Here is a 57,671-nt window from a genome sequence, read left to right on the forward strand (position 1 = left end):
TTGCGTAATGCCTCGCAAGCCGCGTCAGCATTCAGACGAATCCCTACAGTGTTTCATAATTCCTCCATTTTTCTCCCTTGTTCGCTGGCTAAACTAGTATCATTCCGCGAAACGTTTCAGGATGAGAAACTTATAACAATGAAAGGCAGTAACAAAACCCGCTGGGTGATAGCAATCGTGATCGTCGTGGCCGCCATCAGCGCATTCTGGTTCTGGCAGAACCATAGCGATCGCCAGGGAAGCGCGCCTGGTGCTACCGGGCAAGCGCAGCACACCTCTGGCCCTGGTCGTCGGGGAATGCGTTCCGGTTCATTGGCTCCCGTTCAGGCAGCAACCGCCACCGAACAAACCGTCCCGCGTTATCTGACAGGGTTGGGAACAATTACTGCGGCTAACACTGCGACGGTACGTAGCCGCGTGGACGGTCAACTCATCGCGCTACACTTCCAGGAAGGACAACAGGTTAAAGCCGGCGACCTGCTTGCAGAGATCGATCCCAGCCAGTTTAAAGTTGCTTTAGCTCAGGCGCAGGGACAGTTAGCGAAGGATAAAGCCACGCTGGCAAATGCCCGTCGCGACCTTGCCCGTTATCAGCAACTGGTCAAAACCAATCTTGTTTCCCGACAGGAGCTGGATGCTCAGCAGGCTCTGGTCAATGAAACTCAGGGGACGATCAAAGCCGATGAGGCCAGCGTCGCCAGCGCACAATTACAGCTCGACTGGAGCCGGGTCACGGCACCTGTGGATGGCCGCGTGGGACTGAAGCAGGTCGATGTCGGCAACCAGATTTCCAGCAGTGACACCACAGGGATTGTCGTTATTACCCAAACCCATCCGATCGATCTGATCTTCACCTTGCCTGAAAACGATATTGCCACCGTGTTACGGGCGCAAAAAACGGGTGCTCCGCTGAAAGTCGAGGCCTGGGATCGCACCAATTCGCAGAAACTGAGCGAAGGCGTACTGCTGAGTCTGGATAATCAGATTGACGTCACCACCGGTACCATCAAAGCTAAGGCCCGTTTTAATAATCAGGACGACGCGCTGTTCCCGAATCAGTTTGTTAACGCCCGCATGCTGGTCGACACCGAACAAAATGCTGTCGTGATCCCAACCTCCGCATTACAGATGGGCAACGAGGGTCACTTTGTCTGGGTACTGAACACAGAAAACAAGGTCAGCAAGCATCTTGTCAAACCGGGTATTCAGGATAGCCAAAAAGTCGTGATCACTGCAGGGCTGTCAGTGGGTGATCGCGTCGTAACCGATGGTATCGACCGCCTGACGGAAGGGGCTAAAGTCGAAGTCGTGGAGGCACACACCTCCTCAGCCACAGAAGAGAAAGCCACCGCTAGCGGGTACAGCAAAAAAGGAGCACGCTCCTGATGCAGGTGTTACCCCCAGGCAATACAGGCGGCCCATCGCGCCTGTTTATTTTACGTCCCGTCGCGACCACACTGTTGATGGTGGCAATTTTACTCGCCGGGATTATTGGCTATCGCTTCCTGCCCATTGCTGCTTTGCCTGAAGTGGATTACCCCACTATTCAGGTTGTGACGCTCTACCCAGGCGCCAGCCCGGATGTTATGACTTCCGCCGTCACCGCCCCGCTGGAGCGCCAGTTTGGACAGATGTCCGGCCTGAAACAAATGTCCTCGCAAAGTTCCGGCGGCGCATCCGTTGTCACATTGCAGTTTCAGCTAACCCTGCCGCTGGACGTAGCCGAACAGGAAGTCCAGGCCGCGATTAACGCCGCCACCAATCTATTGCCGGGCGATCTGCCGAACCCACCGGTCTACAGCAAAGTAAATCCGGCAGACCCGCCGATCATGACGCTGGCCGTCACCTCTACCGCCATGCCAATGACGCAGGTGGAAGATATGGTGGAAACGCGCGTGGCGCAGAAAATTTCCCAGGTCTCCGGTGTTGGTCTGGTGACACTTTCAGGTGGGCAACGTCCGGCAGTACGCGTCAAGCTTAATGCACAAGCCATTGCCGCTCTCGGGCTGACCAGCGAAACCATCCGTACCGCCATCACCAGTGCAAACGTCAATTCAGCAAAAGGGAGTCTTGATGGCCCAACACGCGCCGTTACTCTTTCTGCCAACGACCAGATGCAGTCTGCCGATGAATATCGTCAGTTAATCATTGCGTATAAAAATGGCGCACCAGTGCGCCTCGGCGATGTCGCCACCGTCGAGCAAGGAGCAGAAAACAGCTGGCTTGGCGCCTGGGCCAATAAGCAACAAGCCATTGTGATGAATGTTCAGCGCCAGCCTGGTGCGAACATTATCTCCACAGCAGACAGCATTCGCCAGATGCTTCCACAGTTAACGGAAAGCCTGCCGAAGTCAGTCAATGTCACCGTGCTCTCGGATCGCACGACCAATATTCGCGCGTCGGTTTCCGACACCCAGTTTGAACTGATGCTGGCAATCGCGCTGGTGGTGATGATTATTTATCTGTTCCTGCGTAATATCCCCGCCACCATTATTCCCGCAGTCGCCGTTCCGCTGTCGCTGATTGGCACCTTCGCGGTGATGGTCTTTCTCGATTTCTCCATCAATAACCTGACACTAATGGCGCTGACCATCGCCACAGGCTTTGTGGTAGATGACGCCATTGTGGTTATCGAGAATATTTCACGCTATATCGAGAAGGGAGAAAAACCGTTGAGTGCGGCCCTGAAAGGGGCAGGCGAAATCGGCTTTACTATCATCTCTCTGACTTTCTCACTGATCGCCGTGCTAATCCCGCTGTTATTTATGGGAGATATTGTCGGGCGTTTGTTCCGCGAATTTGCCGTTACGCTGGCAGTAGCCATTCTGATTTCCGCCGTCGTGTCACTGACCCTCACGCCGATGATGTGCGCACGTATGCTCAGTCAGGAGTCATTGCGCAAACAAAACCGCTTCTCTCGCGCTTCTGAAAGAATGTTTGATCGGGTCATTGCCGGGTACGGTCACTGGCTGGCTAAAGTGCTGAACCACCCATGGCTGACACTCAGCGTGGCGCTCGGCACACTCGTCCTTAGCGTCATGCTGTGGGTCTTTATTCCGAAAGGATTCTTCCCGGTGCAGGATAATGGCATTATTCAGGGCACGCTGCAGGCTCCACAATCCAGTTCATTTGCCAGTATGGCCCAGCGCCAGCGCCTGGTGACTGACGTGATCCTCAAAGACCCGGCGGTTGAAAGCCTGACCGCGTTCGTCGGTGTTGACGGTACTAATCCGGCACTGAACAGCGCGCGCCTGCAAATTAACCTTAAGCCACTGGATGATCGAGATGATCGCGTACAGAAGGTTATCGCCCGCCTGCAGGATGCCGTTGATAAAGTTCCTGGCGTAGATCTCTACCTGCAGCCAACTCAGGATCTGACCATCGACACGCAGGTAAGCCGGACACAATACCAGTTTACATTGCAAGCCACCTCTCTCGACGCGCTCAGCACCTGGGTACCACAGCTGTTGGAAAAACTGCAGCAGTTACCGCAGCTCTCAGATGTCAGCAGCGACTGGCAGGATAAAGGACTGGTAGCATGGGTTAACGTCAATCGCGACAGTGCCAGCCGTTTAGGCATCAGTATGGCGGATGTCGATAACGCTCTGTACAACGCCTTCGGACAACGGTTGATTTCGACTATTTACACCCAGGCAAACCAGTATCGTGTAGTGTTAGAACACGACACCGAAAATACGCCCGGGCTTTCCGCGCTGGACTCCATTCGCCTGACCAGCAGCGATGGCGGAATTGTGCCTCTGAGCACGATCGCCAGCATTGAACAACGTTTTGCCCCACTGTCGATTAACCACCTCGATCAGTTCCCGGTAAGGACCATCTCGTTTAACGTACCGGACAATCAGTCGCTGGGTGATGCGGTACAGGCGATTTTGCAGGCTGAAAAAACGCTCAACCTGCCGTCGAATATTACTACTCAATTCCAGGGTAGCACGCTGGCATTCCAGGCCGCGCTCGGCAATACCATCTGGCTGATTGTGGCGGCAGTTGTCGCCATGTATATCGTGCTTGGCATCCTGTATGAGAGCTTTATTCACCCGATTACCATTCTCTCCACGCTGCCTACTGCGGGCGTCGGGGCGCTACTGGCGTTAATGATTGCCGGTAGTGAGCTGGACGTCATCGCGATTATCGGCATCATTTTGCTGATCGGTATCGTTAAGAAAAACGCCATCATGATGATCGACTTTGCCCTCGCCGCCGAACGCGAACAGGGAATGGCGCCGCGCGACGCCATTTTTCAGGCTTGCCTGCTGCGTTTTCGGCCGATCCTGATGACCACCCTGGCGGCGCTGTTGGGAGCTTTACCACTCATGTTAAGTACTGGCGTGGGTGCTGAATTGCGCCGTCCATTAGGTATTGGTATGGTCGGCGGTTTGCTGGTCAGTCAGGTGTTAACGCTGTTTACCACCCCGGTGATTTATCTGCTGTTTGACCGTCTGTCGCTGTATGTGAAAAACCGCTTCCCGCGCCAGGAAGAGGAAGCGTAAATGAAATTTTTCGCTCTTTTCATTCATCGTCCTGTCGCGACCATTCTCATCTCCGTCGCTATTACCCTGTGCGGCATACTGGGCTTTCGCCTGTTACCGGTCGCCCCGCTGCCACAGGTTGATTTTCCGGTCATCATGGTTAGCGCATCGTTGCCCGGCGCGTCGCCAGAAACGATGGCCTCCTCGGTAGCAACGCCGCTGGAGCGCTCACTGGGGCGCATCGCGGGCGTGAACGAAATGACCTCAAGCAGTTCACTTGGTAGCACGCGCATTATTCTTGAATTTAATTTCGACCGTGATATTAACGGTGCGGCGCGGGACGTTCAGGCCGCCATTAACGCCGCGCAGAGCCTGTTACCGAGCGGGATGCCCAACCGCCCGACTTACCGAAAAGCCAACCCATCCGATGCGCCAGTCATGATCCTGACGCTGACCTCGGATACCTACTCGCAGGGTGAGTTGTATGATTTCGCATCGACTCAACTGGCGCAGACTATTGCGCAAATCGACGGTGTCGGTGACGTTGACGTCGGTGGCAGTTCCCTGCCCGCCGTGCGCGTGGGGCTGAATCCGCAAGCCTTATTTAACCAGGGGGTCTCGCTTGACGATGTGCGCAGTGCCATCAGTAATGCCAACGTGCGCAAACCTCAGGGGGCCATAGAGAGTGAAACACGGCGCTGGCAGGTACAAACCAACGACGAACTAAAAACCGCAGCGGAATATCAACCGCTGATCATCCACTACAACAACGGTGCGGCCGTGCGGCTGGGTGATGTTGCGTCGGTCAGTGACTCGGTACAGGATGTTCGTAATGCCGGTATGACCAACGCCAAACCGGCTATTTTGCTGATCATTCGCAAACTGCCGGAAGCTAATATCATCCAGACGGTCGACAGCATCCGGGCCAAACTGCCGGAGTTGCAAACCCTGATCCCGGCTACCATCGATCTACAAATTGCCCAGGACCGCTCTCCGACCATTCGCGCTTCGCTGGAGGAAGTGGAACAGACGCTGATTATCTCAGTCGCGCTGGTGATCCTGGTCGTATTTGTCTTCCTGCGCTCCGGACGCGCGACGCTGATTCCCGCCGTTGCGGTTCCGGTTTCGCTAATTGGCACCTTTGCCGCCATGTATCTTTGTGGATTCAGCCTCAACAACCTGTCGTTAATGGCACTGACCATCGCCACAGGTTTTGTGGTCGACGATGCCATCGTCGTGCTGGAGAACATTGCCCGTCACCTGGAAGCGGGGATGAAGCCATTACAGGCGGCATTACAGGGCACCCGCGAAGTGGGGTTTACGGTACTGTCTATGAGCCTGTCGCTGGTAGCGGTATTCCTGCCGTTACTGTTAATGGGAGGACTGCCGGGACGACTATTACGTGAATTTGCCGTCACCCTGTCGGTAGCAATCGGTATCTCACTTCTGGTTTCGTTGACGCTCACACCTATGATGTGCGGCTGGATGCTTAAGTCCACGCCTCCTCGCCAACAGTCCCGTAAACGGGGCTTTGGTCGTCTGCTGGTCGCTTTACAACAGAGTTATGGCACTTCACTGAAATGGGTATTACGCCACACGCGGCTGGTAGGCGTTGTTTTACTCGGCACGATCGCACTGAACGTCTGGCTCTATATTTCCATCCCCAAAACCTTCTTCCCGGAGCAGGATACTGGCGTATTGATGGGTGGGATCCAGGCCGACCAAAGCATTTCGTTTCAGGCCATGCGTGGCAAGCTTCAGGATTTTATGAAGATCATCCGCGACGACCCGGCGGTAGATAACGTGACCGGTTTCACCGGCGGTTCTCGCGTCAACAGTGGCATGATGTTTATTACGCTGAAGCCTCGTGGCGAGCGTCATGAAACCGCTCAGCAGGTAATCGACCGCCTGCGTGTGAAGTTAGCCAAAGAGCCTGGTGCGAACCTGTTTCTGATGGCGGTGCAGGATATTCGCGTCGGTGGAAGACAAGCCAACGCCAGCTATCAGTACACGTTGTTATCCGATGACCTTGCGGCACTACGTGAATGGGAGCCCAAAATCCGTAAAGCGTTAGCTGCCCTGCCCCAGTTGGCTGACGTCAACTCCGATCAGCAGGACAACGGCGCGGAGATGAACCTGACCTACGATCGTGACACCATGTCTCGTCTGGGGATCGACGTTGAAGCCGCCAATAGTCTGCTAAATAACGCCTTTGGCCAGCGACAAATATCGACTATCTATCAACCGATGAACCAGTACAAAGTGGTGATGGAAGTCGATCCACGCTACACCCAGGACATCAGTGCGCTGGATAAAATGTTCGTCATCAATAACGACGGGAAGGCAATACCGTTGTCGTACTTTGCCAAATGGCAACCGGCGAACGCCCCGCTGTCCGTAAATCATCAGGGACTCTCTGCTGCCTCAACAATTTCCTTTAACCTGCCAACTGGGGCTTCACTTTCTGAAGCGACAGAGGCTATCAACAGAACGATGACGCAGCTTGGTGTACCTTCCACGGTGCGCGGTAGTTTTGCTGGCACAGCGCAGGTTTTTCAGGACACGATGAACTCGCAGGTGATCCTGATTATTGCGGCAATAGCGACGGTTTATATCGTACTGGGCATGCTGTATGAGAGCTACGTTCATCCGCTGACGATCCTCTCAACGCTTCCCTCTGCTGGCGTTGGCGCATTGCTGGCGCTGGAGTTGTTCAATGCCCCATTCAGCCTAATCGCGCTAATAGGGATCATGCTATTAATTGGCATTGTGAAGAAAAACGCCATCATGATGGTCGATTTTGCGCTGGAAGCGCAGAGAAACGGTAAGTTGACGCCGGAAGAAGCGATTTTCCAGGCATGTCTGCTGCGCTTTCGCCCAATAATGATGACCACGCTGGCGGCGCTTTTTGGCGCACTACCTTTGGTGTTATCCGCAGGCGACGGCTCGGAACTGCGCCAACCTCTTGGGATAACCATTGTCGGCGGCCTGGTAGTGAGTCAGCTTCTGACGCTGTACACCACTCCAGTGGTATATCTCTTTTTCGACCGTCTGCGTCTGCGTTTTTCGCGTAAAAACAGCAAACCGGTAGCAGATCTATGACAGAACTTCCTGACAGCACCCGCTGGCAACTGTGGATTGTGGCATTTGGCTTTTTTATGCAGTCGCTGGATACCACCATCGTCAACACCGCGCTTCCCTCAATGGCAAAAAGCCTTGGTGAAAGCCCGTTGCATATGCATATGGTCATTGTGTCCTATGTATTAACCGTGGCCGTAATGCTGCCCGCCAGCGGGTGGCTGGCGGATAAGATTGGTGTGCGTAATATTTTCTTCACCGCCATCATCCTGTTTACGCTCGGATCGCTGTTTTGTGCCTGGTCCAATACGCTCAATGAGCTGGTCATTGCCCGCGTTTTACAAGGTGTTGGCGGCGCAATGATGGTGCCGGTCGGCAGGTTAACGGTGATGAAAATTGTCCCCCGCGAACAATATATGGCGGCAATGACATTCGTCACCTTGCCGGGTCAGGTGGGTCCGCTATTGGGACCGGCGTTAGGAGGCATTCTGGTTGAATACGCCTCCTGGCACTGGATTTTCCTGATTAACATTCCGGTCGGCATTGTCGGGGCAATAGCGACATTGATGTTGATGCCCAACTACACCATGCAAACCCGACGATTCGATCTTACGGGTTTTATGATGCTGGCAGTTGGCATGGCGGTGCTGACGCTGGCTCTGGATGGCAGCAAGGGAAGCGGAATTTCAGACATTACTCTGGCTGCGCTCGTTATCTGCGGCGTAGTGGCGGTCCTGTTATACCACAAACACGCCCGGCACAATCCGCGGGCACTGTTTAGCCTGAAGCTTTTCCGAACACCTTGCTTCTCGTTAGGCCTGTTTGGCAGCTTTGCCGGGCGCATTGGTAGCGGGATGTTGCCATTTATGACACCGGTATTTTTACAGATTGGCCTGGGCTTTTCACCGTTTCACGCCGGTCTAATGATGATCCCAATGGTACTGGGCAGTATGGGAATGAAACGCATCGTGGTTCAGGTCGTTAATCGATTTGGCTATCGTCGGGTGCTGGTCGCAACGACGCTTGGCCTGTCACTGGTCAGCCTGCTGCTGATGACGACCGCCCTGCTCGGCTGGTATTACGCCCTGCCCTTCGTTTTATTCTTACAAGGAATGGTCAATTCAACCCGTTTTTCGTCAATGAACACCCTGACGTTGAAAGATCTACCTGACGATCTCGCCAGCAGTGGCAACAGTCTGCTTTCGATGATCATGCAACTGTCAATGAGCATTGGGGTTACCATTGCCGGACTGCTATTGGGTATGTTTGGTCAACAGCATATCGCTATCGGCAGCGACACCACGCATACCGTCTTTATGTATACCTGGCTGTGCATTGCTCTCATTATTGCGCTGCCAGCCATCATTTTTGCCCGCGTGCCGAACGACACGCAACCCAACGCGGTGATTTCACGACGCAAAAGGAGCACCTGATGAAGTTCTGGCGCCCCGGTATCACCGGCAAACTGTTTCTGGCAATTTTCGCCACCTGCATTGTGTTGCTGATTAGCATGCACTGGGCCGTACGCATTAGCTTCGAACGCGGTTTTATTGACTACATCAAGCATGGTAATGAACAGCGTCTGCAAATGCTGGGCGACGCATTGGGCGAACAGTATGAACAGCACGGCAACTGGCGTTTCTTACGCAACAACGAGCGCTTTGTTTTTCAGATCCTGCGCTCTTTTGAACACGAAAATGACGATGACAAACCCGGCCCGGGAATGCCCCCACACGGCTGGCGCACACAATTTTGGGTTGTCGATCAAAAAGCACATGTATTGGTTGGTCCGCGCGGCCCGGTGCCCCGTGACGGTATGCGCCGCCCTATAAAAGTTAACGGTGCTGAAGTTGGGGCTGTCATCGCCTCTCCCGTCGAGCGCTTAACGCGCAATACGGATATCAATTTTGATAAGCAGCAGCGCCGAACCAGCTGGCTCATTGTCGCGCTCTCTACCCTGCTGGCGGCACTGGCAACATTTACCCTGGCGCGAAGCCTGCTGGCGCCAGTCAAGCGGCTGGTAGACGGCACGCACAAACTGGCGGCAGGTGATTTTACCACTCGAGTTACACCCACCAGCACGGATGAACTGGGCAAACTGGCGCAAGATTTCAACCAGCTTGCCAGTACGCTGGAAAAGAACCAGCAGATGCGTCGTGATTTTATGGCCGATATTTCTCACGAGCTGCGCACACCACTCGCAGTTTTACGCGGAGAACTGGAAGCTATTCAGGATGGCGTTCGCCAGTTCACTCCTGACTCAGTTGCCTCGCTACAGGCCGAAGTAGGTACGCTCACCAAACTGGTGGACGATCTTCATCAGCTCTCGATGTCTGATGAAGGGGCTCTGGCCTACCAAAAAACCTCGTTAGATCTTATACCGTTGCTGGAAGTCGCGAGCGGAGCTTTCCGCGAACGCTTCGCCAGCCGCGGATTAACGATCCAGCTTTCGCTCCCGGACAGCGTAACGGTATTTGGTGACCGCGATCGTCTGATGCAGTTATTCAACAATCTGCTGGAAAACAGCCTGCGCTACACCGACAGCGGCGGTGGGCTGCATATTTCTGCCGAACAACGTGACCGGCTGGTGCTGTTGACCTTCGCCGATTCAGCGCCAGGGGTCAGTGAGGAGCAGTTACAGAAACTGTTTGAACGATTTTATCGTACGGAAGGGTCCCGTAACCGCGCCAGCGGGGGGTCCGGGCTGGGGCTGGCGATTTGCGTCAATATCGTCCAGGCGCATAATGGACATATCCGTGCCGCCCATTCGCCTTTTGGTGGGGTTAGCATTACAGTAGAGTTACCGCTGGAACGCGATTTACAGAGAGATGTATGACTGAGTTACCCATTGATGAAAACACACCACGTATTCTGATTGTGGAAGATGAACCCAAGCTGGGACAGTTGCTTATCGACTATCTGCGCGCTGCAAGCTATGCCCCAACCCTAATCAATCACGGTGATCTGGTGCTGCCTTACGTGCGACAGACGCCACCCGATATGATTTTACTGGATCTGATGCTGCCAGGTACCGACGGTCTGACCCTGTGCCGGGAAATTCGTCGTTTCTCTGAAGTTCCCATCATGATGGTTACCGCCAAAATTGAAGAGATAGACAGGCTACTGGGGCTTGAGATCGGCGCAGATGACTACATTTGTAAGCCCTACAGCCCGCGAGAAGTCGTTGCCAGGGTGAAAACGATCTTGCGTCGTTGCAAGCCACAGCGAGAGCTGCAACAGATGGATGCTGACAGCCCATTGATCGTTGATGAAGGTCGTTTTCAGGCTTCGTGGCGTGGAAAAATGCTCGACTTAACGCCAGCCGAATTCCGCTTGCTCAAAACGCTTTCGCATGAACCGGGGAAAGTATTCTCGCGCGAGCAGTTGCTCAACCATCTTTATGACGACTATCGCGTCGTCACTGACCGCACCATCGACAGCCACATCAAGAACTTGCGCCGCAAACTGGAGTCGCTGGACGCGGAACAGTCGTTTATCCGCGCCGTTTATGGCGTGGGATATCGCTGGGAAGCCGATGCGTGCAGAATTGCGTAAACATCCCTCTCTAAAATGGCTCTGTCAGCTGGCGGAGCCTTCGTCACTAGCAACTCTGTGAATATCACCCATACTCTTACTGGCAATACGCTGTCGTTAATAACTGTTTGATATAAAATTTTTAATCAAGGAGTTCATATGGCTGGTTGGTTTGAGTTAAGCAAAAGCAGTGATAATCAGTACCGATTTGTTCTTAAGGCAGGAAATGGAGAAACTATCCTGACCAGTGAGCTTTACGCCACAAAAGGTGCTGCGGAAAAGGGGATCGCCTCGGTCCAGGTAAACAGCCCACTGAGCGAACGTTATGAGAAAAAAACGGCGACAAACGGCAAATTGCATTTCAATCTGAAAGCGGCAAACCATCAGGTTATTGGTACCAGTCAGCTGTATGCAAACGAGCAGTCGCGAGATACCGGAATTGCGTCGGTAAAAACCAATGGCATAAGTCAGACGGTGAAAGATAAGACCTGATTATCACTTCATCAGCCGGGTAACGCCAAACTGTCGCCCGGCGTTTTTCTTTACCTGTCTTCCCCGCAGCGCTACAATGCCCGCCCTTAATATGGGGGCACTCCCCTAACCGCCTCATTGAGTGAGGCGAGTCTGACCTGTCATCAGAACGAGAAAATTATGTTTAAACCGGAACTCCTTTCCCCGGCGGGAACGCTGAAAAATATGCGTTACGCTTTTGCCTATGGCGCAGATGCAGTATATGCGGGCCAGCCGCGTTACTCGCTGCGTGTGCGCAACAACGAATTCAATCACGAAAATTTGCAGCTCGGGATTAATGAAGCCCATGAACTGGGTAAAAAATTCTACGTGGTGGTAAACATTGCCCCACACAACGCCAAGCTGAAAACTTTCATTCGTGACCTGAAACCGGTTGTGGAAATGGGACCGGATGCCTTAATCATGTCCGACCCGGGTCTTATCATGCTGGTACGCGAAAACTTCCCGGATATGGACATTCACCTGTCGGTACAGGCTAACGCTGTAAACTGGGCAACGGTAAAATTCTGGAAGCAGATGGGACTGACCCGCGTGATCCTGTCCCGTGAATTGTCGCTGGAAGAAATTGAAGAGATCCGTAATCAGGTACCGGATATGGAGATTGAGATCTTCGTTCACGGTGCGTTGTGCATGGCTTACTCCGGCCGCTGCCTGCTCTCCGGCTACATCAACAAGCGCGATCCGAATCAGGGCACCTGTACCAATGCCTGCCGCTGGGAATATAACGTGCAGGAAGGTAAAGAAGACGTGGTAGGCAACATCGTACACAAGTATGAGCCTATTCCAGTACAAAACGTCGAACCTACGTTGGGTATTGGTGCGCCGACTGACAAAGTGTTTATGATCGAAGAAGCTCAGCGCCCGGGCGAATATATGACCGCGTTCGAAGACGAACACGGTACTTACATCATGAACTCAAAAGATTTACGCGCCATTGCCCATGTCGAGCGTCTGACCCAAATGGGTGTGCATTCACTGAAAATCGAAGGCCGTACCAAATCCTACTACTACTGTGCTCGTACCGCGCAGGTGTACCGTAAAGCGATTGATGACGCCGCTGCCGGTAAACCTTTCGACACCAGTCTGTTAGAGACGCTGGAAGGTCTGGCGCACCGTGGATATACCGAAGGCTTCCTGCGTCGCCACACACATGACGACTATCAGAATTACGAATATGGTTTTTCTGTTTCCGAGCGCCAGCAATTTGTCGGTGAATTCACTGGCGAGCGCAAAGGTGAGCTGGCGGCAGTACTGGTGAAAAACAAATTCACCGTTGGTGATAGCCTGGAACTGATGACCCCGCAGGGTAATATCAATTTCACCCTCGAGCAGATGGAAAACGCCAAAGGCGAGGCAATGCCGGTCGCTCCAGGGGATGGCTACACTGTGTGGATGCCGGTACCGCAAGATATTGATCTGAACTATGCCTTGTTAATGCGTAATTTTGCCGGGGAATCCACGCGAAATCCGCATGCTAAGTAGTTAATTATGGATATTTTTCGGCGTTCGGAAGATTCTTAGAAACCGATCACATACCGTTTCGTTCATTAAGGGTATTATCTGTTTCGCTGAAAAACATAACCCATAAATGCTAGCTGTACCAGGAACCACCTCCTTAGCCTGCGTAATCTCCCTTACGCAGGCTTATTTTTTGCCTCTGCTCCATCCGTTACCCAATTTCAGGCGAAAAAAAACCGGGCATTTACGCCCGGTCTGTTATGAGATAAGAATTTAATGTGCTGCTTCCGGTTTATGCTTTTGCGCACTCTGGAAGCCATACGTCAGCTCATTTTTCTCTTTATCCAGCGCGACTGTCACCTGCCCACCATCCACAAGCGAACCGAACAGCAGTTCGTTTGCCAATGGTTTTTTCAGGTTGTCCTGGACTACACGCGTCATCGGGCGTGCGCCCATAGCGCGGTCATAGCCTTTCTCTGCCAGCCAGTCACGTGCTTCCTGACTCACTTCAAGAGAGACGCCTTTCTGATCCAGCTGAACCTGAAGTTCGACAATAAATTTATCCACAACCTGGTGAATGACCTCAGTAGAGAGATGATCAAACCAGATAATATTGTCGAGACGGTTACGGAACTCCGGCGTAAATACTTTTTTGATCTCGCCCATCGCATCAGTACTGTTGTCCTGATGAATAAGCCCAATCGATTTACGTTCAGTTTCACGCACCCCGGCGTTAGTGGTCATTACCAGCACCACGTTGCGGAAATCCGCTTTGCGCCCGTTGTTGTCAGTCAGCGTACCGTTATCCATCACCTGCAGCAGCAGGTTAAAGACATCCGGGTGCGCTTTTTCGATTTCATCCAGCAGCAGTACCGCATGTGGATGTTTAATCACCGCATCCGTTAACAAACCGCCCTGGTCAAATCCAACGTACCCCGGAGGCGCACCAATCAGGCGGCTGACGGTATGCCGCTCCATATATTCAGACATATCAAAACGCAGCAGTTCAATACCCAGCGCTTTGGACAGTTGCACCGTGACTTCGGTTTTACCGACGCCAGTCGGACCAGCAAACAAGAACGAACCGACAGGTTTATGCTCGTGACCAAGACCTGCACGACTCATCTTGATCGCTTCAGTCAGTGCCTCAATAGCTTTATCCTGCCCGAACACCAGCATTTTCAGGCGGTTGCCCAGATTTTTCAGCGTATCTCGATCGCTCTGCGAAACACTCTTCTCCGGGATCCGCGCAATGCGAGCCACGACGGACTCAATATCCGCTACGTTGACGGTTTTCTTGCGCTTGCTGACCGGCATCAGTCGCGCACGGGCGCCAGCTTCATCGATCACATCAATCGCTTTATCCGGCAGATGACGATCGTTGATATATTTCACCGCCAGCTCAACCGCTGCACGCACTGCTTTTGCGGTATAACGAACATCGTGGTGCGCTTCATATTTGGGTTTCAAACCGTTAATAATCTGCACGGTCTCTTCCACCGACGGTTCAGTAATATCGATTTTCTGGAAGCGACGCGCTAACGCACGGTCTTTCTCGAAAATATTGCTGAACTCCTGATAGGTGGTCGAACCGATCACGCGGATCTTACCGCTGGACAGCAGCGGTTTGATCAGATTTGCGGCGTCAACCTGGCCGCCAGATGCAGCCCCCGCACCTATAATGGTGTGGATCTCATCGATAAACAGAATACTGTTGGTATCCTGTTCCAGCTGTTTCAGCAGAGCTTTAAACCGTTTTTCAAAATCACCACGGTATTTGGTTCCCGCCAGCAGCGACCCAATATCCAGCGAGTAAAGCGTGCAGTCTGCCATGACTTCCGGCACGTCACCCTGGACAATACGCCAGGCGAGGCCTTCAGCAATCGCGGTTTTCCCGACGCCAGACTCACCCACCAGCAGCGGGTTGTTTTTACGGCGGCGGCACAGTACCTGAATGGCTCGCTCCAGCTCTTTTTCCCGGCCAATGAGCGGATCAATACCGCCCACGCGAGCAAGCTGGTTAAGGTTAGTGGTGAAGTTCTCCATACGGTCCTCCCCGCCAGCTTGTTCTTCGCTATTTGGCTGATTACCTGAATCAGAAGACTGACTCGGTTCGTCTTTGCGCGTGCCATGAGAAATAAAATTCACCACGTCCAGGCGACTGACTTCATGCTTACGCAGCAGATACGCCGCCTGAGATTCCTGCTCGCTGAAGATGGCAACCAGCACATTTGCGCCAGTGACTTCATTACGCCCGGAGGACTGAACATGAAAGACAGCACGTTGCAGTACACGCTGAAAACTCAGCGTCGGTTGCGTGTCGCGCTCTTCTTCGCTGGCAGGCAATACGGGTGTGGTTTGTTCAATGAAGGCTTCGAGTTCCTGACGGAGCGCCACCAAATCCACAGAACACGCTTCCAGCGCTTCGCGGGCCGATGGGTTACTGAGCAATGCCAGTAACAAGTGCTCGACGGTCATAAACTCATGTCGGTGCTCGCGCGCTCTGGCGAAAGCCATGTTTAAACTGAGTTCCAGTTCTTGATTGAGCATAGGCACCTCCCCCAATATTTATGCCTGCATTCAGGCTTTTTCCAGCGTACACAGCAACGGATGCTCGTTCTCCCTCGCATATTTGTTCACCATCGCAACTTTGGTCTCAGCCACTTCCGCGGTAAATACGCCGCAGATAGCTTTACCTTGATAGTGAACAGCAAGCATCAGTTGCGTTGCACGTTCTACATCATAAGAAAAGAATTTTTGTAACACGTCAATAACAAACTCCATCGGAGTGTAATCATCATTGACTAATATCACTTTATACATAGATGGCGGTTTTAGCGCGTCGCGCAATTTGTCTTCCGCCAGCAGGTCGAAATCCAACCAATCGTTCGTCTTACCCATTGTCAGTCGTCATCTTCAGTTACGGTTACCGGCAGAATAACTTGCCGCTGACAAGAGCCTATGCGCACAATCAATCTACCTCAAGTATTAGATAATTATCATCTATCAGTGTCATTCGCGACATCTGTCACAGAACCGACAATAGCGTTAACTGCTTCAAATTTTGATGCATTTTTACCCTATTCCACTAGCCTGACGCTTGACGCCCCGCCTGATTTCTCTAAATTGTAGTCTCGAGAGTTGGCGAGGTTTTGAACAGCCCCCACTCCGCCACCGGTTCATTCCATCTTACTTATATAAGATTTACGAAGGATGTCGAAGCATGGAAACGGGTACTGTTAAGTGGTTCAACAATGCCAAAGGGTTTGGTTTCATCTGCCCTGAAGGCGGTGGCGAAGATATCTTCGCCCATTACTCCACCATTCAGATGGATGGTTACAGAACGCTAAAAGCCGGACAGTCTGTCCAGTTTGATGTCCACCAGGGGCCAAAAGGCAATCACGCCAGCGTCATCGTGCCTGTCATTGAAGCAGAAGCTGTCGCATAGCTCTTCTGTCTCATTGTGTACATCCCGCAGACAAAATGCCAGCCCCGGAGGCTGGCATTTTTATTTCTTATGCAATACAACACGTTATTCACGCGCCAAAGCATCGACGGGATCAAGCCGCGCCGCATTACGCGCAGGCAGCCAGCCAAACAAAACGCCGGTCGCCGTTGAGCACAGGAAAGCCGTCAGCAGGGCAAAAGGAGAGAATCCAATTTCCCATCCAGGCAGAAAAAGTTGCAACGTAAAAGCGATTAGCATCGACAGGCTAATACCTAACGCCCCACCGACCAGACACACCAGCACTGCTTCAATTAAGAACTGCTGCAGCACATCACTGGCACGCGCACCAACCGCCATACGAATGCCAATTTCACGCGTTCGTTCAGTCACGGAAACCAGCATAATGTTCATCACGCCTATTCCGCCGACCACCAGGGAAATCACCGCAACCAGAGTCAGGAACAACTGTAAAGTACGTGTGGTTTTTTCGGCGGTTTTCAAGACGCCGTCCATGTTCCAGGTGAAGAAATCTTTTTTACCATGGCGCAACGACAACAGTCGGGTCAGTTGCTGCTCCGCCTGCGCGCTGTCGAAACCATCCTTAACACGCACGGTAATAGAGTTCAGCCACGATTGCCCCATGATCCGCCCGGACATGGTGCTGTAAGGCAACCAGACCCGCAGGATCTTGCTGCTGCCAAACATCGACTGCTTCTCTTCGGCGACCCCAATCACGGTGGCAGGCATATTTCCCACCAGGATAACTTCTCCCACTACCTGCGCTTTGTTGGGGAATAGCTGGCGTCGGGTATTGCTGTCAAGCACCACCACCTGTGCCCGACCATTTAACTGTTCTGCGTTAAAAGTGTTCCCTTCGCTAAACGTCATGCCATAAACGTTAAAGTAATCTCCACTAACGCCGTTCGCGCTGGCCGCCACGTCGATATTTCCATAACGCAGACGCAAATTCTTCGACACCGCAGGCGTAACGGAACTCACCCAGGGCTGCTTCTGAATAGCGACTAAGTCGTCATATTTCAGCGCCTGCTGATACTGTGGGTCATCATCACCGAAATCTTTGCCGGGGTAGATATCAATGGTGTTCGTCCCGATAGCGCGAATATCAGCCAGCACCAGCTGTTTTGCTGCGTCACCAACAACCACAATAGAGACCACAGAAGCAATACCGATGATAATGCCAAGCATGGTCAGCAGTGTACGCATCTTATTGGCGGCCATTGCCAGCCACGCCATGGTAAGCGCCTCACGAAAACCGCTGGCAAACTGACGCCAACCGGAGGCCGTCGTCACCGTCGGTTCCGCAATACCGCGCCCTGCAGAGGGTTTCTGTGACGGCGGATTACGCACGATTTCGCCATCACGAATTTCAATCACTCGCTCGGCCTGTGCAGCTACCTGCGGGTCGTGAGTTACGATAATCACCGTATGTCCACGATCGCGCAGCTGATGCAGAATAGCCATCACCTCTTCGCCAGAATGGCTGTCCAGCGCCCCGGTCGGTTCATCGGCCAGAATCACCTGTCCGCCATTCATCAGCGCACGCGCAATACTGACGCGCTGCTGCTGCCCACCGGAAAGCTGGGAAGGTTGATAGTCGACCCTGTCACCCAGTCCCAGTCGCTGGAGCAACTCCTGCGCTCGTGCCAACCGCTGCTTACGCTCGGTTCCGGCGTAGACCGCGGGTACCTCAACGTTTTGCGCTGCCGTCAAATGCGAGAGTAAATGATACCGCTGGAAGATGAAGCCGAAATGCTCACGCCGTAGTTGCGCTAACGCGTCGCTGTCCAGGGTGGAAACATCGCGCCCGGCAACCTGATACGTCCCGTTGGTAGGCTTGTCCAGACATCCCAGAATGTTCATCAGCGTCGATTTGCCCGAGCCAGAAGCCCCGACAATCGCCACCATTTCGCCGGCCTGGATGCTCAAGGAGACGTTCTTTAACACCTCGACCTGCCCTTCTCCTGACGGGTAACTGCGGCAGATATTGCTCAGCTCAAGCAATGCCGTCATTGCGCTGCTCCAGGTTTCGCCTCACCGATGATGACTTCATCCCCTTCTTCCAGCCCTTTTACAATCTCTACATCGGTGTCATTACGTGCGCCGATAGAGACCTCACGTTCCCGGGTCTCGCCGTTGCGCAACAGTCTGACGTTATAACGGTTGTTGCCAATAGGATCGCCAAGGGCCGCTAACGGGATTGTCAGCACATTTTTCACATCCGTTAGCTGAATATGAACCTGCGCGGTCATATCCAGACGCAGGATCCCTTTCGGGTTAGGCACTTCGAAGCGGGCGTAATAGAAAATAGCGTCATTCACTTTCTCTGGCGTTGGCAACACATCTTTGAGTGTACCTTCATAGCGCGTCTGCGGATCGCCCAGCACAGTAAACCAGGCCTTTTGCCCCGGATGCAGATGAATAACATCCGCCTCGGACACCTGCGCTTTTACCAGCATGGTGCTCATATCTGCCAGAGTCAGAATGTTTGGTGCCTGCTGTGCAGCAATCACGGTTTGCCCCTGCAGGGTGGTAATTTGGGTTACCTCACCGGCCATAGGAGCCACGATGCGGGTGTAATCGAGGTTAGTCTTTGCCGTATCAAGCGAGGCCTGATTACGCTTAATTTGTGCATCAATGGTGCCAATTTGCGCCTGTTTAACCGCCATTTCGGTAGCCGCAGTGTCGAGATCCTGCTGAGAAACAGCCTGTGTTTTCGCCAGCTGTTGCTGACGAGAAAGCGTTACCCGCGCCAGTTTCCATTCGGCTTCTGCCTGCAAACGCTGAGCGCGTAATTCCATGAGCGTCGCCTCAACCTCTTTGATCTGGTTTTGCGCCTGTTCAGGATCAATAACACCAAGCAGTTGATCTTTTTTTACTTTATCGCCAATCGCTACTGACAACGTTTTTAACTGCCCGCTCACCTGCGCACCTACGTCAACTTTGCGTAACGCATCCAGTTTCCCGGTTGCCAGTACGCTTTGCTGGAGATCGCCAGGTCGAACAATTAACGTCTGATACTGAGGTAATGGAGCATTAAGTGTTCTCCAAAGTGCAATCATCACCACAATAATAATGATGGCGATGAGAAAATACCGTTTTTTAATTTTTCCCTTGAGCTTCATAAAAATCCCAGTTTCCCCCAATACGTCCACCAGAGTGGAGTGATAAACATCAACGATAAATTAACAGGCGTTGAAAAGTTCAAAGAATAACAGAGTTATTGATGAATCGTTAAGATCCACCGTGCTGAAATTAGTACCAGCGTATCAATTGGATTGTTATTATGAGCCAGCTAACTGAAAGCACTTTTCATTCTGCAAAACCAGCAACTGGTTTTGGCCTTTTTTGCAACCTGACTACCGGTCATTGGCGACCCGGTAATTGTTGGGAAAAGCGAAGTTTTCGCCGTAAGTTTATGTGGCGCTCATTGCTGATACCACGACTGACTCGAGAATGGATGACTGAACTGGCACAGTGGCCAGACCTTGATAATTTACTCTCCCGCCAGCCGCGCTTGCCGGTGCGTTTACATCGCCCGTATCTTGCTAAAAATTTCGACCTGAAAATGCGTTTAGACGCGGTGCGCTTTCATTACCATGTTATCCGTAACGCATTTTTGCCCGCGGAGTTTAGTGCATTTTTAAGCAATGATGGATTGCAACTGGCGAAAATTGAAGGCAAAGACGGTGAAATATTCACTGTCGACATGATGATGTTCACTGCACTGGATAAAGAAGGGGAAAGTACAATTCTCATGCGTAATAGCGCCGGGGACATCCTGATTAAAATGACGTTCACACTGTGTAAGTACAATAAGAAAAGTACGCTCTTTATTGGCGGCGTACAGGGTAATGCTCAACTGCCGCATGAAGAAATTCAAAAAGCGACCAAATCATGCCATGGAATTTTTCCTAAGCGTATTGTAATGGAGGCTATTTGCCGCTTTGCGGAACAGCTTAATATCGAACAAGTTCTGGCTGTCAGTAATGAGCAACATATTTTTCGCAGCCCACGTTACCATGATAAAAACAAGGTTATTCTTTCTGACTATAATGCCTTTTGGGAGTCGGTAGGTGGAGAATGCGACAGCCACGGGTATTATCATATTCCACGCACGTTGGCTCGAAAAAACGAGGCAGATATTGCCAGTAAAAAACGCGCGGAATATCGCCGCCGCTATCAGTTACTGGACAATATACACGCTCAGTTATCGCTGATGTTCCGCCACTAATCAGCCCGCCCGCGCGCCAACCACAGCACGCGCGAAAACATTTTCCTGAGCAGGGTTGGTACGGCTTCAACGCCGCGTCGCCCTGCTTCCATCGCCACTTCAATCGCCAGATCCGGTTTTGACGAACGATGAATAGCTTTCGATATAATCTTGCGCATATTCATTGGTACATTTTCCGGAATTTGTGCCACCCGATGAAAGACGTCAGAGAATCCCTGTCGGTACATAAAGTGTTCCATATCCAGCGCAGGCAGTATGGTTAAATGCTCGCGTTCTTCTTCCCGATCGTTATTCAGCAAGCTGCGTACGGTAGCGGCGTACTTTTTGCCCGCTTCATCTCCATCGACCAACACATGCCACTCTATCCCCATACGCCGGGCAAACTTAACCAGCGGTTTAAGGCCTGACTGGGCGAACTCAATGACTTTAATGCCTTCGGCATCAAAGTGATGTCCGCACTGACGAGCCAGTTCGTTAATAACCCAGGTTTCCGTTTCCCCCTCCACCAGCAGCCAGCAGCGGGCAAACAACGACGACGCTCGATTAAAGCGAATATGGAACGCAATACGCCGTCCGTCTTCCGCACTCAAACCACCCGGCCCCAGCCGCCAGGCGGCAACGCGAGAGGATTCACGCACCAGACGGACAACATGCTCAACGGGCGTGAGAGACAACAATTCTCCGGAGTTGGTGGTCGCCACACGCTGCAGAGGAAGTAGATTCAGCAACTGCCAGGCGACAGAGAGCATAATAGGATGCAACCGTGTTTCTGGATCTTCTACCAGCAACAAAGGACGGGCATCTTTATCCAGCCTAAGTGTGCCTTTAGCCTGTAACAGGGTCGAAAAAAGCCCCAAAAGGATCACGCGGTGCGTACGTCCTCCAGGCTTATCAATCATGCGGTTAATAATGTCCAGATAACGCCAGCTACGTTGTTCGTTATTGGATCGCCGACGCATCAGACGATAACGTGACTGACTAGATCCCTGCTCAGAAAAATAGTGCTCCAGCAGTTGAACCATGGCTGAAAGCCCCTGGCGAATCTGTCCATCCGTCAAATTTTGTGGACGGTTAGCGAGTTCGCGCGCCAGAAAATCCAGTTGACGGGCGGTGACTTCAACATCGGCCATATCTGGCACCGTACCGTTGCGGATCCGCCGCATAAAACGCGCATCACGCAGACGTAGAACCGGCATCAGGCGGACGAGATGGCGGGCCTGGTCGTTAATATCGTCGATGGGTAAAGGATGGCCTGCGCCATCAAGGAAGCTGCGCAGCGTCAGGACACTACCATCATCCGCACACTCTCCTTCCAGCCGATAGAAAATACGGTGATAGTTATCCGAACATGGGGACCAGCATGCTTCCAGCGGACGGTACCGACGTACCCGATGGCGGCCCGGTTGAGATTCGCGAAACGTCAGAATAATGTGCAAATGATGTTCCCGCCCCTGGACATCACCCGGTGGGAACCAAAAGTCTTCGCGATCAAAATGGTATAAATCCGACTCAGGTGACAACAACAGGGTTAATGCATCCAGCAGGCTGGATTTACCCCACGCGTTCTCCCCAATCAGCACGTTGTTTTGCTCCAGCACCAACGACAGCCGATTAATACCACGAAACCCAACAATCTCAACGCGTTCGAGAATCATATAGCCTCCGGAAATGCTAACTTTTTCCTTCAAGTTATCAGGAGTATAACGGCAAGCAGGCACTCAGGACACCCGATATCACCCAAACCGAAACCGGGGGAACTAAAAAACATAAGAATATTCTTCTTAAAATTTACAATGAATATTATTTCAGGGCACAACAATCCGCTTAATGTAATTAAACGATACCTTATCTACATCAAATCCAAAAAGGATTGACGTCGCATTGCCTTAAATCAAATTTTTTTATTAATTTAAGTGGCGAAGGGATGATGTTTTTTTCTAAAATATACGCTCTTTAATCATCGCCCCTTTTAGCGATGAATAACCGGGTACGACAACGAACCCGGAACTTTTAATTGAGGTGGTTATGTTCAGGAAATTAGCAGCCGAATTCTTCGGTACATTCTGGCTTGTTTTTGGTGGATGTGGGAGTGCCGTGCTGGCCGCAGCATTCCCTGAGTTAGGTATTGGATTTGCCGGTGTTGCGCTGGCCTTCGGTCTCACTGTTTTGACAATGGCATTTGCCGTCGGTCATATTTCAGGCGGACATTTTAACCCAGCAGTGACATTCGGTTTATGGGCTGGTGGTCGCTTTCCGGCAAAAGACGTTATTGGTTATGTTGTTGCCCAAGTCGTGGGCGGTATTGTTGCGGCAGCTGTGCTGTATCTTATTGCCAGCGGTAAAGCAGGCTTCGATGCTACAGCCAGTGGGTTTGCGTCAAACGGCTACGGTGAACATTCTCCGGGCGGCTATTCGATGCTTTCTGCTATCGTTATTGAAATCGTTCTGACCGCAGGTTTCTTACTGGTTATCCACGGTGCTACCGATAAACATGCTCCGGCAGGTTTCGCACCCATTGCTATTGGTCTTGCGTTAACGCTGATTCACCTGATCAGCATTCCGGTCACCAACACATCCGTAAACCCGGCACGTAGTACCGCCGTTGCCCTCTTCCAGGGCGGCTGGGCGCTAGAACAACTGTGGCTGTTCTGGGTCATGCCGATTATCGGTGGGGTTCTCGGTGGACTTATTTATCGCACCCTGCTGGAAAAACGCGATTAATCCCACGTAGGCCATAGTGTCAGGTGGCAGTGTCTTACCTGACCTACAGTTCACTGCAATATGTAAGCCGGGTAGGCATCAGCGCCACCCGGCTTTTTTTGTAACTTTACCTGAAAGCTTTTATTGGGTAGTGTCATTGCGCTGCTTCACATATAAAGGACCCGGTTGTTCATGTTTTCAGGACTGTTAATCATTCTGGTCCCACTTATTGTGGGTTATCTGATTCCGCTTCGGCACAGGGCTGCTTTAAAACTCATTAATCGCCTGCTGAGTTGGATCGTCTACCTTATTCTCTTCTTTATGGGCATCAGCCTGGCGTTTCTGGATAATCTCGCCAGTAATCTGTTATCCATTCTTCATTATTCTGCCGTCAGTATTACGGTCATTCTGCTATGTAACATTGCGGCGCTACTGTGGCTGGAACGTGCACTGCCCTGGCGACACAACCACCAGCAAGAAAAGTTACCTTCGCGAATTGCAATGGCACTTGAGTCGCTACAACTTTGTGGTGTCGTTGTCCTGGGTTTTCTGCTCGGGCTTACCGGGTTTTCAATGCTGCAGCACGCAACCGAAGCCAGCGAATATACGCTGATCTTTTTATTGTTCCTCGTGGGAATTCAATTGCGCAACAGCGGCATGACCTTAAAACAGATTGTGCTGAACCGCAGAGGCATGATTGTTGCCGTCGTCGTGGTTGCCAGTTCGCTGCTGGGTGGAGTCATCAATGCACTCATCCTCGGTCTACCGATGAAAACGTCACTGGCGATGGCATCGGGATTTGGCTGGTATTCCCTTTCCGGTATTTTGTTGACCGAATCGTTCGGGCCGGTTATCGGCAGCGCCGCTTTCTTTAACGATCTGGCGCGCGAACTGATTGCCATTATGTTAATTCCGGGATTAGTTGGCCGCAGTCGATCCACCGCCTTAGGACTCTGCGGTGCGACATCAATGGATTTCACCCTGCCCGTTTTACAACGTAGCGGTGGTCTGGAGATGGTTCCAGCTGCAATCGTTCACGGCTTTATTCTGAGTTTACTGGTGCCTCTGTTGATGGCATTTTTCTCCGCCTGATATACAGACAAATACCTCTCTGGCGGTAGTCAGCTACCGCCAAAATTGCGCTAAATCAATCTCCCTGCAAGTTGTATTAGAAATCCCTTTAATCCCTGCGCGCGCAGGCATAACCTTAAACATGTATATTAAATATAACTTTAAAAGGTGTGACCATGTTTTGTGTGCAATGTGAACAAACCATCCGTACTCCGGCAGGGAACGGCTGCTCTTACGCGCAGGGTATGTGCGGTAAGACAGCGGAGACCTCCGATCTGCAGGATCTGCTGATTGCTTCCCTACAAGGTCTGTCTGCATGGGCGGTTAAAGCGCGTGAATACGGCATCATCGACCATGAAGTTGATAATTTTGCTCCGCGCGCGTTCTTCTCCACGCTGACCAACGTAAACTTCGACTCCCCACGTATTGTCGGCTATGCTCGCGAAGCTATCGCCATGCGTGACGCACTGAAAGCACAATGTCTGAATATTGATGCTAACGCGACTGTCGATAACCCGATGGCTGACCTGCAACTGGTCAGCGACGATCTGGGTGACCTGCAACGTCAGGCAGCGGAATTTACCCCGAATAAAGACAAAGCGACCATTGGCGAGAACATTCTCGGCCTGCGTCTGCTTTGCCTGTACGGCCTGAAAGGTGCGGCAGCCTACATGGAACACGCACATGTTCTGGGTCAGTACGACAACGATATCTACGCTCAGTACCACAAAATCATGGCATGGCTGGGTACCTGGCCTTCCGATATGAACGCTCTGCTGGAGTGCTCTATGGAAATAGGCCAGATGAACTTCAAAGTGATGAGCATCCTGGATGCCGGTGAAACTACCAAATACGGTCACCCGACACCGACTCAGGTCAACGTGAAAGCGACCGAAGGGAAATGCATTCTGATCTCTGGTCATGACCTGAAAGATCTGTATAACCTGCTGGAGCAGACCGAAGGCACCGGCGTTAACGTCTACACCCACGGTGAAATGCTGCCAGCGCACGGTTACCCGGAGCTGCGTAAATTCAAACACCTGATCGGTAACTACGGCAGTGGCTGGCAGAACCAGCAGGTGGAATTCGCCCGCTTCCCAGGTCCAATCGTAATGACCTCTAACTGCATCATCGACCCGACCGTTGGCGCATACGACGACCGTATCTGGACTCGTAGCATCGTCGGTTGGCCGGGCGTGAGCCATCTGGAAGGCGACGACTTCGGTCCGGTTATCGCTCAGGCGCAGCAAATGGCGGGCTTCCCGTACAGCGAAATTCCACACCTGATCACCGTCGGTTTCGGTCGTCAGACGTTGCTGGGCGCAGCTGATACCCTGATCGACCTGGTGAGCCGCGAAAAACTGCGTCACATCTTCCTGGTTGGCGGCTGCGACGGCGCCCGTGGTGAACGTAACTACTTCACCGACTTCGCCACCAGCGTACCGGACGACTGCCTGATCCTGACCCTGGCCTGTGGTAAATACCGTTTCAACAAACTGGACTTCGGCGATATTGAAGGTCTGCCACGTCTGGTCGACGCCGGTCAGTGTAACGATGCTTACTCTGCCATCATCCTGGCGGTAACCCTGGCGGAAAAACTGGGCTGTGGCGTCAATGACCTGCCGCTGTCTCTGGTGCTCTCCTGGTTCGAACAGAAAGCGATTGTAATTCTGCTGACCCTGCTGTCCCTGGGTGTGAAAAACATCGTCACTGGCCCAACTGCACCTGGCTTCTTCACGCCGGATCTGCTGGCTGTACTCAACGAGAAATTCGGTCTGCGTTCTGTGACCACCGTTGAAGAAGACATGAAGCAGCTGCTGAGCGCGTAAGGAGTAGAGAATGACAATGCCAACCCATCAGTGCCCGTGGCGGATGCAGGTTCATCACATCCATCAGGAAACGCCGGATGTATGGACAATTTCGTTGCTATGCCACGACTATTACCCATATCGTGCCGGGCAGTATGCACTGGTCAGCGTACGTAACTCAGCGGATACGCTGCGTGCTTACACCCTCTCCTCAACACCGGGCGTTAGCGAATACATCACGCTGACTATTCGGCGGATTGACGACGGTGCAGGTTCTCAGTGGTTAACCCGTGACGTGAAGCGCGGCGACTACATCTGGCTGTCCGATGCCATGGGTGAATTCACCTGTGAAGATAAAGCGGAAGACAAGTTCCTGATGCTGGCTGCTGGCTGTGGTGTTACGCCAATCATGTCAATGCGTCGCTGGTTGGCAAAGTATCGTCCGCAGGCCGATGTACAGGTGATCTTTAACGTCCGTTCGCCGGAAGATGTCATTTTTGCCGACGAATGGCGTGAGTATCCGGTCACGTTAGTCGCCGAAAACAATGCTACCCATGGCTTTGTTTCCGGCCGACTGACAACCGAACTACTGAAGAGCGTACCGGACCTGACCGCACGTACCGTAATGACCTGCGGCCCGGCGCCGTACATGGATCTGGTTGAAAAAGAAGTGAAAGCGCTTGGCGTGACGCGCTTCTTTAAAGAGCAGTTCTTCACTCCGGTCGCGGAAGCCGCCACCAGCGGTCTGAAGTTCACCAAGTTACAACCGGCAAAAGAGTTTTATGCACCGGTTGGCACGACCCTTCTGGAAGCGCTGGAAAGCAACAGCGTGCCGATCGTCGCCGCATGCCGTGCGGGCGTATGCGGCTGCTGTAAAACCAAAGTCGTTGATGGTAACTACACGGTCTCCAGCACCATGACGCTGACTGACGCGGAAATTGCTGAAGGTTATGTACTGGCCTGCTCCTGCCATCCGCAAGGTGATCTGGTACTTGCATAATCATTAATAGCCGGATGACACTGAGCTTATCCGTCCTACAAGAACAACCGTAGGACGGACAAGCTGTTTATGTTGTCATCCGACTATTTTTTACCGCCAGGCCGAGTTGCCACCCAACGCATATCTCCCCGCACCTAAAAATGCCACTGCCAGCGCACCAATAAAAAAATACACCAGGCTTTCAATCGCCCATGCGCCGGTTTTGTCCAGCGACCAGGTCTCCCCCATCCCGACCATCAGCCATGCTACAACCATCGTAAACGCCAGCCCTAACGCCGCCGGACGCGTCAGAATACCGAGAATAATCAGGCAAGGAGCAACCACCTCCCCCAACAAAACACCGTAAGCGATGAAACCCGGGAATCCCTTAGCGATCAACATGCCGCTGATACCATCAATACCCGCAAAAAGCTTATGCAAGCCGTGAAACAGCATCAGTCCCCCAACGGCAAGGCGTAACAAAAACTTGCCAAAGTCTTCATGAGTCAGCATCCGATTCACTGCATTTAATAGGCTCGTAAACATTTGAATTTATTCCTTGTTTTACCATGTCTGCTCTCAAACTACGCTTTATCTATCTGAAAAGAAAGCTGCCGAAAATCAGGGGGAATGAGAAGCATAACTATTATCTTCATCTAAACTTGTAACCGGTATCACATTAAAGGAGATGGAAAACCATGAAACAAACGGTTGCTGCGTTTATTGCTAAAACCCTCGAACAAGCTGGGGTAAAACGCATTTGGGGTGTAACAGGAGACTCACTGAATGGCCTGAGTGATAGTCTGAATCGTATGGGAACGATTGACTGGATGCCAACCCGGCATGAAGAGGTTGCGGCCTTTGCCGCAGGTGCAGAAGCACAACTGACTGGTGAACTGGCGGTGTGTGCCGGTTCATGTGGGCCGGGAAACCTGCACCTGATTAACGGCCTGTTTGATTGCCACCGTAACCACGTCCCGGTGCTGGCGATTGCCGCGCATATTCCCTCCAGTGAAATCGGCAGTGGTTATTTTCAGGAGACCCACCCGCAAGAGTTGTTCCGTGAATGTAGCCACTATTGCGAGCTGGTTTCCAGCCCTGAACAGATCCCGCAGGTACTGGCAATTGCCATGCGTAAAGCGGTGTTAAACCGCGGCGTTTCCGTGGTCGTTCTACCAGGTGACGTGGCATTAAAACCGGCCCCTGAAAGCGCCAGTACACACTGGTACCACGCGCCGTTACCGGTGGTGACCCCAGCAGAAGAAGAGATTAAAAAGCTGGCGCAACTGCTACGCTATTCCAGCAATATCGCGTTGATGTGCGGCAGTGGTTGCGCTGGTGCGCATAAAGAACTGGTCGAGTTTGCTGCGAAAATCAAAGCACCGATTGTTCATGCCCTGCGCGGGAAAGAGCACATTGAATATGACAATCCGTACGATGTCGGCATGACCGGGCTAATTGGCTTTTCATCAGGTTTTCATACCATGATGAATGCCGACACGCTGATCTTACTCGGCACCCAGTTCCCCTATCGTCCCTTCTACCCAACCGACGCCAAAATTATTCAGATTGATATCAATCCGGCGAGCATTGGCGCGCACAGTAAAGTCGATATGGCGCTGGTGGGTGATATTAAATCCACACTTAGCGCCCTGCTACCGCTGGTGGAAGAAAAAACCGACCGGCAGTTTTTGGATAAAGCACTGGAACACTATCGTGATGCACGCAAAGGCCTGGATGATTTAGCCAAACCCAGCGATAAAGCCATACATCCGCAGTATCTGGCGCAACAGATCAGTCATTTCGCCGCCGACGACGCCATCTTTACCTGCGATGTCGGCACGCCTACCGTATGGGCAGCTCGCTATCTGAAAATGAACGGTAAGCGCCGTCTGCTTGGTTCGTTTAATCACGGATCAATGGCGAATGCTATGCCACAGGCGTTAGGCGCTCAGGCGACAGAACCAGGACGCCAGGTAGTCGCAATGTGCGGCGACGGTGGGTTCAGCATGCTGATGGGAGATTTTCTTTCAGTCGTGCAGATGAAACTGCCAGTGAAGATTATCGTTTTTAACAATAGCGTGCTGGGATTTGTGGCGATGGAGATGAAGGCCGGCGGCTACCTGACTGACGGTACTGAACTGCACGATACCAACTTCGCGCGCATTGCCGAAGCATGTGGGATCACCGGCATTCGCGTGGAAAAATCATCAGACGTAGATGAGGCACTACAAAGGGCAATGTCGATTGATGGCCCGGTGCTGGTTGACGTGGTTGTAGCGAAAGAAGAACTGGCAATTCCACCACAAATCAAGCTCGAACAGGCTAAAGGTTTTAGCCTGTATATGTTGCGCGCGATCATCAGCGGACGCGGTGATGAAGTGATCGAACTGGCGAAAACCAACTGGCTCAGGTAAAACAGAGGGCATTACCTCACACTACAAGGAATGCCCGTGATCGATTTACGCAGTGATACCGTTACCCGGCCGAGCCGTGCCATGCTCGAAGCAATGATGACCGCCCCGGTCGGGGACGACGTGTACGGGGACGACCCTACCGTCAATGCACTTCAACAATATGCCGCTGAGCTTTCAGGCAAAGAAGCGGCGATTTTCTTACCTACCGGCACTCAGGCAAATCTGGTTGCGCTACTCAGTCACTGCCAACGCGGTGAAGAGTACATTGCAGGCCAGGGGGCGCATAACTATTTATACGAAGCCGGTGGTGCCGCAGTGCTGGGCAGTATTCAGCCGCAGCCTATCGACGCAGCACCAGACGGCTCTCTTCCATTGGATAAAGTTGCTGCCAAAATCAAAGCAGACGATATCCATTTTGCCCGCACACGCCTGCTCAGTCTGGAAAATACCCACAACGGTAAAGTGCTGCCGCGCGAGTATTTAAAGGATGCCTGGGACTTCACCCGCGAACGAAATCTTGCGCTACACGTTGACGGCGCACGTATTTTTAACGCTGTCGTTGCCTACGGATGTGAGCTGAAAGAGATCACCCAGTATTGCGACTCGTTCACCATTTGCCTCTCCAAGGGTCTGGGAACGCCGGTCGGCTCACTGTTAGTCGGTAGCCAGGACTACATCAAACGCGCCATTCGCTGGCGTAAAATGACCGGCGGCGGGATGCGTCAGGCTGGTATTCTGGCGGCTGCCGGCCTGTACGCGCTTAAAAATAACGTTGCGCGTTTGCAGGACGATCATGACAACGCGGCCTGGATGGCAGAGCAACTACGAGAAGCTGGCGCTGACGTGATGCGTCACGACACCAATATGCTGTTTGTCCGTGTCGGTGAAGAGCATGCTGCCGCGCTGGGCGAGTATATGAAATCGAAAGACGTTCTGATTAACGCCTCGCCAATTGTACGTCTGGTAATGCATCTGGACGTCTCGCGTGAGCAACTTGCTGAAGTCGCCGCTCACTGGCGCACATTCTTAAACCGCTAAGGAGACAGGCGTGCCGCAACGGATTTTGGTACTTGGCGCCAGTGGTTACATTGGTCAGCATCTGGTTCAGGCGCTCAGCCAGCAAGGGCATCAGGTGCTGGCTGCGGCACGTCGCATTGAGCGACTGGAAAAACAGCAGCTGGCTAACGTCAGTTGCCATAAAGTCGATTTAAACTGGCCGGATAACCTGACGTCTCTTCTGGCTGGGGTCGATACTGTCTATTATCTGGTTCATGGCATGGGCGAAGGTGGCGATTTTATCGCTCATGAACGTCAGGTCGCGCTGAATGTCCGTGATGCGTTGCGTAACACCCCGGTCAAACAGCTTATTTTCCTGAGTTCATTACAGGCTCCCAAACATGAACAGTCCGATCACTTGCGCGCACGCCAGATAACGGCGGACACACTGCGAGAATCCGGTGTGCCGGTAACTGAGCTACGGGCTGGCATAATCGTGGGGGCTGGTTCAGCAGCCTTTGAGGTGATGCGCGACATGGTCTACAACCTGCCGGTGCTGACTCCCCCCCGCTGGGTACGCTCACGCACCACACCAATTGCGCTGGAAAACCTGCTGCATTACCTGGTGGCATTGCTGGATCACCCAACAAGCGAACATCGTGTGCTCGAAGCCGCAGGGCCACAGGTATTAAGTTACCAGGAGCAATTCGAGCATTTTATGGCCGTCAGCGGCAAGCATCGCCTGCTTATTCCCATCCCCTTTCCTACCCGTTGGATCTCGGTCTGGTTTTTAAATGTGATTACCTCAGTTCCGCCGAACACCGCAAAAGCGCTGATACAAGGGCTGAAACACGATCTTCTGGCTGATGACACCGCGCTACGGTTGCTTATTCCGCAACAATTGATTGCGTTTGACGATGCGGTACGCAGTACGCTCAAAGAAGAAGAGAAGCTGGTCAACTCCAGCGACTGGGGTTACGACGCCCAGGCATTCGCACGCTGGCGTCCTGAATACGGCTATTTTGCCAAACAGGCCGGTTTTAGCGTCGAAACGTCTGCCAGCCGGAAAGCGCTGTGGCAGGTAGTAAACCGGCTCGGCGGTAAGGAAGGTTATTTCTTTGGCAATATATTGTGGAAAACGCGTGCAGCACTGGACCTGCTGGTAGGCCATAAGCTGGCGAAAGGTCGACCCGAACACCCGATTTTACAGGTCGGCGATACCGTTGATAGCTGGAAAGTCATTATTGTAGAGCCGGAAAAACAGCTCACCCTGCTGTTTGGAATGAAAGCTCCAGGACTTGGCCGCCTGAGCTTTACGCTGGAAGATAAAGGCGATCACCGCCGTATAGACGTTCGCGCCTGGTGGCATCCACATGGTATGCCAGGCCTCTTCTATTGGTTGCTGATGATCCCGGCTCACCTGTTCATTTTCAGGGGGATGGCGAAGCGTATCGCCAAACTTGCAGAACAAATCACAGACTAAAGACAAAAAGAGGCTGTATTCTTTCACGTTTCCCATTGCATACAGTCGTATTTCACGGAAGAATGCGCGTGAAGTTCTATTAAACACAGCGGATTGATATGAAGGTACTGGTTACCGGAGCCACCAGCGGCTTAGGCCGAAACGCGGTTGAGTTTTTACGCAACAAAGGCATCAGCGTCAGAGCCACCGGTCGCAACGAAGCGATGGGTAAGCTGCTGGAGAAAATGGGCGCAGAATTTGTGCATGCAGATTTGACCGAACTGGTCTCTTCGCAGGCAAAAGTGATGCTCGCAGGCATCGACACGCTGTGGCACTGCTCCAGTTTTACCTCGCCGTGGGGAACACAAGAAGCGTTCGATCTGGCCAACGTCCGTGCGACCCGTCGTCTGGGCGAATGGGCCGTCGCCTGGGGCGTGCGTAACTTTATTCATATCTCCTCCCCGTCGCTCTATTTTGATTATCACCACCATCGCGATATTAAAGAGGACTTCCGTCCACACCGTTTCGCCAACGAATTCGCCCGTAGTAAAGCGGCTGGTGAAGACGTTATTGCGCTGTTGGCCCAGGCCAACCCGCAGACCCGCTTTACAGTGCTTCGTCCGCAAAGCCTGTTCGGCCCTCACGATAAAGTTTTTATCCCCCGCCTGGCACACATGATGCATCACTACGGCAGCATCCTTTTGCCACACGGTGGCAGTGCGCTGGTGGATATGACCTATTATGAAAATGCGGTTCACGCAATGTGGCTGGTAAGTCAGGAAACCTGCGATAACCTGCCGTCGGGTCGTGCGTATAACATTACCAATGGTGAGCATCGTACCCTGCGCAGTATCGTGCAAAAACTTATCGACGAGCTCAATATTGATTGCCGTATTCGCTCAGTGCCCTATCCGATGCTGGACATGATTGCCCGCAGCATGGAGCGTCTTGGTAACAAATCGGCTAAAGAACCTAAACTCACTCACTACGGCGTTTCAAAGCTGAATTTTGACTTTACGCTGGATACCACTCGCGCCCAGGAAGAGTTAGGCTATCAGCCCGTTGTGACGCTGGATGAAGGAATTGAGCGTACCGCGGCCTGGCTGCGCGACCACGGTAAGCTACCGCGTTAATCCTGCCCGTATTTCTCCAGTAGCGCTTCGGCAATCGCCTGAGTTTCTGCATCCGCCACGCCGTTCCACAACGCCGGGCGGAAGTGCATCTGAAACGCCATAATCAACCGCTGCTGCTCGCGTGACGTCATTTCCGGTTTTACCTCATAGCCATAACGCGACAGCAGATCGAGTAACGATGCCGTTTCAACTAACTCATGAGGTGCGCGTCCGCCGAGATAAAACATCACGCGCTGCGCATCCGGCCATGCGCCAATCCCCTGTGCCGCCAGTTCACGCCACGGAAACAGGGGACCAGGATCGTCTTTGCGCTGCGGCGCAACATCCGCATGTGCCACCACGTTTTGTGGTTTGATGTCGTAGCGAGCAATGATTTCCTTCGCCAGAGGGATCAATGCCTGAATCTGCGCGGGCTCAAACGGGGCAAAATACTTTATGCCTGCCGATTTCTGCCAGCCACGGTTTTCCAGTTCAATACCAATCGACGTATCGTTAATACGTGTGGCGCCACGCCAGAAACTAATCCCCGCATGCCACGCCAGATCTTTCTCCGGAACCAGTTGCCAGATACGCGGCTTTCCGTGGTACAGCGGCGGTATCGCCGGGATCAGATAGTGCGAACTGACGTTTTTATCCGTCAGCGTCGCCAGAGAAGAGTCAAAATCGTCTGCCGTATAGTGGATAACCAGCACTTTTATCCGCGGATACGCCGCCTGAGCCTGACGGCGGGTATCCAGTTGATACCCGTCTTTATCAACAATACCTTTCTCACCGGCACACCCTGCCAATAGCAGGGTAAACATCAGCAGACATAACAAACGTTTCATCGGCGAGTTTTCACCGCAGTACCACTTACGCTCACCATCAACATGCTGCCGTCTTTACCTACAGTTTCGTAGTCAATATCGATACCGACGACCGCGTCCGCACCCAGCGCTTTCGCCTGTTCCCCCAGCTCCTGAAAGGCAATTTCTCGCGCTTTTCGCAACTCTTTTTCATACGCGCCGGAGCGCCCCCCGACAATATCACGAATGCCCGCAAAGAAATCACGGAAGATATTTGCGCCCAGAATAGCTTCACCAGTTACCACACCGCAGTATTCCACGATGCTCTGCCCTTCAAGCGTAGGGGTAGTCGAAAACTGCATGGTTAATCTCCTTAATGCGCTAAGCGTGCGATCTCAAAAGTATTCTCAAACCTATACACTATCATTGAAAATGATGTGATTGTATATTTTTCAAAACGACAAAAAGCACGTCCAGAAGTCGATTACCTTTCAGCAAATTATATAAATTTCAAATCAATATATTTGATTTTTTTGAGCTCGATGCTGTCTCAATAAACAATTTTCCTCCCAATAGTTTCCCTGTTTTTTTGTATTGATATCTTATGAAGAAAAAGCAAATGAGCTTATCTACCCAAGGGCCTTTCCCTGCTGTTGTAAGTGATACATAATTGACTGTTTTTCAAACACTACACCGTAGTCTTTATGGTAACTCTTCTGAAGCGAGAGGGAATTCTTTATGAGTGTGCCGCAAACCAAATCTGAACTACTTTTCGCTATTGATAAAAATTTCAGTAAATTAATGAGTTACCTTAGCGCAATCCCTCCCGAGTTAACTGCGGATAGCTCGATGGAGGGACATGCCAAAGGGACAGAAATGAGCGTTCATGACCTGGTTTCATACCTGCTCGGATGGAACGCCCTGGTTGTAAAGTGGATCACTTCTGACGCGAAAGGGATGCCCGTCGACTTTCCTGAGACGGGCTATAAATGGAATCAGCTTGGTCTTTTAGCGCAGAAATTCTACTCAGATTACAGTGAGTTGAGCTATAGCTCATTAGTAACCGAGCTTCAGGCCGTAAAAAATGAAATTGTGAAGCTTATTGATGAGCGCTCTAATGACATTTTGTATGGAAAACCATGGTACACAAAATGGACAATGGGAAGGATGATCTCCTTTAATACATCTTCACCTTATGCCAATGCTAATGGAAGATTAAGAAAATGGGCCAAAAATAAGAATATCAGCTTAAAGTAAACATCTGCGCAAAATAGCATGGATGAAAAATTATCCTGCCCCCCTATTTACAAATACCCAACTGGATGCAATATCAGTAACGTACACTTGCCCGGGTACCAAAGGCTGACATAATTTATATGTCGATTTAATTGATATGTAATGTTGTAACAGGTGAAGTAATGAGCAATCTGAACCCATGCATGACATGTGGCGCGTGTTGTGCATTTTTTCGTGTTTCTTTCTATTGGTCTGAAGGTGATGATGCTGATGGTGTAGTGCCAGCCCAATTAACCGAACAGGTATCCCCTTTCCTGCGCTGTATGACAGGCACTAACCAACCCCGCCCCCGCTGCGTTGCCCTTTGTGGAACGCCAGGACAATCTGCCCACTGTACTATTTATGAAAACAGGCCTACTACATGTAGAGAGTTTGCCATGACTGGTGAAAATGGTGGTGTGAATGAAGCGTGTAATCGTGCAAGGACATATTACGGACTCCCCCCACTTTGAACGTGGCTCCCCAGGGAGCGAGCAAAAACAATGCCTTAATCAATTATGCTATCATTGAAAAGATATGATTCATTATCGCTGTTGTAGAACGCTCATACTCTGAATCGTTCGAGCGCCGGTCACGCTGCTACGCAGTGACCGGGATGAGCGAGTATAGCCAACGCATCAGCAACTTGAAATATAACGAGTATATAAGGAAATCATTATGCGCTACTCAAAACTCTCTCTGCTGGTTCCATGTGCACTACTTCTCAGCGCCTGTACGACGGTGACTCCGGCCTATAAAGACAATGGTCCGCGTAGCGGCGCATGTGTGGAAGGTGGGCCGGACAGCGTGGCACAGCAATTCTATGATTACCGCATTCAGCATCGTAACAATGATATGACCGCCCTTCGTCCGTACCTGAGCGACAATCTGGCGAAACTGCTGACCGATGCCAGCCGCGACAACACGCACCGCGAACTGTTTAACAGCGATCTTTTCTCCAGCCGCACCACATTACCGGATAGCGCCAGCGTTGCCAGTGCATCGACCATTCCGAATAGTGATGCACGCAACATTCCACTGCGCGTAGAGCTTAAACAAGGGAATCAGACCTGGCGTGATGAAGTGCTGATGATCCGTGAAGGCCAGTGCTGGGTTGTGGACGATGTACGCTATCTCGGAGGCAGCGTACACGCGCCAGCCGGGACGCTGCGCCAGTCCATCGAAAATCGCTAATTACCACCATTCAACAGCTTAAATCATAACCCCCATAAATTGTCTGGCATTCTGCATAGAATGCCGACAATTATTCTTGCCCACTGGTGACCCCGCTATTTTGTGCTATGTTTAGATAAGAATGCGGTTTACATTTAACTTTTAACGCATAAATATTGCATAACTATTCTGTCAAAGGTAGTATCTGCGGCTTCAATAGCTATCAGACTGCCAGTATACGAGTGTCAATGAGTATTCAATTAAACGGCATTAACTGCTTCTACGGCGCCCATCAGGCGCTGTTCGATATCACGCTGGATTGCCCTCAGGGTGAAACACTGGTGTTACTTGGCCCAAGTGGAGCCGGGAAAAGCTCGCTACTGCGCGTACTCAATCTGCTTGAGATGCCGCGCTCGGGCACGCTCTCTATTGCGGGCAACCGTTTCGACTTCACGAAAACCCCTTCCGATAAAGCCATTCGTGAGCTGCGTCAGAACGTGGGTATGGTTTTCCAGCAATACAATCTTTGGCCGCATCTCACAGTGCAGCAAAACCTGATTGAAGCGCCCTGCCGCGTACTCGGTCTGACGAAAGAAAAAGCGCTGGCACGTGCCGAGAAACTGCTGGAACGTCTGCGCCTCAAGCCTTACAGCGATCGTTACCCACTGCATCTTTCAGGCGGTCAGCAACAGCGTGTGGCCATTGCTCGTGCGTTGATGATGGAGCCGCAAGTACTGCTGTTTGATGAGCCTACCGCGGCGCTTGATCCGGAAATTACGGCACAAATCGTCAGCATCATCCGTGAGCTGGCTGAAACCAACATTACTCAGGTGATCGTCACCCATGAAGTGGAAGTTGCACGTAAAACTGCCAGTCGTGTGGTGTATATGGAAAACGGTCATATCGTAGAGTTTGGGGATGCGAGCTGCTTTGCCAACCCGCAAACCGAAGCGTTTAAAAACTATCTCTCTCACTAAGATTCGGGACAATGACAATGAAAAAAGTTCTGATTGCCGCGCTAATCGCAGGTTTTAGCCTTTCCGCTACCGCAGCCCAAACTATTCGTTTTGCTACAGAAGCGTCTTATCCTCCGTTTGAATCCATCGATGCTAATAATAAGATCGTGGGCTTTGACGTTGATCTGGCGAATGCGCTGTGTAAAGAGATTGACGCTACCTGTACGTTCACTAACCAGGCGTTCGACAGCCTGATCCCAAGCCTGAAATTCCGTCGTTTTGACGCGGTAATGGCCGGCATGGACATCACTCCGGAGCGTGAAAAACAGGTACTGTTCACTACTCCTTATTACGACAACTCTGCGTTGTTTGTTGGTCAGCAAGGTAAATTTACCAGTATTGACCAGCTGAAAGGCAAAAAAGTCGGCGTGCAAAACGGCACCACGCACCAGAAATTCATCATGGATAAACATCCGGAAGTGACCACCGTTCCGTATGACAGCTACCAGAATGCCAAACTTGATCTGCAAAACGGTCGTATTGATGGCGTCTTTGGTGATACTGCAGTCGTGACTGAATGGCTGAAAGACAATCCGAAACTGGCCGCCGTCGGCGATAAAGTCACGGATAAAGATTACTTCGGCACCGGCCTGGGCATTGCTGTGCGCCAGGGTAATACCGAGCTGCAGCAGAAATTTAACGCTGCGCTGGAAAAAGTGAAGAAAGATGGGACTTACGAGACCATCTACAACAAATGGTTCCAGAAGTAATACTTGATGAATGAATTTTTTCCTTTAGCAAGCGCCGCCGGGATGACCGTCGGCCTTGCGGTTTGTGCGCTGATCATCGGCCTTGCGCTCGCCATGCTTTTTGCCGTCTGGGAGTCTGTAAAATGGCGTCCGGTGGCCTGGACGGGCTCAGCTCTGGTCACTATCCTGCGTGGGCTACCAGAAATTCTGGTCGTTCTGTTTATCTATTTTGGTTCCTCTCAACTTCTGCTGACGCTGGCCGATGGCTTTACGATCAATCTTGGGTTCGTACAGATCCCCGTTCAGATGCAGATCGAAAACTTCGACGTCAGCCCGTTCTTGTGCGGCGTCATTGCATTGTCATTGCTGTACGCGGCCTATGCCTCGCAAACGCTGCGCGGTGCGCTGAAGGCCGTTCCGCTCGGACAATGGGAGTCGGGTCAGGCGCTGGGGTTGTCTAAGACCGCCATCTTCTTTCGTCTGGTGATGCCGCAAATGTGGCGCCATGCTCTGCCAGGCTTGGGTAACCAGTGGTTGGTACTCCTGAAAGATACCGCATTAGTTAGCCTGATTAGCGTGAATGATCTGATGCTGCAAACCAAAAGCATTGCTACCCGTACTCAGGAGCCATTTACCTGGTACATCGTTGCAGCCGCTATTTACCTGGTGATTACGCTGGTGAGTCAGTACATTCTCAAACGCATTGACCTGCGCGCAACACGTTTTGAGCGGAGACCGGGCTGATGCTTGAGTATTTACCTGAATTGATGAAAGGGCTGCATACCAGCCTGACACTCACGGTCGCATCCATCGTTGTGGCTCTGGTTCTGGCGCTAATTTTCACCGTCATCCTGACGCTGAAAACCCCCGTGCTGGTCTGGCTGGTTCGCGCCTATATCACGCTGTTTACCGGTACGCCGCTGCTGGTGCAAATCTTCCTCATCTACTACGGGCCAGGACAATTTCCCGCGTTGCAGGAATACCCGGTACTCTGGCATCTGCTGTCAGAACCGTGGTTGTGCGCCCTGATTGCGTTGTCATTAAACAGCGCGGCCTATACCACGCAACTGTTCTACGGCGCTATCCGTGCGATACCGGAGGGCCAGTGGCAATCATGTGGTGCGCTGGGGATGAGCAAAAAGGATACGCTGGCAATACTGCTACCTTACGCCTTTAAACGCGCCCTATCCTCTTATTCAAACGAAGTGGTGTTGGTGTTCAAAAGCACCTCGCTGGCCTACACCATTACGTTGATGGAAGTCATGGGCTACAGCCAGTTGTTGTATGGTCGCACTTATGACGTGATGGTCTTCGGTGCAGCAGGCGTCATTTACCTGATCGTAAACGGGCTGTTGACTTTAATGATGCGCTTAATCGAGCGCAAGGCACTGGCGTTTGAACACAGAAACTAACCATATAATCCAGACCGTATAAACTGCATAAGACAATAACATCAAGACGGACAAGTCTCTCAACTGTCCGTCTTTTTTTATCTTATAAAAAATACTTAATCATTTTTATTGCATACAAATTCATTAAATGGCATTGTAAATCTATGCCGCAGACACGGTAAATAATCATAAGATTGACAGACGGGAGTTCCACCATGAAAAAGTTAGTACTGGCCGCATTACTTGCTACTTTCGCCACCGGCGCCTCAGCTGCTGATAAAATTAATTTCGGTGTATCAGCGACCTACCCGCCATTTGAATCGCTGGATGCGAGCAATAAAATTGTCGGTTTTGACATCGACCTGGCAACAGCATTGTGCAAACAAATGCAGGCTGACTGTACTTTTACCAATCATGCTTTCGACAGTCTGATCCCCGCGCTAAAATTCAAAAAATATGATGCGGTGATTTCCGGTATGGATATCACCCCAGAGCGTAGTAAGCAGGTCTCCTTTACTCAGCCATACTATGCAAACTCTGCGCTGGTGATTGCGAAAAAAGATACCTATAAAACTTTTGCCGATCTAAAAGGCAAACGTATCGGAATGGAAAACGGCACCACACACCAGAAATACCTGCAGGACAAACATCCTGAAGTAAAAACTGTAGCCTATGACAGCTACCAGAATGCGATCATCGACCTGAAAAATGGACGTATTGATGGCGTATTTGGTGACACCGCGGTGGTTAATGAGTGGCTGAAAACCAACCCTCAGTTAGGTACGGCAACGGCAAAAGTAACTGACCCTGAATATTTCGGAACCGGCCTTGGTATCGCAGTTCGCCCGGATAACAAAGCCCTGCTGGAAAAATTGAATAATGCGCTGGCCGCCATCAAAGCTGACGGTACTTATCAAAAAATCAGCGACCAGTGGTTCCCGCAATAATCTCCCCTTGTCAGAAAAGCCGCAATCGCGGCTTTTTTTCTCTTTACGCTTCCGCTTTCAGTCTGTTCCTGGGTCATATCCCGATTCCTGGCATACACTTGTTAAAACGATAAAAGTGAGGCGAAAGGATGATAGCGTTCCCTGCCAGCTTACTGATCCTGAATGGAAAAAGTGCTGATAATCTCCCTCTACGTGATGCAGTCGCCCTGCTTCGCGATGAAGGCGTGGAAATTCATGTTCGCGTTACCTGGGAAAAAGGTGATGCCCGGCGCTACGTTGATGAAGCCCGTCAACTGGGTGTCGCAACGGTGATTGCCGGCGGGGGTGACGGCACCATCAATGAAGTCTCCACCGCGTTAATTCAGTCGGAGGATAGCCACGCTATCGCACTGGGTATTCTGCCGTTGGGAACAGCGAATGACTTCGCCACCAGCGCAGGCATCCCGGAGGCGCTGGATAAAGCGTTAAAGCTTGCTATCGCCGGGAATACGGTAGAGATCGATATGGTACAGGTGAACGATAAAACCTATTTTATCAATATGGCGACGGGGGGTTTTGGAACCCGGATCACCACCGAGACACCGGAAAAACTCAAAGCCGCACTGGGAGGCGTATCGTACTTTATCCATGGACTAATGCGAATGGATACCCTCAAACCCGACAGTTGCGAAATTCGCGGTGAGGGCTTTCACTGGCAGGGCGACGCGCTGGTGATTGGCATCGGCAACGGGCGCCAGGCTGGTGGCGGACAGCAGCTTTGCCCAACAGCACTGATTAATGACGGTTTGCTACAGTTGCGGATATTTACCGGAGAAGAACTGCTTCCGGCACTGCTTTCGACGTTAACGCAATCCGATGACAACCCTAACATCATTGATGGAGCATCGGCATGGTTTGACATACGTGCGCCACATGAAATCACCTTTAATCTCGATGGTGAACCGCTCAGCGGACAGGAGTTTCATATTGAAATCCTGCCCGCAGCGTTGCGTTGCCGGTTACCACCAGATTGCCCTCTGTTACGTTAGTACAAAGCAATCCGCAATGATTCAGGCAATTGTGACTTTGCTATCCAGATAAACATCCTGCACGGCGTTAATCAGCTTAACGCCGTCTGCCATAGTTTTTTTGAAGGCTTTACGACCAAGAATTAATCCCATCCCACCGGCACGTTTATTAATCACCGCTGTGCGCACCGCATCGCTGAGATCGGTTTCGCCCCCGGCGGCCCCGCCTGAGTTAATTAATCCAGCCCGGCCCATGTAGCAGTTCGCTAGCTGATAGCGCACCAGATCGATAGGGTTGTCAGTCGTCAATTTGCTATAGACGCGATCGTCGGTGTAGCCGAAATTAACCGCTTTATACCCACCATTGTTTTCTGCCATTTTCTGCTTAACGATATCTGCACCGATAGTGGCAGCCAGGTGGTTAGCCTGCCCGGTCAGATCGGCGGAAACATGGTAATCCACGCCGTCTTTTTTAAATGCCGAATTACGCAGATAGGCCCACAGAACCGTCACCATCCCCAGTTCATGAGCACGCTCAAATGCCGCAGAAATCTCTTCAATCTGGCGACGTGACTCCTCTGAACCAAAATAGATGGTCGCTCCAACCGCTACCGCCCCCATGTTGAACGCCTGCTCCACGCTGGCATACAGCGTCTGATCAAAGGTATTAGGGTAACTGAGCGTTTCATTGTGGTTAATTTTCACAAGGAATGGGATACGGTGCGCGTAGCGGCGAGAAACGGAAGCCAGTACACCATAGGTCGATGCCACGCAGTTACAGCCCGCTTCGATAGCCAGCTCAACGATATTCTTTGGATCAAAGTACAACGGATTAGCAGCAAACGATGCCCCGGCGGAATGCTCCACACCCTGGTCCACCGGCAAAATAGACAGATATCCCGTCCCGGCGAGTCGGCCTGTGTTGTACAGCGTCTGCATATTACGCAGCACGGCAGGCGGACGGTTATTATCCACCATCACTCGGTCGACGTAGTCATGTCCAGGCAGGTAAAGTTGATCAGAAGGAATGGTCATACAACGATGCTGTAAAAGGTTGTCGGCGTCTTTGCCAAGCAACTGCGCAATATCAGTCATAGCTATGCTCCCGTAAGTTCCGGCCAGATACCGGAATATGGATTGTCCTGACCCGCCTTGTTGCGGGCAGCAATAAGTCTGGTACTGACTGCGCATTTTTTCCATCTTTAGCGCACTTTTCAGCGGTTTCCGCTGGCTCGATTCAGGCAGAAAAAATGTTACAGCGGTCAAATTTAAGCCACAAAGGTATTTTAAAGGTATTATCAAGTGGTACTATCGAGGCGTACCTTACCTGTCATGAAGGATTTAAAGATGAAAACTACAGTTAAGCTGTCGTTCATGATGTTTGTAGAGTGGTTTATCTGGGGCGCCTGGTTTGTACCTCTCTGGCTATGGCTGAGTAAAAGCGGATTTACCGCCGGTGAAATTGGCTGGTCCTATGCCTGTACAGCGATTGCTGCCATTCTCTCACCAATTTTTGTTGGCTCGTTAACTGACCGCTTTTTCTCCGCGCAAAAAGTGCTGGCCGTGCTGATGTTCGTTGGGGCAATTCTGATGTACTTTGCGGCGCAGCAAACGACATTTAGCGGATTCTTCCCGTTATTACTGGCGTACTCGTTAACCTATATGCCGACCATTGCGCTCACTAATAGCATCGCTTTTGCCAACGTACCGGACGTCGAACGCGATTTCCCACGCATCCGTGTTATGGGGACAATTGGCTGGATTGCTTCCGGTTTAGCATGCGGATTCTTACCGCAAATGCTCGGCTACAACGATATCTCACCAACCAATATTCCACTGCTCATCACCGCCGGAAGCTCTGCTTTACTCGGTGTTTTTGCCTTCTTCTTACCGGATACACCACCGAAAAGTACCGGCAAAATGGATTTCAAAGTCATGCTGGGGCTGGACGCATTAATCCTGCTGCGTGATAAAAACTTCCTCGTCTTTTTCTTCTGTTCGTTCCTGTTTGCTATGCCACTCGCGTTTTATTACATCTTCGCCAACGGCTACCTCACGGAAGTCGGGATGAAAAACGCTACCGGCTGGATGACGCTGGGCCAGTTCTCTGAAATCTTCTTTATGCTGGCGCTGCCGTTCTTCACGAAACGCTTTGGCATCAAAAAGGTATTACTGCTTGGTCTTATTACCGCGGCGATCCGTTACGGATTTTTCGTTTACGGCGGCGCGGAAGAATATTTCACTTACGCACTGCTGTTTCTCGGCATTCTGCTGCACGGGGTCAGTTACGACTTCTACTACGTGACGGCCTATATCTATGTCGATAAAAAAGCGCCAGTACACATGCGGACTGCCGCCCAGGGGCTGATCACTCTCTGTTGTCAGGGATTCGGCAGCCTGCTTGGGTACCGTCTGGGCGGGGTGATGATGGAAAAAATGTTTGCCTATAAAGAACCGGTAAATGGTCTCACTTTCAACTGGGCAGGTATGTGGGGATTTGGCGCGATTATGATCGCCGTCATTGCCGTACTGTTTATGATTTTCTTTCGCGAATCAGACAAAGAAATCACCGCAATTAAGGTGGACGATCGCGATACTGCGTTGACACAAGGGGAAGTAAAATGAAAGCAGAACGTATTCTCGGTGCTCTTTATGGGCAGGCGTTAGGGGATGCGATGGGTATGCCGTCGGAACTATGGCCAAGAAGCCGTGTTAAAGCACACTTTGGGTGGATCGACCGCTTTTTGCCTGGCCCTGCGGAAAATAACGCTGCCTGTTATTTTAACCAGGCAGAATTCACTGATGACACATCAATGGCATTGTGCCTGGCTGACGCCCTGCTTGAATGCAACGGGGAAATCGTACCAGACGTGATTGGACGCAATATTCTGGCCTGGGCCGAACGCTTTGATGCCTTCAATAAAAACGTACTCGGCCCCACGTCTAAGATTGCGCTAAACGCTATTCGCGATGGTAAGCCGGTCGCCGATCTTGAAAATAACGGCGTAACCAACGGCGCAGCGATGCGCGTTTCTCCGCTGGGTTGTCTGCTGCCAGCACGCGATCTCGATGCTTTTATCGATGATGTGGCGCTGGCATCCAGCCCGACGCATAAATCAGACCTGGCGGTGGCCGGTGCAGTGGTGATCGCATGGGCGGTTTCGCGTGCGATCGACGGAGCGAAATGGGCGGATATTGTCGAGGCTCTCCCAGCCATTGCCCTGCATGCACAACAAAAACGGATCACTACCTTTAGTGCATCGCTCTGCGCACGTCTGGAGCTGGCGCTTAAAATCGTCCGCAACGCAGACGGTGCAGAATCGGCCAGCGAGCAGTTGTATCAGGTCGTTGGAGCCGGTACCAGTACCATTGAATCCGTCCCCTGCGCAATCGCCATGGTTGAACTGGCGGGGACCGACCCCAACCGCTGCGCCATTCTGTGCGCTAACCTCGGCGGCGATACGGACACTATCGGCGCAATGGCGACAGCTATTTGCGGCGCGTTGCACGGCCCTGACGCTATTGATTCGATGTTGAAACTGGAGCTGGATACCGTTAATCAACTGGACTTTACACGCTACGCCACGGAATTGACGCGCCTGCGCGAACAACGGGAGGCATTATGAGCATCACGCGTCTGCGAGATCTTCTTCCGCAATTACACACTCAGCGGCCGGTAACGGTGGTGGGCGCGGCGGTAATTGATGTGATTGCCGATGCGTATGCCCTTCCCTGGCGCGGTTGTGACATTGAGCTGAAACAACAGGGCGTTAACGTTGGCGGCTGTGCGCTGAATATTGCTGTAGCGCTCAAGCGTTTAGGTATCAACGCCAGTAATGCTCTACCGCTAGGCCAGGGCGTGTGGGCCGATATTATCCGCAACCGGATGGCAAAAGAGGGATTACACAGTCTGATCGATAATGCTGAAGGCGATAATGGCTGGTGTCTGGCACTGGTGGAGCCGGATGGTGAACGCACCTTTATGTCCTTCAGCGGCGTAGAAAATCAGTGGAATGCTGACTGGCTGGCACAATTGAACATTCCGCGCCAGAGCCTGGTTTACCTGTCAGGCTACCAGCTGGCCTCACCGTGCGGCGAGTTGCTTGTGCAATGGCTGGAGGGTCTGGAAGAGGTGACGCCGTTTATCGATTTTGGTCCACGGCTCAGCGATATTTCTGATGCCCTGATGGCACGAATTATGGCCTGTCATCCGCTGGTGTCACTGAATCGCCAGGAGGCAGAAATCGCCGCCGGGCGGTTCAGGTTAAGCCCCGATGTTGAAGGTTTTGGTGCCGAGTGGGTGAAGCGCTTTACCACACCGGTTGTGGTCCGCCACGATAAAGAGGGTGCATGGTATTTCAGCGAGCAAACGTCCGGTTGCGTTGCCGCATTCCCCACGACGGTCGTGGATACTATTGGCGCGGGTGACAGCCACGCAGGAGGAATGCTGGCTGGACTGGCATCGGGCTGGTCGCTGGCCGATGCCGTACTCCTTGGCAACGCAGTGGGATCGTGGGTGGTCGGTCATCGCGGCGGTGATTGTGCCCCCTCACGTGACGCATTACTCCTCGCACACAAAGACGTATAGATCGCTTCGACAATAGCTAATACTGTACTCAATGGGCCGTTGCTGCTGGTCGAGCGCTACCTGCTTGATCACCAGTACCGGCACTCTGCTGTCCATCTGAATATGCGACTGAAATTCCGCATCTGGCATCCGCGCGCTGACGCGTGAGCGCGTACGCTGCGGGAAAATATGCTGGCTGCGGAAATAGTCATAAAGAGAAACACCGATGGAATCCACATCATGAATAAGATGCGCGGGAACCCACGATTCTTCAATTGAAACGGCATCTTCATCCACGTAGCGAATACGTTTGAGCAGGAAAACTTCACTTCCGACGGCAATTGCCAGTTGCTGCGCCACCTCTTCCGGGCATGCCACCACACGTTTGTTAACCCACAGCGTATCCGGCTTTTTACCGCGTAAAACCACCTGCTGCGAAAAACCGCGTGCTTCTTTTAGCGAATACTCGAAGATATTATTAATCTGCGTCCCGTAACCACGGGCGCGGGTTACCACACCTTCTTCTTCCAGCGCCTGCATCGCTTTGCGCACCGTAATTCGTGAAACACCAGTCAACTGGCTGAGATCGCGTTCACCAGGCAGAATATTGCCATGTTCCAGGATCCCGCTGCGCACAGCGTCCTTAACCGTTTGAGCGAATTTCATATACAGCGGCGTGTTATCTGCCGCTGAAATACGTTCATTCAGTTGCGCGATAAGCTGGGTATGCGCTTGTTCCATTTATCTTTTTCCTGGCTGCCAGTACTGCAGTCAGTATATACAAAAAATCATTCAAGATGCATCGTGGTGGCGAATGTGAAATCGACCGGGAGCAATATTGAAAGATAATCTGTGTTACCACCACGCATGGAAATGATGCACCGGACCAATCCCCTCCCCCACCTCAAGCGTATCCGCCTGAGCCAGTGCTGCAGAGAGCCACAACTTAGCCTCCTGTACCGTGTCGGCCCAACTGGAATGACGCGGACGCAGTGCCGCCAGCGCCGCCGATAGCGTACAACCAGTACCGTGGGTATTTTTGGTCATCACCCTTGGGGCGGTAAAACGCTGTTCACCATCGCGGGTAAAAAGCCAGTCCGGGCTTTGTTCGTCATCCAGATGACCACCTTTCATTAATACTGCATCACAGCCTAACGCACGAAGTGCACGCCCTTGTTCGAGCATTTCCAGTTCCGTTCGTGCGTGCGATGCCCCTAGTAACGCCGCAGCTTCTGGCAAATTCGGCGTGATAATTGACACCTGCGGCAACAAACGGGTACGTAGTGTTTCAACCGCAGAAGACGAAAGTAATGGATCGCCGCTTTTCGCCAGCATGACCGTGTCCAGCACCACGTTCTGCACCTGATGACGGCGCAGGCGTTCAGCGACCGCCTCAACAATGTCCGTTTCAGCCAGCATGCCAATTTTGGTGGTATCGATACGCACATCATTGAATACGGAGTCCAGCTGCGCGGCGACAAAATCAGGTTCGATCCGATAAACCGACTGCACCCCGCGCGTATTTTGCGCCACTAACGCCGTAATTACAGAGCAACCATATGCCCCGAGCGCTGAGAAGGTCTTCAAGTCAGCCTGAATACCTGCGCCGCCGCTAGGGTCGGTTCCGGCTATCGTTAATGCGTTAATGCGTTTCATGCTTGCTCCTGCATTTCCAGGTTATAGAGGGCATCGAGAAATGCCGGGATAAAACTTCCCGGTCCGGTTGCTTGTTCAGAGGCTATTTTTCCAGCCTGCTTCATCCAGCTACAGGCGGAAGCCACGTTATCAAGCCGATCACCATGCAGTGCGCAACTGGCTGCTACCACCGCCGACAGAGCACATCCAGTACCAACCACACGCGTCATCAGCGGATCACCTCCGCTCACGCTGACGGTGCGCTGGCCATCGGTGACGTAATCCACTTCCCCGGTGACCACAACAATAGTTCCAGCCTGGCGCGCCAGCGCCAGTGCCGCCGGAAGTGCTGCGACTGCCGTATCGGTGGTATCCACCCCTCGCCCACCGCTGTTCATCCCCGCGAGGGCAAGTATTTCCGAGGCATTACCGCGAATTGCGGCAGGCCGAAGCGGCAGTAAATCCAGACAAAAATAACGACGATAGTCCAGAACACCCACGGCAACGGGATCGAGAGTCCAGGGGGTTTTAGCAAGATGCGCCCGCTCGGCTGCAGCACGCATTGCCGTGGCGCGACGTTGAGTGAGAGTACCTACATTAATCAGTAACGCACTGGCGATAGCTGCAAACTGGCTCGCTTCTTCCGGTTCAATCACCATTGCAGGCGACGCACCTAAAGCCAGTAATGTATTGGCAGTAAAACTCTGTACGACCTCATTGGTCATACAATGTGTGAGCGGGGAAAGTGTTCTAAATTGGTGAAGGGTATGGGCCGCGAGCGTGCGGCTGTGCAGGTCAGGCTGCATGGTTCAGCTCCTGCCCGCGCGAAGAAGGGACACGAGCAGTGTCAGACTTCCCTACGCTGGCATTATCCAGATCAGGTGGTACGGGTATTTCTCAGCCTTCACAAGGAAGGGCACCCCGAGTCGTTGTCACATAAAATTTTGTAACACTGGCAGCGTAGAGGAAGTCGTTTGCTGATGCAAGCTCCCACTGCTTGCTCGCCAGTCTTCACACCTTATCTCTTTTCTGCCTCTGCGTATCCACACCCAGTGCGACCTTACCCTCAGCGATGAGAAAGGTAAGGCCGTGTACGGGTTTATCAGGCATGTTGTTTATTTACGTCATATTTACCACGTGTAACTGATACCTGCATTCAGTTGCCACGGAGATTCATTGTTGTCCTGACCCTTCGCGTAGTTTGCGCCAGCCCAGGAGCTAAGGTTTTTGGTGAACTTCACATCTGTTCCCAGTCCGACAATGCCTTCTGCACCATCGGTGCTGTCATCAATGTTCACACCGTTGATGTTCATGGTGTTGTCATTCTCGGTTTCACCCACAGCCGCAAGATGCAGGTATGGTCTGATTTCTGCGCCGTTATGTAACGCAACCGATGTACCAATATTTGCACCACCTTCAAGGCGTACGGAGGTGTAATCATCATCTTTCGCACGCATGCCGTTTTCCAGGCTGTAGTCAACACCGTTGTAACGGGCATAAGAAACCTGAGTATACGGCTCGATATAGAACGAACGGAGCGCCAGATGATACCCTCCTTTAAGCGCACCGCCGAAGCCGTTGGTCGAGTAATCCCCGCTGGTTTTACCGCCATCAACAGAGACCACGCTCAGGTCATTCTTCAGATGCGTCCCTTTTAGACTGGCATCCAGGAACAGGCCATTATTCATCCGGTATGAGGCATAAATAGATGCACCGTAGCTGTCGATATCCGAGCCAACACTCCCTTCGTCATGCATGTTCACATCAGAGAATCCACGCATAACAGCCACGCCAAACAACCACTCTCCGGAGGACGCACCGACTCGCTTATCCGCCCCGACCATAAACCCATTGTTGGTCTGGTCATAACTGGAGCTGGCCATATTCATCTGCTGACGATGGTAGCCGCCGTAGTAGCTGCCCCAGGCATTTAGCGTGCCGTCACTGCTGCCGGTTCGACGCTCGTTGTCCATACGCAGATTCAGCGCATCCTGTTCATCATTCCACAGACTGACTGCCGCCGCACGGGTATCAACCACAGCCTGGGCTGCGGTGGAAATTGTAGGCCCAGGGGAAATGTTGTCCAGAATCACACTGGTAGAACCGTCCGCATTCTCGACTGTCGCGGTCTGATAACGGTAAACACCGACATCGCTCTGCATGGCGTTAAAGGTCGCACCGGAGGCGTCATCAACATGGATGATAGTATCGCCGGTCATGTCACCGGCGGCACCACTGGAACTGGAGGTCACACCGGTATTGAAGGTTCCAATCGCGGTATCAGCCGTTAGAACATATGCCGAGCCAGCTGCTGCGTTCCAGGTGGAATAAATAGTGGAGGCTGCCGAATCTGTTGCTGCCAGAGGGGTGGTGGAAGACGATGAGCCATCGCTGAGCGTGGTGGTGTTGATGTTGCCGCCGTCCATGGTGAGAGCGCTCCCTCCAGAGAGAGTGACAGATGACACACTGGTATCGGCAGTATTGACCCACGCGGAAGCATTGCCAATCTTAAGATTTAAAGCGCCTGTACCGCTTTGCGATGCACTGCCACTCCAGGCGGTATGATCCATACTCACGGTTTGCGCAGCATCTGAAGCGGAGGTAATGGCGCCGTAGGCAATGGAATTTGTAAAGCTCACGTTATTAGTCGCATTCTGACCAGTGATAGCGAGCAAACTGGTGGTGCCATTAATCCTGGAATCCGTGATATCAACAGTTGCGGCATCGGCATTTCCGGCCAGGACAATGGCATTGTCGCTGTTGATAAGCGCCCCTGCGCTGATATTAAGCTGGTTGTTGTCCGTCAGAAGAATACCGGTCACACCCGCTGTAACCGTTGCCCCTGCAATATTTATTGTTGTATTCGGCGTCATTGAAGCATTGATTCCCGTGACGCCACCCGAAACGCCCGCACCACTGGAAAGATCAATCTCAACAGTCCCTGACCCCGCTTCGCTGGTTACAATACCCGTGTCATCACCGTGAACCAGAGCACCATCTGAAACACGCAGAACCACGTTCGAGCCGGGGCCATCCAGGTCAGTATCGCCGGTTCTGACACCTGTATTTCCCCCGCTGACCTGCGTTCCCGTACCACTGATGGTGATATCTGCTGCCATACTGTGATGGGTATCAATACCATCATCAGAACCGGTGACAATTGCACCATCAGTAACGGTAATCGTATTACCTGATAAATCACCCGCATAAGTGAAAATACCGTCACCCGCCGTTGCCTGTACTGTACTATCGCTAATAAGTAATGTTGTATTATTGCCAACAGAATCTAATCGAATTCCTGAGGAAGATCCCGTTATGGTTGAACCTCCAGTGACAGAAATATTGTCACCAAATCCATAAACATAAATCGCATCATCACCTGTTACTGTTGCACCATCGGAGATGTTTATTGTTGTATCCGTACCATTATAGAGATAGATCCCCTTCTCCTTCCCAGCAACGCTAGCGCCAGCAATATTGACTGTGGCACTGTCCCCGTCATTAATTTTCACACCCGCAGTATTTCCTGATACTTCTGCTCCATCGCTGATATTAATGGTGGTGTTACTGCTTTCAGCATCGGCAATAATGCCACTATTGATACCACTTACAGAGGTACCCTGACCTGAAACATTAATTGTCGAACCCGATGCGTCGGTTCTCACGCCATTATCCGTACCAGACACAGTGGAGCTACTGGATATATTGATCTCGCCAGTCCAGTTTCCGGTAGTCCCGATATTAATACCGTTGCCATTTGTACCTGTAACAGTACCACTATCAATATTGATGGAGCTGCCTGAATCACTGGCATTGAAAGTGATACCGGTGGTACCCGTCACAGTGGCCCCGTCATCAACATTAATGGTGGTGTTGCTGCTTTGAGCATCGGCAATAATACCGGAGCCACTGGTACCAATGACGGAGGTTCCCTGACCAGAAACATTAATGGTTGTATTATCGGCGTCGGTTCTCACCCCAACAGCACCAGTAACAGTGGCACCACTGTTCACATCGACAGTAATATCGTTTCCACCATCAATAGCCACACCATCACGGGTAGTGCCTGTGACAATAGTACTCGCACCGCTTACAGACAGCGAAGAACCTGTACCAAGGCTAATACCGTTATATCCGCCGGTGATACTGGCCCCATCAGAAACAGTAATTTGAGCTTGAGCATTATTACCCCAAATACCATTAGAAGACCCATTTATGCTCGTGTCTTCACCGCTTACATTAAGAGTAGCGCTCTCGCCATCTGCAATGTTAAAAGTAACAGGATTACTTCCGCCGGTAATTGTACTTCCGCCATCAATATCAACAGTGATATCAGGGGCAGTAAAATGTACACCATCTGTAATTGTTTGATTTGTTATTGGTGTATCTTTATCAACATCCAGCGCGTAAACTGAAGGTGTGCTTAAAACTCCCAGCACGACTAAACATACTGGAGACAGACGGCTAACTGTCAAAGTTGCGTGTTTAATTTCAAAAATTTGTCTCGACTTTTTTTGCATGGACTCTCACCTGTGGAATAATATTATTTATACATGGTATTTTGTTAGCGGATATATATTTAAAAAATCATCGCAGTCAATAAATAAAACAACCCAGCAATCAGGCATCGATGACAAAGCATGAAAAAACATAACATTCAAGCTCCTATCAAAAAGAACAGGACGTTTCAAAAAACAACCAAGCGCCCATCAAATTTAAATGATGTAATTTTCAATTGCGCATCGTATGTATTCAACAGAATAAAACCTAACAGTAAAACAATATTAAATTTTATCGATACATTCCACTTAAAAAATTAGCAAATTTAATACTATTATTGAGTGTAAAAATGGATTCAAAATTACATTTTTAATTAACTGCCAGACGTACAGGTAAGTCTGTTCAAAGGTACAAACGCTCAGGGCAGCTGGTTCTAGCATTCAGCTATGATTCATCATGGTCCAGATGTCTCAAATCCATCAGCAGACCTTTGTTAAGTGTAATTTTGCCATCATCCCTGAACTGAGCCAGCATTTTCATGACTGTACTTCGGGACAGACCACTTTTATCAACGATATAATCAGCAGCAGTGCGATGTAAACGGATGATATCTGGCTCTGCCTGCAACTGATAAAGACAGCTAATCACCAGGGTATAACTAGATACCCCGGCCATGTTATGTACGTATCTGAGCATATGAGAAGTAATCAGCATCTGATTGACAGAGACGTCTTTCCACAGTTTTTTCTCATCAATAACCTGTTCCGCTTCCGCCAAAGGTATAAATTCGTAGCTGATATCAGTACAGGCTCTGAAGTACATCAACTCAGTATCAACAAAATAATTGATACCGAAAATCCGGGGCGCAATAAAATTGACCAGCAGACGGTCATCGCTCGGTCTGCTACCTGATATAATGCCCTGATGGAAGATGAGAATATTTTTCTCAGTGAATCCATCCATTGTGACAATCTGATTTTTTCGTTTAGTAAAGATATGTTCACGTCTGGACAGGTTATCAATTAATCGCTGAATGCTTTCCCTGGATCTCACCATAAAATATCGTCCGTTCATTGATGTTACAATTAAAAGAAGTCTGAGTTTGAAGATAAACCTTTTTCATCATCGGTGGTCATAGTGGCGCACTTAACTACAACTGGATATGCGTACCAAGCGATTAGCTACCCCGGGTAAACTTCTCTGTTTTGGGCAGGTAGTAAACCATAGTATTTCAATACCGGAATTCCTTCATCCGGCATAATGATAAACAAACTGCTGCTCCGTTCAATGATTCATACATCCGGCAGTCGTGTTGAGCCATTACCCATCTCGCTATGCTCATCGAAATGAAATCATCCCAGATCTCCGTAGGTTAACCATAGAGAATCTCAAAATCACCACAAAGATGAAATAAAATTGTATCTAATTTTGCGACGAATTTATTTTAAGAAGTAAAAAATATACGTACAGGAGAGTTTTTTCTATGTCAAATCCGAAGAAAGAGAGATGGAGATCCGGGAAATAAAGATAGTAACAAAACGAGATAATTTGCAGTCGATAGAATTGCCTGGCTATCGACTGGCTAATCCTTCTTTTGAACAATCCGATATTGAGATCCGAATCGACTCGCTGAAAGTCCGTTTTTTCTTCGCTTCAACACGAAAAATCCTTGCTTGCCGGAGTAATATTGCCAGGTTAGTAGCCCGCACCCTCTACATGATTACTAATAGAGCATTATCCAGAGCAGCTTAAAGGGCATTTCTCAGCTTTCACAAAAGGGTACCCCGAGTCATCATCAGATATACTTTTGTCACACTGGCAGCGCAGAGGAAGTCGTTTGCTGATGCAAGTCCTTGCCAGGTATCCCATCTTTATATCTGATACAAGCCAACAGCAGAAACATCAACACCTAATAATCACTTATTGTTAGCATTCCTGTTTCTGTGAAAATCGAGACGTGCCAGAAAAATTTCTTTTTGTTCATCGGTCATATTCCCGGCGACTTCCTCGGGACTCAATTGAGTCCCGTTTGATTCCATCATAACCAGGCTGCGCGCGATGAAATCCAGCCCGGTAAAAGTTTTGGCACTGTCGAATTTTTCAGCGGTGAGCGTTTTTGACATTTTGGCAGTTTCCTTACATTTTATGATGCGTCTTAGTCTGATAGTACATCGTCAGGCTTAGAAAAATGCTCAGTGGCTCTCAGTTCTGTTCTACCGAACTCACTTTGATACTTAGTAAAGAAGCGAAATACCTAAATTTATCGCCCTGAACGTCAAAAATAACATTCGCAACGTCTCACATCTCCATTCATTCGTTTGAGATTAAAAACAACTCGCTTTTAAGTTTCCCACTGGTTCTGTCGTTTTACTTCCAGAGATAAATTGGAAATTTAAATCATGATGACATCACTTCGTCCAGCCAGAGCCATTGCTCAGCGTTTATTTGTTGGCTCACTGCGCTCGGCCTTTTCATCAGAAAATGCAAATGGCAATAAAACCGTACAAACTGACAGTGCCATCGTCACATCAGTTGTTGAGATAGCGGAATCGTCGCTGCAACCGCCTCAACCAGAAACGATAAAAAGAGAGGTATTGCTGGCAGCGACAAAATATCTTCTGGATGAGGATATTCAGCCTGAACCTGAACCTGAACCTGAACCTGAACCTGAACCTGAACCTGAACAGCATTATTCAGCATCTCCATCGCTGATAAAATCCACTCGTTTGCAATTAGCACCGCCGCCAACAGCTCCAACATTACCAAACCGGTCCCCTGCTCCTTCAGATAAAATATCGCCACAACCCGCAACGCCAGACCGCAGCCAACCCGCTGGCACTGAAAAACCTGGCATAGAGGGGGGCAAGCGGGAACAAACTGCGGCCCCCATTGTGTTAACGGGTAAAATCAGTACGTTGAGGTTACCAGATGAAACTCTTGCCGCTTCTCGCCGCTCGCCCGAACTCGTCACCACACAAGCACCGATGACTCGTATAGCCACTGACAGTTTGTCGGTGACAACAGAAAGTACTCAGAAGCTCCCCCCGAATGAGGAAAACCAGCAACCCATTCAATTTCCGGCACTATTTTCCAGAATAAAGGTTCACTCCACTCAGGAGGCATCCCCTTCAGCCAATCCTGAAAAAGCAGGAACGGCGGAATTTCCAGAGATAAAAGAACAAACGGTGCTGGTCAAAGAACGACGTGAAAGTACGCCATCTCAGCGCCCTAAAGAGTGGCTCGATATATTGGATAAGATGCAACAGGAAGAGACAAAAATGTACGAATCTCGCAATAGTGCCAAAAAAACGCGCAAAGAAGAGAACGCTCATAACGGTGAAATGCCCAAAGGCGAGTATTACCCTTATCCACCAGCAACGCAGCAGGAAAACACACTATCCCCTTCCAGTATGTTGCATCTTCCCATTATCGCCGGGTTCACTTTTTTAGTCGTGACGGTACTGTTTCTTATTCTGAATTAACATAAACCCCTGGTTATGCTTTCTCTGAGAATAAAATCGGCGTTACTTTCACTGAGAAATGAGGCCACAATTGTAGCCTCTTAAGTGTATTAGTGGGTTGCCGGGATCGTCACAAACCAGCAAGCATGGCAAACAGTGTGGCACCAGTAAGAATGCAATTCTCATTAACAATAAAGGGATTAGAATGCAGCGGGTTGCTAATTCCTTTGCTGTGATCGCCACTGCCAAGAAAGAAAAAGGCACCTGGCTTTTCTTCCAGGAAAAACGAGAAATCCTCAGATCCCACCATTGGCGGATGCCCGGTCAGGACATTTTCACTCCCAAGGAACTGACGGGCAATATCTATCAATTTCTGGGCCTCTGCTGGATGATTACTGATAGCCGGGTAACCCTTCATTTCAAGTTCTGCGGTATACCCTCTCCGACGAGTCTCCTGAATTTCTTCCATAAAATGCCGAATCATTGTTTTTTGGACATCTTTATCAAATGAGCGAATAGAACCCTGCAACTCTGCCGTTCGGGCTAAAATATTGGGCGCTTCACCAGCTTTAAGCATACATGTGGAAATCAGTGCGGCTTTGTTGGGATCAACGTGATCAGTAATAATTGCTCTGAACTCATTCAGCAGACGGACGGCTTCCGACAACGCATCCAATCCCAGATGCGGGGCAGAAGCATGAGCACTCTTGCCTTCAATCATCAACCTGAACTGATCGCCGTTAGAGGACATGATGCCCGGACTAATGGCTATCTGACCGCAATCTATCTGCGGGTCATTATGCAAACCGTAAACCTGATCAACTCCGTCCAGGCAACCTTTCTCGATCATTCCTTTTGCCCCTCCACGGAACATTTCTTCCGAAGGTTGGAACAAAAAGCGTATGTTAGCCTTAAGGTTCATCCGCTGATCGCTCATGATCTTCGCGGCAGTCAGTGCGATAGCCATATGCAGATCATGTCCGCACAGATGCGCAGCCCCAGGATACTGAGAGATAACCACCTCACCGGGTTTTTCTGTTGCCGGTAAAGCATCCATATCAGCGCGGAATGCAATCACTGGAAAAGCCGTATCGACATATAGGTCGGCATAAAAACCCGTATGAAAACAATCAGTAACTGTATACCCCATATCTTTGAGCTGATGAATACAAAAACTCCGGGTTTCACATTCCTCTCGGCCCAGTTCCGGGTACTGGTGAAAATGTCGACGCATGCTGATGCCGTAATCAAGGTAGGTTTGATATTCCATAATTTACTCGCTTGTTAATCAGATAATGCCCTGGATGTTCAGGATGAACTGGGCCACAAAAGCAGCGCCGAAGAAGGCGGTGGTAAAGACCAGTAATGAAATGATGACAATGCGCCAGCTGAGAGATTTCAGTTTGTCGAGACTGTTTCCAACAGACAGTCCTGCGAACGCCAACAAGGGTGTAGTCGTGGCCAGAAAATCAATCCTGTTGGTGTAACGCATGAATATTTCACTCACTGGTGAGTATGGAATGCTGAGTAAGAGTGCAATCAGTGTGGCCCATGCAAATGCAGGAAGCGGCAGTCTCGGCAGCCAGGCTTTGATTTGCAGTGATACCAGAATAATGGCCAACATCATCAACGCACCGGGGATTGCAGCCAGTGGGGACATCCCTTTTCCAACCCACTGAGCGACCAGAACCAGGGCAATGCACGGAATAATGATGCGGGTACTCGCAAGGTGTTCTTTAAGTGTCATGGTTATTTCTCCGCTGGGATCTGGGTATTTTTATGAGGTAACACGCGATACATCAGGTTACTCAGGGGAAGAGCAAGAAAGATCAGTGCATACATACCCGTGAATGCGGCCAGCATGTTACTTG

General features: G+C 51.1%; 49 protein-coding genes and 1 riboswitch (1 of these 50 only partly in view). Of the genes, 31 read left to right on the forward strand and 18 right to left on the reverse strand.

Going from position 1 to position 57,671, the window contains the following annotated elements:
- The first annotated feature begins 138 nt into the window (after window positions 1-138).
- The 8 genes from OH663_RS09960 (at window position 139) to trhP (ending at window position 13,112) form a co-directional block, all read left to right on the forward strand.
- Window positions 139-1,386, forward strand: coding sequence for an MdtA/MuxA family multidrug efflux RND transporter periplasmic adaptor subunit (locus OH663_RS09960; RefSeq protein WP_200012735.1), 1,248 nt, complete (start codon window positions 139-141; stop codon window positions 1,384-1,386).
- Entirely contained in the window at window positions 1,386-4,508 is a 3,123-nt protein-coding gene (locus OH663_RS09965) for an MdtB/MuxB family multidrug efflux RND transporter permease subunit (RefSeq protein ID WP_263525719.1), read from the forward strand. The genes OH663_RS09960 and OH663_RS09965 overlap by 1 nt, the downstream gene beginning before the upstream one ends.
- Window positions 4,509-7,589 carry a multidrug efflux RND transporter permease subunit MdtC gene (gene mdtC, locus OH663_RS09970; RefSeq protein WP_048221090.1) on the forward strand — a complete coding sequence of 1,027 codons (3,081 nt, stop codon included), beginning with the start codon at window positions 4,509-4,511 and terminating at the stop codon, window positions 7,587-7,589.
- Window positions 7,586-8,998, forward strand: coding sequence for an MFS transporter (mdtD, locus tag OH663_RS09975; protein ID WP_200012737.1), 1,413 nt, complete (start codon window positions 7,586-7,588; stop codon window positions 8,996-8,998). The genes mdtC and mdtD overlap by 4 nt, the downstream gene beginning before the upstream one ends.
- Window positions 8,998-10,401, forward strand: coding sequence for an envelope stress sensor histidine kinase BaeS (gene baeS / locus OH663_RS09980; protein ID WP_045444753.1), 1,404 nt, complete (start codon window positions 8,998-9,000; stop codon window positions 10,399-10,401). Before mdtD ends, baeS begins: the two co-directional genes overlap by 1 nt.
- On the forward strand, window positions 10,398-11,120 hold the full coding sequence (gene baeR, locus OH663_RS09985; RefSeq protein WP_045444756.1) for an envelope stress response regulator BaeR: 723 nt from the start codon (window positions 10,398-10,400) through the stop codon (window positions 11,118-11,120). The genes baeS and baeR overlap by 4 nt, the downstream gene beginning before the upstream one ends.
- A gap of 138 nt (window positions 11,121-11,258) precedes the next feature.
- Window positions 11,259-11,591: a YegP family protein gene (locus tag OH663_RS09990; RefSeq protein WP_045444759.1), complete on the forward strand. Its 333-nt coding sequence runs from the start codon at window positions 11,259-11,261 to the stop codon at window positions 11,589-11,591.
- A 159-nt stretch (window positions 11,592-11,750) separates the two neighbouring features.
- Complete coding sequence (gene trhP / locus OH663_RS09995; protein ID WP_048221087.1) at window positions 11,751-13,112, forward strand: prephenate-dependent tRNA uridine(34) hydroxylase TrhP; 1,362 nt, start codon at window positions 11,751-11,753, stop codon at window positions 13,110-13,112.
- Window positions 13,113-13,361: 249 nt separating this feature from the next.
- Here the strand turns inward: trhP and clpA are convergent, their stop codons facing one another.
- Window positions 13,362-15,638 (reverse strand): ATP-dependent Clp protease ATP-binding subunit ClpA, encoded by a 2,277-nt coding sequence (clpA, locus tag OH663_RS10000; protein WP_045444765.1) that lies wholly within the window; start codon window positions 15,636-15,638, stop codon window positions 13,362-13,364.
- Window positions 15,639-15,668: 30 nt separating this feature from the next.
- Window positions 15,669-15,989: an ATP-dependent Clp protease adapter ClpS gene (gene clpS / locus OH663_RS10005; RefSeq protein ID WP_003036810.1), complete on the reverse strand. Its 321-nt coding sequence runs from the start codon at window positions 15,987-15,989 to the stop codon at window positions 15,669-15,671.
- Window positions 15,990-16,311: 322 nt separating this feature from the next.
- On the opposite strand from clpS, the gene cspD reads away from it, so the two are divergent.
- The gene (gene cspD / locus OH663_RS10010; protein ID WP_003036813.1) at window positions 16,312-16,536 is read left to right on the forward strand and encodes a cold shock-like protein CspD; all 225 of its coding nucleotides are present in this window, start codon (window positions 16,312-16,314) and stop codon (window positions 16,534-16,536) included.
- A gap of 84 nt (window positions 16,537-16,620) precedes the next feature.
- On the opposite strand, the gene macB is transcribed toward cspD, so the two are convergent.
- Together macB and macA are read right to left on the reverse strand one after the other, a co-directional pair.
- The gene (gene macB / locus OH663_RS10015) at window positions 16,621-18,567 is read right to left on the reverse strand and encodes a macrolide ABC transporter ATP-binding protein/permease MacB (RefSeq protein ID WP_048221086.1); all 1,947 of its coding nucleotides are present in this window, start codon (window positions 18,565-18,567) and stop codon (window positions 16,621-16,623) included.
- Window positions 18,564-19,679, reverse strand: coding sequence for a macrolide transporter subunit MacA (gene macA / locus OH663_RS10020; protein WP_045444771.1), 1,116 nt, complete (start codon window positions 19,677-19,679; stop codon window positions 18,564-18,566). The genes macB and macA overlap by 4 nt, the downstream gene beginning before the upstream one ends.
- Window positions 19,680-19,840: 161 nt before the next feature.
- Between macA and OH663_RS10025 the strand changes: the two genes are divergently transcribed.
- Window positions 19,841-20,788 (forward strand): VirK/YbjX family protein, encoded by a 948-nt coding sequence (locus OH663_RS10025; RefSeq protein WP_048221085.1) that lies wholly within the window; start codon window positions 19,841-19,843, stop codon window positions 20,786-20,788.
- Here the strand turns inward: OH663_RS10025 and OH663_RS10030 are convergent.
- The gene (locus OH663_RS10030) at window positions 20,785-22,443 is read right to left on the reverse strand and encodes an ATP-dependent endonuclease (protein ID WP_048221084.1); all 1,659 of its coding nucleotides are present in this window, start codon (window positions 22,441-22,443) and stop codon (window positions 20,785-20,787) included. The genes OH663_RS10025 and OH663_RS10030 overlap by 4 nt on opposite strands.
- Before the next feature lie 370 nt (window positions 22,444-22,813).
- Between OH663_RS10030 and aqpZ the strand changes: the two genes are divergently transcribed.
- From aqpZ to hcr, 4 genes are all read left to right on the forward strand, one after another.
- A complete protein-coding gene (gene aqpZ / locus OH663_RS10035) occupies window positions 22,814-23,509 on the forward strand; it encodes an aquaporin Z (RefSeq protein ID WP_200012738.1) in 696 nt (231 codons plus the stop codon).
- Window positions 23,510-23,680: 171 nt separating this feature from the next.
- Window positions 23,681-24,580 carry a LysO family transporter gene (locus OH663_RS10040; RefSeq protein WP_045444786.1) on the forward strand — a complete coding sequence of 300 codons (900 nt, stop codon included), beginning with the start codon at window positions 23,681-23,683 and terminating at the stop codon, window positions 24,578-24,580.
- Between the two features lie 155 nt (window positions 24,581-24,735).
- Window positions 24,736-26,388, forward strand: coding sequence for a hydroxylamine reductase (gene hcp / locus OH663_RS10045; protein WP_048221081.1), 1,653 nt, complete (start codon window positions 24,736-24,738; stop codon window positions 26,386-26,388).
- A gap of 10 nt (window positions 26,389-26,398) precedes the next feature.
- The gene (gene hcr / locus OH663_RS10050; protein WP_045444792.1) at window positions 26,399-27,367 is read left to right on the forward strand and encodes an NADH oxidoreductase; all 969 of its coding nucleotides are present in this window, start codon (window positions 26,399-26,401) and stop codon (window positions 27,365-27,367) included.
- Window positions 27,368-27,457: 90 nt separating this feature from the next.
- Here the strand turns inward: hcr and OH663_RS10055 are convergent, their stop codons facing one another.
- Window positions 27,458-27,892, reverse strand: a complete 435-nt coding sequence (locus OH663_RS10055) for a DoxX family protein (RefSeq protein ID WP_045444796.1) — start codon at window positions 27,890-27,892, stop codon at window positions 27,458-27,460.
- A 152-nt stretch (window positions 27,893-28,044) separates the two neighbouring features.
- Here OH663_RS10055 and poxB point away from each other — a divergent pair, with 152 nt between their 5' ends.
- From poxB to OH663_RS10075, 4 genes are all read left to right on the forward strand, one after another.
- Window positions 28,045-29,763 (forward strand): ubiquinone-dependent pyruvate dehydrogenase, encoded by a 1,719-nt coding sequence (gene poxB, locus OH663_RS10060; RefSeq protein ID WP_045444800.1) that lies wholly within the window; start codon window positions 28,045-28,047, stop codon window positions 29,761-29,763.
- 36 nt (window positions 29,764-29,799) lie between these two features.
- On the forward strand, window positions 29,800-30,801 hold the full coding sequence (ltaE, locus tag OH663_RS10065) for a low-specificity L-threonine aldolase (protein ID WP_045444803.1): 1,002 nt from the start codon (window positions 29,800-29,802) through the stop codon (window positions 30,799-30,801).
- A gap of 10 nt (window positions 30,802-30,811) precedes the next feature.
- Window positions 30,812-32,242, forward strand: coding sequence for an SDR family oxidoreductase (locus OH663_RS10070; protein ID WP_045444806.1), 1,431 nt, complete (start codon window positions 30,812-30,814; stop codon window positions 32,240-32,242).
- A gap of 98 nt (window positions 32,243-32,340) precedes the next feature.
- Complete coding sequence (locus tag OH663_RS10075; RefSeq protein WP_045444810.1) at window positions 32,341-33,354, forward strand: NAD-dependent epimerase/dehydratase family protein; 1,014 nt, start codon at window positions 32,341-32,343, stop codon at window positions 33,352-33,354.
- Here the strand turns inward: OH663_RS10075 and OH663_RS10080 are convergent.
- Together OH663_RS10080 and OH663_RS10085 are read right to left on the reverse strand one after the other, a co-directional pair.
- Window positions 33,351-34,181 carry an N-acetylmuramoyl-L-alanine amidase gene (locus OH663_RS10080; RefSeq protein WP_045444813.1) on the reverse strand — a complete coding sequence of 277 codons (831 nt, stop codon included), beginning with the start codon at window positions 34,179-34,181 and terminating at the stop codon, window positions 33,351-33,353. The two genes, OH663_RS10075 and OH663_RS10080, sit on opposite strands and share 4 nt — an antisense overlap.
- Window positions 34,178-34,501: a heavy metal-binding domain-containing protein gene (locus tag OH663_RS10085; RefSeq protein ID WP_001160725.1), complete on the reverse strand. Its 324-nt coding sequence runs from the start codon at window positions 34,499-34,501 to the stop codon at window positions 34,178-34,180. The genes OH663_RS10080 and OH663_RS10085 overlap by 4 nt, the downstream gene beginning before the upstream one ends.
- Window positions 34,502-34,877: 376 nt before the next feature.
- Between OH663_RS10085 and OH663_RS10090 the strand changes: the two genes are divergently transcribed.
- The 9 genes from OH663_RS10090 (at window position 34,878) to yegS (ending at window position 41,658) form a co-directional block, all read left to right on the forward strand.
- A complete protein-coding gene (locus OH663_RS10090) occupies window positions 34,878-35,396 on the forward strand; it encodes a ClbS/DfsB family four-helix bundle protein (RefSeq protein WP_045444819.1) in 519 nt (172 codons plus the stop codon).
- Window positions 35,397-35,557: 161 nt separating this feature from the next.
- Window positions 35,558-35,887 carry a YkgJ family cysteine cluster protein gene (locus OH663_RS10095; RefSeq protein WP_071828981.1) on the forward strand — a complete coding sequence of 110 codons (330 nt, stop codon included), beginning with the start codon at window positions 35,558-35,560 and terminating at the stop codon, window positions 35,885-35,887.
- Window positions 35,888-36,092: 205 nt separating this feature from the next.
- The gene (locus OH663_RS10100; protein ID WP_045444822.1) at window positions 36,093-36,608 is read left to right on the forward strand and encodes a lipoprotein; all 516 of its coding nucleotides are present in this window, start codon (window positions 36,093-36,095) and stop codon (window positions 36,606-36,608) included.
- A gap of 227 nt (window positions 36,609-36,835) precedes the next feature.
- Window positions 36,836-37,564 (forward strand): arginine ABC transporter ATP-binding protein ArtP, encoded by a 729-nt coding sequence (artP, locus tag OH663_RS10105; protein ID WP_045444825.1) that lies wholly within the window; start codon window positions 36,836-36,838, stop codon window positions 37,562-37,564.
- A gap of 17 nt (window positions 37,565-37,581) precedes the next feature.
- Entirely contained in the window at window positions 37,582-38,313 is a 732-nt protein-coding gene (gene artI / locus OH663_RS10110) for an arginine ABC transporter substrate-binding protein ArtI (protein WP_045449691.1), read from the forward strand.
- A gap of 6 nt (window positions 38,314-38,319) precedes the next feature.
- Complete coding sequence (gene artQ / locus OH663_RS10115; RefSeq protein ID WP_045444828.1) at window positions 38,320-39,036, forward strand: arginine ABC transporter permease ArtQ; 717 nt, start codon at window positions 38,320-38,322, stop codon at window positions 39,034-39,036.
- A complete protein-coding gene (artM, locus tag OH663_RS10120; RefSeq protein ID WP_045444831.1) occupies window positions 39,036-39,704 on the forward strand; it encodes an arginine ABC transporter permease ArtM in 669 nt (222 codons plus the stop codon). The genes artQ and artM overlap by 1 nt, the downstream gene beginning before the upstream one ends.
- 194 nt (window positions 39,705-39,898) lie before the next feature.
- Window positions 39,899-40,630, forward strand: a complete 732-nt coding sequence (gene artJ, locus OH663_RS10125; protein WP_045444834.1) for an arginine ABC transporter substrate-binding protein ArtJ — start codon at window positions 39,899-39,901, stop codon at window positions 40,628-40,630.
- Window positions 40,631-40,758: 128 nt separating this feature from the next.
- Window positions 40,759-41,658: a lipid kinase YegS gene (yegS, locus tag OH663_RS10130; protein ID WP_200012742.1), complete on the forward strand. Its 900-nt coding sequence runs from the start codon at window positions 40,759-40,761 to the stop codon at window positions 41,656-41,658.
- A 21-nt stretch (window positions 41,659-41,679) separates the two neighbouring features.
- Here the strand turns inward: yegS and fbaB are convergent, their stop codons facing one another.
- Window positions 41,680-42,732 (reverse strand): class I fructose-bisphosphate aldolase, encoded by a 1,053-nt coding sequence (gene fbaB / locus OH663_RS10135; protein WP_045444840.1) that lies wholly within the window; start codon window positions 42,730-42,732, stop codon window positions 41,680-41,682.
- 252 nt (window positions 42,733-42,984) lie between these two features.
- Here fbaB and OH663_RS10140 point away from each other — a divergent pair, with 252 nt between their 5' ends.
- Genes OH663_RS10140 through OH663_RS10150 form a run of 3 tightly spaced genes read left to right on the forward strand, consistent with a single transcriptional unit; the run spans window position 42,985 to window position 46,225 of the window.
- Window positions 42,985-44,262, forward strand: coding sequence for a nucleoside permease (locus OH663_RS10140; protein ID WP_045444843.1), 1,278 nt, complete (start codon window positions 42,985-42,987; stop codon window positions 44,260-44,262).
- On the forward strand, window positions 44,259-45,263 hold the full coding sequence (locus OH663_RS10145) for an ADP-ribosylglycohydrolase family protein (RefSeq protein WP_200012744.1): 1,005 nt from the start codon (window positions 44,259-44,261) through the stop codon (window positions 45,261-45,263). The genes OH663_RS10140 and OH663_RS10145 overlap by 4 nt, the downstream gene beginning before the upstream one ends.
- The gene (locus OH663_RS10150) at window positions 45,260-46,225 is read left to right on the forward strand and encodes a PfkB family carbohydrate kinase (RefSeq protein WP_200012746.1); all 966 of its coding nucleotides are present in this window, start codon (window positions 45,260-45,262) and stop codon (window positions 46,223-46,225) included. The genes OH663_RS10145 and OH663_RS10150 overlap by 4 nt, the downstream gene beginning before the upstream one ends.
- Here OH663_RS10150 and OH663_RS10155 read toward each other — a convergent pair.
- From OH663_RS10155 to OH663_RS10180, 6 genes are all read right to left on the reverse strand, one after another.
- On the reverse strand, window positions 46,199-46,945 hold the full coding sequence (locus OH663_RS10155) for a GntR family transcriptional regulator (protein WP_045444852.1): 747 nt from the start codon (window positions 46,943-46,945) through the stop codon (window positions 46,199-46,201). The genes OH663_RS10150 and OH663_RS10155 overlap by 27 nt on opposite strands.
- Before the next feature lie 114 nt (window positions 46,946-47,059).
- Entirely contained in the window at window positions 47,060-47,860 is an 801-nt protein-coding gene (thiD, locus tag OH663_RS10160) for a bifunctional hydroxymethylpyrimidine kinase/phosphomethylpyrimidine kinase (RefSeq protein WP_045444855.1), read from the reverse strand.
- Complete coding sequence (gene thiM / locus OH663_RS10165; protein ID WP_200012748.1) at window positions 47,857-48,645, reverse strand: hydroxyethylthiazole kinase; 789 nt, start codon at window positions 48,643-48,645, stop codon at window positions 47,857-47,859. Before thiM ends, thiD begins: the two co-directional genes overlap by 4 nt.
- Window positions 48,646-48,676: 31 nt before the next feature.
- A riboswitch (TPP riboswitch) is annotated at window positions 48,677-48,773 on the reverse strand.
- A 196-nt stretch (window positions 48,774-48,969) separates the two neighbouring features.
- Window positions 48,970-52,359 (reverse strand): autotransporter outer membrane beta-barrel domain-containing protein, encoded by a 3,390-nt coding sequence (locus OH663_RS10170; RefSeq protein ID WP_200012749.1) that lies wholly within the window; start codon window positions 52,357-52,359, stop codon window positions 48,970-48,972.
- A 424-nt stretch (window positions 52,360-52,783) separates the two neighbouring features.
- Entirely contained in the window at window positions 52,784-53,302 is a 519-nt protein-coding gene (locus tag OH663_RS10175; RefSeq protein ID WP_190284564.1) for a helix-turn-helix domain-containing protein, read from the reverse strand.
- Between the two features lie 953 nt (window positions 53,303-54,255).
- Complete coding sequence (locus OH663_RS10180) at window positions 54,256-54,462, reverse strand: hypothetical protein (protein ID WP_045444908.1); 207 nt, start codon at window positions 54,460-54,462, stop codon at window positions 54,256-54,258.
- Window positions 54,463-54,738: 276 nt separating this feature from the next.
- Between OH663_RS10180 and OH663_RS10185 the strand changes: the two genes are divergently transcribed.
- Entirely contained in the window at window positions 54,739-55,821 is a 1,083-nt protein-coding gene (locus OH663_RS10185) for a hypothetical protein (RefSeq protein ID WP_200012751.1), read from the forward strand.
- Window positions 55,822-55,930: 109 nt separating this feature from the next.
- Here OH663_RS10185 and OH663_RS10190 read toward each other — a convergent pair whose 3' ends face one another.
- The 3 genes in view from OH663_RS10190 to OH663_RS10200 are tightly spaced (at most 18 nt apart) and all read right to left on the reverse strand, a layout consistent with a single transcriptional unit that may run on beyond the window.
- Window positions 55,931-57,070, reverse strand: coding sequence for a M20 metallopeptidase family protein (locus tag OH663_RS10190; protein WP_048221063.1), 1,140 nt, complete (start codon window positions 57,068-57,070; stop codon window positions 55,931-55,933).
- 18 nt (window positions 57,071-57,088) lie between these two features.
- Entirely contained in the window at window positions 57,089-57,547 is a 459-nt protein-coding gene (locus OH663_RS10195; protein WP_045444921.1) for a hypothetical protein, read from the reverse strand.
- Window positions 57,548-57,549: 2 nt separating this feature from the next.
- Window positions 57,550-57,671: the final stretch of a DUF3100 domain-containing protein gene (locus OH663_RS10200; RefSeq protein WP_200012753.1), read on the reverse strand. It continues 715 nt past the right edge of the window; the window shows 122 of its 837 coding nt (coding positions 716-837); its start codon lies beyond the right edge, outside the window; its stop codon occupies window positions 57,550-57,552.

The organism is Citrobacter sp. Marseille-Q5395 (genome assembly GCF_947057495.1).
Taxonomy (GTDB): Bacteria; Pseudomonadota; Gammaproteobacteria; order Enterobacterales; family Enterobacteriaceae; genus Citrobacter; species Citrobacter murliniae.

What these genes read in the sequence shown, in the direction of transcription:
- OH663_RS09960 (WP_200012735.1), top strand. Translation starts at nt 139, where the DNA reads ATGAAAGGCAGTAACAAAACCCGCTGGGTGATAGCAATCGTGATCGTC.
- OH663_RS09965 (WP_263525719.1), top strand. Translation starts at nt 1,386, where the DNA reads ATGCAGGTGTTACCCCCAGGCAATACAGGCGGCCCATCGCGCCTGTTT.
- mdtC (WP_048221090.1), top strand. Translation starts at nt 4,509, where the DNA reads ATGAAATTTTTCGCTCTTTTCATTCATCGTCCTGTCGCGACCATTCTC.
- mdtD (WP_200012737.1), top strand. Translation starts at nt 7,586, where the DNA reads ATGACAGAACTTCCTGACAGCACCCGCTGGCAACTGTGGATTGTGGCA.
- baeS (WP_045444753.1), top strand. Translation starts at nt 8,998, where the DNA reads ATGAAGTTCTGGCGCCCCGGTATCACCGGCAAACTGTTTCTGGCAATT.
- baeR (WP_045444756.1), top strand. Translation starts at nt 10,398, where the DNA reads ATGACTGAGTTACCCATTGATGAAAACACACCACGTATTCTGATTGTG.
- OH663_RS09990 (WP_045444759.1), top strand. Translation starts at nt 11,259, where the DNA reads ATGGCTGGTTGGTTTGAGTTAAGCAAAAGCAGTGATAATCAGTACCGA.
- trhP (WP_048221087.1), top strand. Translation starts at nt 11,751, where the DNA reads ATGTTTAAACCGGAACTCCTTTCCCCGGCGGGAACGCTGAAAAATATG.
- clpA (WP_045444765.1), bottom strand. Translation starts at nt 15,638, where the DNA reads ATGCTCAATCAAGAACTGGAACTCAGTTTAAACATGGCTTTCGCCAGA.
- clpS (WP_003036810.1), bottom strand. Translation starts at nt 15,989, where the DNA reads ATGGGTAAGACGAACGATTGGTTGGATTTCGACCTGCTGGCGGAAGAC.
- cspD (WP_003036813.1), top strand. Translation starts at nt 16,312, where the DNA reads ATGGAAACGGGTACTGTTAAGTGGTTCAACAATGCCAAAGGGTTTGGT.
- macB (WP_048221086.1), bottom strand. Translation starts at nt 18,567, where the DNA reads ATGACGGCATTGCTTGAGCTGAGCAATATCTGCCGCAGTTACCCGTCA.
- macA (WP_045444771.1), bottom strand. Translation starts at nt 19,679, where the DNA reads ATGAAGCTCAAGGGAAAAATTAAAAAACGGTATTTTCTCATCGCCATC.
- OH663_RS10025 (WP_048221085.1), top strand. Translation starts at nt 19,841, where the DNA reads ATGAGCCAGCTAACTGAAAGCACTTTTCATTCTGCAAAACCAGCAACT.
- OH663_RS10030 (WP_048221084.1), bottom strand. Translation starts at nt 22,443, where the DNA reads ATGATTCTCGAACGCGTTGAGATTGTTGGGTTTCGTGGTATTAATCGG.
- aqpZ (WP_200012738.1), top strand. Translation starts at nt 22,814, where the DNA reads ATGTTCAGGAAATTAGCAGCCGAATTCTTCGGTACATTCTGGCTTGTT.
- OH663_RS10040 (WP_045444786.1), top strand. Translation starts at nt 23,681, where the DNA reads ATGTTTTCAGGACTGTTAATCATTCTGGTCCCACTTATTGTGGGTTAT.
- hcp (WP_048221081.1), top strand. Translation starts at nt 24,736, where the DNA reads ATGTTTTGTGTGCAATGTGAACAAACCATCCGTACTCCGGCAGGGAAC.
- hcr (WP_045444792.1), top strand. Translation starts at nt 26,399, where the DNA reads ATGACAATGCCAACCCATCAGTGCCCGTGGCGGATGCAGGTTCATCAC.
- OH663_RS10055 (WP_045444796.1), bottom strand. Translation starts at nt 27,892, where the DNA reads ATGTTTACGAGCCTATTAAATGCAGTGAATCGGATGCTGACTCATGAA.
- poxB (WP_045444800.1), top strand. Translation starts at nt 28,045, where the DNA reads ATGAAACAAACGGTTGCTGCGTTTATTGCTAAAACCCTCGAACAAGCT.
- OH663_RS10075 (WP_045444810.1), top strand. Translation starts at nt 32,341, where the DNA reads ATGAAGGTACTGGTTACCGGAGCCACCAGCGGCTTAGGCCGAAACGCG.
- OH663_RS10080 (WP_045444813.1), bottom strand. Translation starts at nt 34,181, where the DNA reads ATGAAACGTTTGTTATGTCTGCTGATGTTTACCCTGCTATTGGCAGGG.
- OH663_RS10085 (WP_001160725.1), bottom strand. Translation starts at nt 34,501, where the DNA reads ATGCAGTTTTCGACTACCCCTACGCTTGAAGGGCAGAGCATCGTGGAA.
- OH663_RS10090 (WP_045444819.1), top strand. Translation starts at nt 34,878, where the DNA reads ATGAGTGTGCCGCAAACCAAATCTGAACTACTTTTCGCTATTGATAAA.
- OH663_RS10095 (WP_071828981.1), top strand. Translation starts at nt 35,558, where the DNA reads ATGAGCAATCTGAACCCATGCATGACATGTGGCGCGTGTTGTGCATTT.
- OH663_RS10100 (WP_045444822.1), top strand. Translation starts at nt 36,093, where the DNA reads ATGCGCTACTCAAAACTCTCTCTGCTGGTTCCATGTGCACTACTTCTC.
- artP (WP_045444825.1), top strand. Translation starts at nt 36,836, where the DNA reads ATGAGTATTCAATTAAACGGCATTAACTGCTTCTACGGCGCCCATCAG.
- artI (WP_045449691.1), top strand. Translation starts at nt 37,582, where the DNA reads ATGAAAAAAGTTCTGATTGCCGCGCTAATCGCAGGTTTTAGCCTTTCC.
- artQ (WP_045444828.1), top strand. Translation starts at nt 38,320, where the DNA reads ATGAATGAATTTTTTCCTTTAGCAAGCGCCGCCGGGATGACCGTCGGC.
- artM (WP_045444831.1), top strand. Translation starts at nt 39,036, where the DNA reads ATGCTTGAGTATTTACCTGAATTGATGAAAGGGCTGCATACCAGCCTG.
- artJ (WP_045444834.1), top strand. Translation starts at nt 39,899, where the DNA reads ATGAAAAAGTTAGTACTGGCCGCATTACTTGCTACTTTCGCCACCGGC.
- yegS (WP_200012742.1), top strand. Translation starts at nt 40,759, where the DNA reads ATGATAGCGTTCCCTGCCAGCTTACTGATCCTGAATGGAAAAAGTGCT.
- fbaB (WP_045444840.1), bottom strand. Translation starts at nt 42,732, where the DNA reads ATGACTGATATTGCGCAGTTGCTTGGCAAAGACGCCGACAACCTTTTA.
- OH663_RS10140 (WP_045444843.1), top strand. Translation starts at nt 42,985, where the DNA reads ATGAAAACTACAGTTAAGCTGTCGTTCATGATGTTTGTAGAGTGGTTT.
- OH663_RS10145 (WP_200012744.1), top strand. Translation starts at nt 44,259, where the DNA reads ATGAAAGCAGAACGTATTCTCGGTGCTCTTTATGGGCAGGCGTTAGGG.
- OH663_RS10150 (WP_200012746.1), top strand. Translation starts at nt 45,260, where the DNA reads ATGAGCATCACGCGTCTGCGAGATCTTCTTCCGCAATTACACACTCAG.
- OH663_RS10155 (WP_045444852.1), bottom strand. Translation starts at nt 46,945, where the DNA reads ATGGAACAAGCGCATACCCAGCTTATCGCGCAACTGAATGAACGTATT.
- thiD (WP_045444855.1), bottom strand. Translation starts at nt 47,860, where the DNA reads ATGAAACGCATTAACGCATTAACGATAGCCGGAACCGACCCTAGCGGC.
- thiM (WP_200012748.1), bottom strand. Translation starts at nt 48,645, where the DNA reads ATGCAGCCTGACCTGCACAGCCGCACGCTCGCGGCCCATACCCTTCAC.
- OH663_RS10170 (WP_200012749.1), bottom strand. Translation starts at nt 52,359, where the DNA reads ATGCAAAAAAAGTCGAGACAAATTTTTGAAATTAAACACGCAACTTTG.
- OH663_RS10175 (WP_190284564.1), bottom strand. Translation starts at nt 53,302, where the DNA reads ATGGATGGATTCACTGAGAAAAATATTCTCATCTTCCATCAGGGCATT.
- OH663_RS10180 (WP_045444908.1), bottom strand. Translation starts at nt 54,462, where the DNA reads ATGTCAAAAACGCTCACCGCTGAAAAATTCGACAGTGCCAAAACTTTT.
- OH663_RS10185 (WP_200012751.1), top strand. Translation starts at nt 54,739, where the DNA reads ATGATGACATCACTTCGTCCAGCCAGAGCCATTGCTCAGCGTTTATTT.
- OH663_RS10190 (WP_048221063.1), bottom strand. Translation starts at nt 57,070, where the DNA reads ATGGAATATCAAACCTACCTTGATTACGGCATCAGCATGCGTCGACAT.
- OH663_RS10195 (WP_045444921.1), bottom strand. Translation starts at nt 57,547, where the DNA reads ATGACACTTAAAGAACACCTTGCGAGTACCCGCATCATTATTCCGTGC.